48 protein-coding genes and 1 tRNA gene (2 of these 49 only partly in view) are annotated in these 57,671 nt (G+C 38.0%); 25 read left to right on the top strand and 24 right to left on the bottom strand.

The features are described 5' to 3' along the window. The 4 genes in view from BGO88_RS09900 to argS are tightly spaced (at most 22 nt apart) and all read right to left on the bottom strand, a layout consistent with a single transcriptional unit that may run on beyond the window. Nucleotides 1–1,486: the 5' portion of an MBOAT family O-acyltransferase gene (locus tag BGO88_RS09900; RefSeq protein ID WP_286706762.1), read on the bottom strand. 203 nt of this gene lie to the left of the window's left edge; the window shows 1,486 of its 1,689 coding nt (coding positions 1–1,486); its start codon is at nt 1,484–1,486; its stop codon lies off the left edge, out of view. After that, nucleotides 1,486–2,919, bottom strand: coding sequence for a LysM peptidoglycan-binding domain-containing protein (locus BGO88_RS09895; RefSeq protein ID WP_286706761.1), 1,434 nt, complete (start codon nt 2,917–2,919; stop codon nt 1,486–1,488). Before BGO88_RS09895 ends, BGO88_RS09900 begins: the two co-directional genes overlap by 1 nt. Then, nucleotides 2,912–4,360, bottom strand: a complete 1,449-nt coding sequence (locus tag BGO88_RS09890; protein WP_101471497.1) for an SGNH/GDSL hydrolase family protein — start codon at nt 4,358–4,360, stop codon at nt 2,912–2,914. The genes BGO88_RS09895 and BGO88_RS09890 overlap by 8 nt, the downstream gene beginning before the upstream one ends. 22 nt (nt 4,361–4,382) lie before the next feature. Further along, nucleotides 4,383–6,158: an arginine--tRNA ligase gene (gene argS, locus BGO88_RS09885; RefSeq protein ID WP_056069538.1), complete on the bottom strand. Its 1,776-nt coding sequence runs from the start codon at nt 6,156–6,158 to the stop codon at nt 4,383–4,385. 255 nt (nt 6,159–6,413) lie between these two features. Between argS and BGO88_RS09880 the strand changes: the two genes are divergently transcribed. Both BGO88_RS09880 and BGO88_RS09875 read left to right on the top strand, forming a co-directional pair. Continuing rightward, the gene (locus BGO88_RS09880; RefSeq protein WP_286706760.1) at nt 6,414–10,583 is read left to right on the top strand and encodes an FIDD domain-containing protein; all 4,170 of its coding nucleotides are present in this window, start codon (nt 6,414–6,416) and stop codon (nt 10,581–10,583) included. A 247-nt stretch (nt 10,584–10,830) separates the two neighbouring features. Next, on the top strand, nt 10,831–13,242 hold the full coding sequence (locus tag BGO88_RS09875) for a TonB-dependent receptor (protein ID WP_286706759.1): 2,412 nt from the start codon (nt 10,831–10,833) through the stop codon (nt 13,240–13,242). A 91-nt stretch (nt 13,243–13,333) separates the two neighbouring features. Here BGO88_RS09875 and BGO88_RS09870 read toward each other — a convergent pair whose 3' ends face one another. Further along, entirely contained in the window at nt 13,334–13,831 is a 498-nt protein-coding gene (locus BGO88_RS09870; RefSeq protein ID WP_286706758.1) for a L,D-transpeptidase family protein, read from the bottom strand. Nucleotides 13,832–14,077: 246 nt separating this feature from the next. Further along, entirely contained in the window at nt 14,078–15,088 is a 1,011-nt protein-coding gene (locus tag BGO88_RS09865; protein WP_101471492.1) for a 3-oxoacyl-ACP synthase III family protein, read from the bottom strand. Nucleotides 15,089–15,303: 215 nt separating this feature from the next. On the opposite strand from BGO88_RS09865, the gene BGO88_RS09860 reads away from it, so the two are divergent. Beyond that, nucleotides 15,304–17,712 carry a prolyl oligopeptidase family serine peptidase gene (locus BGO88_RS09860; protein WP_101471491.1) on the top strand — a complete coding sequence of 803 codons (2,409 nt, stop codon included), beginning with the start codon at nt 15,304–15,306 and terminating at the stop codon, nt 17,710–17,712. Between the two features lie 56 nt (nt 17,713–17,768). Here the strand turns inward: BGO88_RS09860 and BGO88_RS09855 are convergent, their stop codons facing one another. From BGO88_RS09855 to BGO88_RS09840, 4 genes are all read right to left on the bottom strand, one after another. After that, entirely contained in the window at nt 17,769–18,716 is a 948-nt protein-coding gene (locus BGO88_RS09855) for an ABC transporter ATP-binding protein (RefSeq protein WP_286706757.1), read from the bottom strand. A 102-nt stretch (nt 18,717–18,818) separates the two neighbouring features. Continuing rightward, nucleotides 18,819–19,421 carry an OmpW family outer membrane protein gene (locus BGO88_RS09850; RefSeq protein ID WP_286706756.1) on the bottom strand — a complete coding sequence of 201 codons (603 nt, stop codon included), beginning with the start codon at nt 19,419–19,421 and terminating at the stop codon, nt 18,819–18,821. Between the two features lie 217 nt (nt 19,422–19,638). After that, a complete protein-coding gene (locus BGO88_RS09845) occupies nt 19,639–20,172 on the bottom strand; it encodes a hypothetical protein (protein WP_286706755.1) in 534 nt (177 codons plus the stop codon). Nucleotides 20,173–20,471: 299 nt separating this feature from the next. Then, nucleotides 20,472–20,612, bottom strand: coding sequence for a hypothetical protein (locus tag BGO88_RS09840; protein ID WP_286706754.1), 141 nt, complete (start codon nt 20,610–20,612; stop codon nt 20,472–20,474). Between the two features lie 197 nt (nt 20,613–20,809). Here BGO88_RS09840 and BGO88_RS09835 point away from each other — a divergent pair, with 197 nt between their 5' ends. From BGO88_RS09835 to BGO88_RS09825, 3 genes are all read left to right on the top strand, one after another. After that, a complete protein-coding gene (locus tag BGO88_RS09835) occupies nt 20,810–21,346 on the top strand; it encodes a porin family protein (RefSeq protein WP_286706753.1) in 537 nt (178 codons plus the stop codon). Nucleotides 21,347–21,453: 107 nt separating this feature from the next. Then, on the top strand, nt 21,454–21,867 hold the full coding sequence (aroQ, locus tag BGO88_RS09830) for a type II 3-dehydroquinate dehydratase (RefSeq protein WP_286706752.1): 414 nt from the start codon (nt 21,454–21,456) through the stop codon (nt 21,865–21,867). Nucleotides 21,868–21,959: 92 nt separating this feature from the next. Next, nucleotides 21,960–24,428, top strand: a complete 2,469-nt coding sequence (locus tag BGO88_RS09825; RefSeq protein ID WP_286706751.1) for a DUF5686 and carboxypeptidase regulatory-like domain-containing protein — start codon at nt 21,960–21,962, stop codon at nt 24,426–24,428. Nucleotides 24,429–24,485: 57 nt separating this feature from the next. Here the strand turns inward: BGO88_RS09825 and murA are convergent, their stop codons facing one another. The 3 genes from murA to BGO88_RS09810 are packed head-to-tail and all read right to left on the bottom strand — an operon-like array spanning nt 24,486 to nt 26,856. Next, entirely contained in the window at nt 24,486–25,793 is a 1,308-nt protein-coding gene (gene murA, locus BGO88_RS09820) for a UDP-N-acetylglucosamine 1-carboxyvinyltransferase (RefSeq protein WP_056069507.1), read from the bottom strand. Between the two features lie 56 nt (nt 25,794–25,849). Further along, complete coding sequence (locus BGO88_RS09815; protein WP_286706750.1) at nt 25,850–26,554, bottom strand: DUF4290 domain-containing protein; 705 nt, start codon at nt 26,552–26,554, stop codon at nt 25,850–25,852. 17 nt (nt 26,555–26,571) lie between these two features. Continuing rightward, entirely contained in the window at nt 26,572–26,856 is a 285-nt protein-coding gene (locus BGO88_RS09810) for a DUF493 family protein (RefSeq protein ID WP_286706749.1), read from the bottom strand. Nucleotides 26,857–27,080: 224 nt separating this feature from the next. Between BGO88_RS09810 and BGO88_RS09805 the strand changes: the two genes are divergently transcribed. The 5 genes from BGO88_RS09805 to BGO88_RS09785 all read left to right on the top strand — a co-directional run bounded on the left by BGO88_RS09805 (nt 27,081) and on the right by BGO88_RS09785 (nt 31,598). Continuing rightward, on the top strand, nt 27,081–27,620 hold the full coding sequence (locus tag BGO88_RS09805) for an AAA family ATPase (protein WP_056069499.1): 540 nt from the start codon (nt 27,081–27,083) through the stop codon (nt 27,618–27,620). 4 nt (nt 27,621–27,624) lie between these two features. Then, nucleotides 27,625–29,514: a RecQ family ATP-dependent DNA helicase gene (locus tag BGO88_RS09800; RefSeq protein WP_286706748.1), complete on the top strand. Its 1,890-nt coding sequence runs from the start codon at nt 27,625–27,627 to the stop codon at nt 29,512–29,514. Between the two features lies 1 nt (nt 29,515). Beyond that, on the top strand, nt 29,516–30,463 hold the full coding sequence (gene fmt / locus BGO88_RS09795) for a methionyl-tRNA formyltransferase (RefSeq protein WP_286706747.1): 948 nt from the start codon (nt 29,516–29,518) through the stop codon (nt 30,461–30,463). 178 nt (nt 30,464–30,641) lie between these two features. After that, nucleotides 30,642–30,920 carry an HU family DNA-binding protein gene (locus BGO88_RS09790; RefSeq protein ID WP_056069491.1) on the top strand — a complete coding sequence of 93 codons (279 nt, stop codon included), beginning with the start codon at nt 30,642–30,644 and terminating at the stop codon, nt 30,918–30,920. 117 nt (nt 30,921–31,037) lie between these two features. Next, nucleotides 31,038–31,598, top strand: a complete 561-nt coding sequence (locus tag BGO88_RS09785) for a YqgE/AlgH family protein (RefSeq protein ID WP_056071367.1) — start codon at nt 31,038–31,040, stop codon at nt 31,596–31,598. Here BGO88_RS09785 and BGO88_RS09780 read toward each other — a convergent pair. Together BGO88_RS09780 and BGO88_RS09775 are read right to left on the bottom strand one after the other, a co-directional pair. Then, nucleotides 31,595–32,431, bottom strand: coding sequence for an aminotransferase class IV (locus BGO88_RS09780; protein WP_286706746.1), 837 nt, complete (start codon nt 32,429–32,431; stop codon nt 31,595–31,597). The genes BGO88_RS09785 and BGO88_RS09780 overlap by 4 nt on opposite strands. 56 nt (nt 32,432–32,487) lie before the next feature. Beyond that, nucleotides 32,488–32,880: an START-like domain-containing protein gene (locus tag BGO88_RS09775; RefSeq protein WP_056069486.1), complete on the bottom strand. Its 393-nt coding sequence runs from the start codon at nt 32,878–32,880 to the stop codon at nt 32,488–32,490. Between the two features lie 148 nt (nt 32,881–33,028). On the opposite strand from BGO88_RS09775, the gene BGO88_RS09770 reads away from it, so the two are divergent. Together BGO88_RS09770 and BGO88_RS09765 are read left to right on the top strand one after the other, a co-directional pair. Then, nucleotides 33,029–33,102 (top strand) — tRNA-Met (locus tag BGO88_RS09770). 176 nt (nt 33,103–33,278) lie between these two features. Continuing rightward, nucleotides 33,279–34,265 (top strand): hypothetical protein, encoded by a 987-nt coding sequence (locus tag BGO88_RS09765; RefSeq protein ID WP_286706745.1) that lies wholly within the window; start codon nt 33,279–33,281, stop codon nt 34,263–34,265. An 87-nt stretch (nt 34,266–34,352) separates the two neighbouring features. Here the strand turns inward: BGO88_RS09765 and BGO88_RS09760 are convergent, their stop codons facing one another. Beyond that, a complete protein-coding gene (locus tag BGO88_RS09760) occupies nt 34,353–35,135 on the bottom strand; it encodes an SIR2 family protein (protein WP_286706744.1) in 783 nt (260 codons plus the stop codon). 733 nt (nt 35,136–35,868) lie between these two features. Between BGO88_RS09760 and BGO88_RS09755 the strand changes: the two genes are divergently transcribed. After that, the gene (locus BGO88_RS09755) at nt 35,869–36,321 is read left to right on the top strand and encodes an Hsp20/alpha crystallin family protein (protein WP_101471471.1); all 453 of its coding nucleotides are present in this window, start codon (nt 35,869–35,871) and stop codon (nt 36,319–36,321) included. 68 nt (nt 36,322–36,389) lie between these two features. Continuing rightward, nucleotides 36,390–37,565: a cation:proton antiporter domain-containing protein gene (locus tag BGO88_RS09750; RefSeq protein ID WP_286706743.1), complete on the top strand. Its 1,176-nt coding sequence runs from the start codon at nt 36,390–36,392 to the stop codon at nt 37,563–37,565. Nucleotides 37,566–37,813: 248 nt separating this feature from the next. Here BGO88_RS09750 and BGO88_RS09745 read toward each other — a convergent pair whose 3' ends face one another. Continuing rightward, complete coding sequence (locus tag BGO88_RS09745) at nt 37,814–37,960, bottom strand: hypothetical protein (RefSeq protein ID WP_286706742.1); 147 nt, start codon at nt 37,958–37,960, stop codon at nt 37,814–37,816. Between the two features lie 171 nt (nt 37,961–38,131). After that, nucleotides 38,132–38,659, bottom strand: a complete 528-nt coding sequence (locus BGO88_RS09740; RefSeq protein ID WP_286706741.1) for a hypothetical protein — start codon at nt 38,657–38,659, stop codon at nt 38,132–38,134. Nucleotides 38,660–39,106: 447 nt separating this feature from the next. Between BGO88_RS09740 and BGO88_RS09735 the strand changes: the two genes are divergently transcribed. Next, complete coding sequence (locus BGO88_RS09735) at nt 39,107–39,334, top strand: hypothetical protein (RefSeq protein ID WP_286706740.1); 228 nt, start codon at nt 39,107–39,109, stop codon at nt 39,332–39,334. Nucleotides 39,335–39,381: 47 nt separating this feature from the next. On the opposite strand, the gene BGO88_RS09730 is transcribed toward BGO88_RS09735, so the two are convergent. From BGO88_RS09730 to BGO88_RS09725, 3 genes are read right to left on the bottom strand one after another with little or no spacing between them, the layout of a single operon-like run. Beyond that, nucleotides 39,382–39,654, bottom strand: coding sequence for a hypothetical protein (locus tag BGO88_RS09730; protein ID WP_286706739.1), 273 nt, complete (start codon nt 39,652–39,654; stop codon nt 39,382–39,384). Then, nucleotides 39,645–39,920 (bottom strand): transposase, encoded by a 276-nt coding sequence (locus BGO88_RS17395; RefSeq protein ID WP_353743399.1) that lies wholly within the window; start codon nt 39,918–39,920, stop codon nt 39,645–39,647. Before BGO88_RS17395 ends, BGO88_RS09730 begins: the two co-directional genes overlap by 10 nt. 26 nt (nt 39,921–39,946) lie before the next feature. Next, nucleotides 39,947–40,588 carry an IS1595 family transposase gene (locus tag BGO88_RS09725; protein WP_286706738.1) on the bottom strand — a complete coding sequence of 214 codons (642 nt, stop codon included), beginning with the start codon at nt 40,586–40,588 and terminating at the stop codon, nt 39,947–39,949. 118 nt (nt 40,589–40,706) lie between these two features. Between BGO88_RS09725 and BGO88_RS09720 the strand changes: the two genes are divergently transcribed. The 4 genes from BGO88_RS09720 (at nt 40,707) to BGO88_RS09705 (ending at nt 44,238) form a co-directional block, all read left to right on the top strand. After that, nucleotides 40,707–40,997 carry a hypothetical protein gene (locus tag BGO88_RS09720; RefSeq protein ID WP_286706737.1) on the top strand — a complete coding sequence of 97 codons (291 nt, stop codon included), beginning with the start codon at nt 40,707–40,709 and terminating at the stop codon, nt 40,995–40,997. A gap of 261 nt (nt 40,998–41,258) precedes the next feature. Next, nucleotides 41,259–41,924, top strand: a complete 666-nt coding sequence (locus tag BGO88_RS09715) for a CPBP family intramembrane glutamic endopeptidase (protein ID WP_286706736.1) — start codon at nt 41,259–41,261, stop codon at nt 41,922–41,924. Nucleotides 41,925–42,010: 86 nt separating this feature from the next. Continuing rightward, on the top strand, nt 42,011–43,006 hold the full coding sequence (locus BGO88_RS09710) for an OmpA family protein (RefSeq protein WP_286706735.1): 996 nt from the start codon (nt 42,011–42,013) through the stop codon (nt 43,004–43,006). A gap of 197 nt (nt 43,007–43,203) precedes the next feature. Beyond that, nucleotides 43,204–44,238 carry an alpha/beta fold hydrolase gene (locus BGO88_RS09705; protein ID WP_286706734.1) on the top strand — a complete coding sequence of 345 codons (1,035 nt, stop codon included), beginning with the start codon at nt 43,204–43,206 and terminating at the stop codon, nt 44,236–44,238. An 11-nt stretch (nt 44,239–44,249) separates the two neighbouring features. Here the strand turns inward: BGO88_RS09705 and BGO88_RS09700 are convergent, their stop codons facing one another. After that, nucleotides 44,250–44,597 carry a winged helix-turn-helix transcriptional regulator gene (locus BGO88_RS09700; protein ID WP_286706733.1) on the bottom strand — a complete coding sequence of 116 codons (348 nt, stop codon included), beginning with the start codon at nt 44,595–44,597 and terminating at the stop codon, nt 44,250–44,252. Nucleotides 44,598–44,689: 92 nt separating this feature from the next. On the opposite strand from BGO88_RS09700, the gene BGO88_RS09695 reads away from it, so the two are divergent. Then, complete coding sequence (locus BGO88_RS09695; protein WP_286706732.1) at nt 44,690–45,289, top strand: nitroreductase family protein; 600 nt, start codon at nt 44,690–44,692, stop codon at nt 45,287–45,289. Between the two features lie 321 nt (nt 45,290–45,610). On the opposite strand, the gene BGO88_RS09690 is transcribed toward BGO88_RS09695, so the two are convergent. Then, nucleotides 45,611–46,609, bottom strand: a complete 999-nt coding sequence (locus tag BGO88_RS09690) for a GlxA family transcriptional regulator (protein WP_286706731.1) — start codon at nt 46,607–46,609, stop codon at nt 45,611–45,613. Between the two features lie 170 nt (nt 46,610–46,779). On the opposite strand from BGO88_RS09690, the gene BGO88_RS09685 reads away from it, so the two are divergent. After that, nucleotides 46,780–47,697 (top strand): SRPBCC family protein, encoded by a 918-nt coding sequence (locus BGO88_RS09685; RefSeq protein WP_056069442.1) that lies wholly within the window; start codon nt 46,780–46,782, stop codon nt 47,695–47,697. 129 nt (nt 47,698–47,826) lie between these two features. Here the strand turns inward: BGO88_RS09685 and BGO88_RS09680 are convergent, their stop codons facing one another. Further along, entirely contained in the window at nt 47,827–48,699 is an 873-nt protein-coding gene (locus BGO88_RS09680) for a DUF808 domain-containing protein (protein WP_286706730.1), read from the bottom strand. A gap of 546 nt (nt 48,700–49,245) precedes the next feature. Here BGO88_RS09680 and BGO88_RS09675 point away from each other — a divergent pair. The 3 genes from BGO88_RS09675 to BGO88_RS09665 form a co-directional block, all read left to right on the top strand. Beyond that, complete coding sequence (locus BGO88_RS09675; RefSeq protein WP_286706729.1) at nt 49,246–53,283, top strand: RemA C-terminal-like gliding motility protein; 4,038 nt, start codon at nt 49,246–49,248, stop codon at nt 53,281–53,283. Between the two features lie 15 nt (nt 53,284–53,298). Next, a complete protein-coding gene (locus BGO88_RS09670) occupies nt 53,299–53,505 on the top strand; it encodes an Fjoh_0651 family PID-CTERM protein (RefSeq protein ID WP_286706728.1) in 207 nt (68 codons plus the stop codon). Between the two features lie 299 nt (nt 53,506–53,804). Beyond that, nucleotides 53,805–57,671, top strand: partial view of a DUF8202 domain-containing protein gene (locus BGO88_RS09665; RefSeq protein WP_286706727.1) — the 5' portion only. The gene runs 777 nt beyond the window's last position; only the first 3,867 of its 4,644 coding nucleotides appear in the window; it begins with the start codon at nt 53,805–53,807; the stop codon falls past the right edge of the window.

Below are 57,671 nucleotides of genomic sequence, written 5' to 3'. Positions count from 1 at the left end.
TGATAATCTGCCATTGTTTTGGGTCAAAAGTAAGCTGCCCAATATTATTGATTACCTGTAAGGCCGTGTCAAAGTCTTTCGCTCTGAAAAACAGCCAACAGAAAACCACAAAATGAAACGTTAGCAAAACAGAGAAAAATCTCCAGATATAGCTGAAAGCATTCTTTTCACCATCTTTTTTGGATGGGAAGAATTCCAAAAAGATTTTGTGTACTGCCAAAGCAATTCCGTGCAAGGCGCCCCAAATAATAAAACGCAAACTGGCTCCATGCCATAATCCTCCCAACAGCATTGTGGTGAGCAGGTTGACATTGGTAAACATAGTTCTTTCCCTGTCTTTTGAAAGGATAAAGGTAAGGCTGAAAAGCACCAGGGAGGAAACGGCAATAATCAGCGGAATATGGCTGATTGTAGAATAACTGATTCCCCAAACCACCAATCCGAAGAAAAACAGTGCCGGAAAAAGGAATCCCGCAAAAGAACCATTACGGTTTCCACCAATCGATATGTATAGAAAATCTTTTAGCCAGGTAGAAAGCGAAATATGCCATCTTCTCCAGAATTCAGTTATAGAAGCTGATTTATACGGAGTCCTGAAGTTCGTAGGTAATTTGAATCCAAGCAATAGTGCTACACCAATCGCCATATCTGAATATCCGGAAAAATCACAGTAAATCTGAATCGCATAGCCATAGGAAGCCATCAGGTTTTCAAACGCCGTATAGCTGGTTGGTGCGTCAAAAACACGGTCGACAAAGTTGACGGAGATATAATCCGAAATGACCGTTTTTTTAATAAGTCCTCCAATCAAAAGAAATAAAGCCGCATTGACATCTTCTTTGGTAAGATTCAGTTTTTGGTAAATCTGCGGTAAGAAATCTTTGGCTCGGACAATTGGACCCGCGACCAATTGCGGGAAAAACGACACAAAGAACAGGTATTCAATATAATTATTGGTAGGAACAATTTCCTTTCTGTAAATCTCAATAATATAACTTATCGATTGGAAAGTATAGAATGAAATACCAACAGGCAACAGTATGTCATGGAATGCGAAATGGCCATTAAACATATCATTATAAGTACCTATCAGGAAATTGGTATATTTAAAATAACCTAAAAGTCCTAAGTTCAGGATGACGCTGAGCCAGATATAGAATTTACGCCAGCCTTCCCTGTTCTCCCGATAAATGACGCCGCTGAGATTATAATCGACAACGGAGGACAAAATCAGCAAAAGAAAATAAATCCCGCTTGACTTGTAATAAAAGAAAAGCGAAAACAGAATGACATATACCAATCTTAAATAAAAGGTCTTACGCAGAAAAGCATAAACCAGATAAAAAATCAGGAACATTCCTAAAAACAATCCCGTATTAAAAAGCAAAGGCTCTTTCGGATTGTATATAAACCAGCCTTTCACCTGCTCTAAAGTGATTGCTCCAAAGGTTTGAATAAACCAGTCATTTATGCTGTTGATCGTCATTAATTCTCTGTACCTGATTTAAAATTATTGTATGCTTTTAGAAATGCTTCCGACAAAAGATTTCCTTGTTTTTCATAACCTGCTTTGGAATAGTGAACTCTGTCTCCCGACATGAGTCCTCTTGCCGCATTACGCTCCACTCCATACAAGCCCCCAAACTGGGAATACAAATCCCAAACGGCAAAGCCTTTTTCTTCTGCCGATTTCAGTATATTTTCTGAATAATCGGCTGCAAATGTATTTGGAAATTTCCTTTTAAACAAGGAAGGCGGTGGTGTCGACACCAATACGGAAGCGTTTATATTTTGAGCCTTTAAATTCTCCAGAAACAGGTTGAGCTGTACCATATATTCTGAAGAAACGGTCTTGTCGAAAGTTTCATTTGTTCCTAAGGAAAGGACAATCATGTCCGGCTGCAATGCTTTCAGTTGTTCGAAAAACAGCGGATATTTGTTGTAATCTGAGAATTTTGCTCCGTTAACTCCAATACTGCTATAAATAACACCCGGATTATTATTTTCCAACACCAGTCCGTTCAATGCAAATTCTGAAGCCTGAGGTTCAGGAATAAGATAAATCTTGCTTAAAGGAGTGTCACTTGTATAATAATGCGTTAACTGATTGGACTGTATATCCAAAGGAATAAATTCCGACCTTGAAATGGATTTTTGCTGCATTTCATTGGTAGGAATCCTGAGCGTCTTTCCGGCGCGGATATTATTCGACTTTAGATTATTTGCTTTTTTTAATTGGGCAACCGAAATACCATATTTTTCAGCAATAATAGAAACAGCTTCCCCTTTTTTAATCTTATGCGTAATCTTTTTAGGAACGCTCGATTCCATTACGATTGTTTTTGATGCCGTAGCAACATCAAACATATCCTTATTTTTAGGAGTAATTATCTTAATAGTATTGAAACCGTAGGAACTGTCCTTTACATTGATTTCAATGGCAAAATCCTTTGCCTTTGTCCAAAGTCCGATTCCGCTCAGACCAACAGGATGTCCTATTGCGGGATAAATATTCCGATAGCTTTCCCATGTTCTGTTTGATGAAAATCTTTCGTTATAAGACCCGTTTGTTTTGGCCAGACTGTACGGAAAAATAAATCCTCTCCCGCCGTTTCCAAATTCGCCCTGCAGTTTTTTCCGGATAACATTCGTCATCAAATCGGCCTGTATATGGGAATCACCGATATGAACAATATTGATTTTTCCTGTTTTTTGCTGCTGATTAAGGATTAGCTTTTCAAAAAATGGCTTCAATGCCTTGGTATTGTGAAAATGATTGTCGGGAATAACGATAGTTTCTGTCGTATCAATTGCTGCAACAGTATCAATTTCTACAAATATAGAATCTGTTACCTGCGCACGCATACCAACCACAGCCAATAAAAACCACAGGCTTAAAAATAATTTTAGCTTATGCATTGACGCTGTCCTTTTTAATTCCTGTTGAATCCGGAGATTTTTTTGCAGCCGGCTTTCTCTTTTGTCTTAAAGCCTTGTACTTTTCATATCCCTGATTCAGCTGTTCGTACAACAATCCTGCAATCTTTTTAGCTCCCCTGTGATTGAAGTGGGTATAATCCTTATTTGCCTTTACCGGTTCTTCTTCTACCCATTTTACCATAGAACCGTCACCACCCATTAAGGTATACAGATTCACAAATCCGGATTGGGTTTTCAAAGCATATCTCTTTTGGGCAACAGTCAACGGAACCACAGCCGAATCTGTTTTCATTTCCAGGTCGTATTTTGTTCCCTTATCTGCTGTCGAAACAATCAGTATGGCAACTCCCGGAAAGCATTCTTTCAGGTGATTTACGGTTTTGGTCATGCTTCTGTCATACCAGGTATAATCTTTCGTTCCGTAGTTCAATACGTTTGTTCCGTAGTGCAATACAATCAGGTCATAACCCAACTTGTTGTTAAATGCCTGCATTACCGCCGGATTAAATGTTGAAATAGGCAATCCGGAATTACCTCTCTGCGAGAAGTTATCGACATGCACACCTTTTCCGTCATCAAAATTGAAACCGAAGATTGGAATAGAATCGGCCTTTATAAAATCGGCCTTAAATCCTTTTATGCTGTTGGAAGAAACCTTTAGGGTATTCACCAGATTATTTGGCGTCAGGCTTTTTACAATGGTATCTTTTCCAATAATTACGTTGACTTTTCCGTTAAGATTAGACGATTTGCCATAGAAAAGCGTTGGATTGTCAAGCATGGTTGCAAATCTTGTCGTATTGGCTTTGAAGCGTACCCATTCGATATGAGCCGTGTCGTTGGCAAAAAACACATGACCGTTCACTCCAAACGGACTTCTCGGTTTTTTGACATTCAAATAGGACTGGGTTTTCCAGTTTCCGGAATATTGGTGCGTGATGGAACCTCTTGAAGCTGCCGATTCAGAAGTTATGGAAACAAAACCAACGCCCTGTCCTCCGAATTTTGCCTGATAGTCGGCTCTCAAATCCTGAACAATCATGTCGCCATCTGTCATGGAATCACCAAAATAGGCAATCCTTACATTTTCAGACTCCGGATTTGTTTCCAGCTGATAAAGCTTTTCATAAAAAGAAATCAGGTATTGGTAACCTTTATATTCTTCAAATTTTTCTGCAGGAAAAGTAACTCCAAAGGTCGGGTCAAAGACAATCTTTTTATTCACCAATGTATCCTTTGTTGTTGCCTTGACATCTTTTGCAACCGCATCCAGAAGCATACTGTCAATCAGTACGTTCTTTGAATTAGGAGCACTTTCAGAAAAAATTTTCTTGGGCAGAAACTGTTTAAACCCAATAAATGCGACAGTTGCCAGAAGCACAATTGCAAATGATTGAAAGAAATAAGATTTCGTTTTCACTTAATTGATTATGATTTATGCGTTACATTCTTTCAGGAACATCAATTCCCAAAAGGCTAAATGCCGAAGCAATAATATCGGCTACTTTTTTTGACAACTGGACGCGGAAAATCTTCTCTGTTTTATTTTCAGAACCCAAAATAGGCACGGCCTGATAGAACGAGTTGTATTCACGAACCAGCTCATACGTATAATTTGCAATTAATGCCGGGCTGTAATTTTGAGCCGCATTCTGAATTACTTCCGGAAAAGCTTCCATTTGCTTCAGCAATTCTTTTTCTTTTTCGTGCAGTACGACCGAAACGTTTTCTGAATAGTCAAAATCTGCTTTTCTGATGATGGACTGGATTCTTGCATAGGTATACTGAATAAACGGGCCTGTGTTTCCTGCGAAATCGACAGATTCTTCAGGATTGAAGAGTATACGTTTTTTCGGGTCAACTTTTAATATATAGTATTTCAAAGCACCCAATCCGATAGTCTTGTACAATTTCGCCTTTTCTTCTTCAGAGTAATGGTCGAGTTTGCCCAATTCTTCCGAAATCGTTTTGGCCGTTTCAGCCATATCCTCCATTAAATCATCTGCATCGACAACAGTTCCTTCACGGCTTTTCATTTTTCCCGAAGGCAAATCTACCATCCCGTAAGACAAATGGAAAAGATGCTGAGCCCAGTCGTATCCCAGTTTTTTCAAAATCAGGAACAACACCTTGAAATGATAGTCCTGTTCGTTTCCTACCGTATAGACCATTCCTCCTACATCAGGAAAATCTTTGGAACGCTGAACGGCAGTTCCGATATCCTGTGTCATATAAACTGAAGTTCCGTCAGAACGAAGCACTAATTTTTCATCCAGACCGTCTTCAGTCAAATCAATCCAAACCGAACCGTCAGGCTTTTTATAAAAAACACCTTTTTCGAGTCCGTGTTCAATAATATCTTTTCCTAACAAATAGGTATTGCTTTCGTAATAATAAGAATCAAAATCCACACCCAGATTAGTATAGGTTTCGGCAAAACCGGTGTAAACCCATTGGTTCATCATTCTCCAAAGATTCATTACCTGTTCATCACCTGCCTCCCATTTTTGAAGCATTTCCTGGGCTTCTAAAATAATAGGCGCCTGTTTTTTTGCTTCTTCTTCTGATTTGCCTTGCTGTATCAATGCGTTAATTTGGTCTTTATAGGCCTTGTCAAACTCCACATAATATTTCCCAACCAGTTTATCGCCTTTCATACCCGATGTTTCCGGAGTTTCATTGTTCCCGAATTTCTCCCAGGCCAGCATTGATTTGCAGATGTGGATACCCCTGTCGTTGATAATCTGTGTTTTGTATACCTTTTTACCTGAAGCTTTGATAATTTCGGCTACAGAATAGCCTAAAAGATTGTTACGAACATGTCCCAAATGCAAAGGCTTGTTTGTATTTGGAGACGAATATTCCACCAAAATGGCTTTTTCATTTTCTTTTGGGGTTACAAAACCAAAGTTCTTTTCGGTTCTGGTTTTTGCAAAAAAATCAAGATAATAGCTATCCGAAATCACAATATTCAGAAATCCGGAAACCACATTGAATTTTTCAACCTCAGCAACATTTTCAACCAGATAGGTTCCTATTTTATTTCCAAGTTCAACCGGATTGCTTTTCACCAGCTTGAGTAACGGAAAAATCACCATGGTGATATCACCTTCGAATTCTCTCCGTGTTGCCTGAAATTCTATTTTGTCAATAGTAACTCCAAACAAAGCCGAAATGGCTTTTTCAATTTGCGGTGTAAGAATTTGAGATAATGTCATTTTAAGTGTTTTTTAAGCGTGCAAAGATATTAATTCTGACTGAATTTAGGAAGGCAAAATTTTAATTCCAAAAAGATGTTTTTTCCTGTTTTAAACAAATCTGTAAGATTATTAATATACAATATCATAAATATTAACATTTAATCGGAATTATTTGTATTTCGTTGACGCGAATACCTATCTTTGCTATGAACTTTCAAATAAAAGCCCCAATTTTTATTAAGTGAGTATCAAAAAATTTGCCCAGATTTTGATATGAAAAATAACCTATTGATTTTATTGGCATTATTGCCAATAGTTGGCTATTCCCAGGCCATAACTGTCGATACGTCAACCCGTACAGTTCCTGAACTTGTCACCAATGTTCTGGTAAACTCCCCTTGTACAGAAGTAACGAATATTTCATGGCGGACCGGAACCAATTTTGGCTCCAGCAACGGTATTGGCTATTTCGAGAACACCAATCCTAATTTCCCCATACCAAGTGGTGTCCTATTGACCACAGGCGATGCAAACCGTGCTCCCGGACCAAACAATTCAACACTCAATGACGGAGATAATCCGGCATGGATAGGCGATACCGATTTGGAAAACGTGCTGGCAGCAGCAGGAATCACCATGAATTCTGTAAATGCTACCGTACTTGAGTTTGATTTCGTGCCTATTTCTTCAAATTTCAGCATGGACTTTCTGTTTGCTTCCGAAGAATATGGTAATTCGCAGTGTAACTTTTCTGATGCCTTTGCCTTTCTTCTCACCAACCTGAATACGGGAATCACCCAAAATCTGGCCGTAATTCCAAATACGAACACCCCGATTTCTGTCTTGACGATTCGCGATTTTCTTTACAATTCATCATGCCCTTCAGCCAATCCGGAATATTTCGGACGATTTAACGGAGGTTCGGAGGCATTGGGTTCTGCTATTAACTTCAACGGACAGACGGTACTTTTTCAGGCTACATCGGTCCTGATTCCCAATACGCCTTACCATATCAAACTGGTTATTGCCGACCGTTCGGACTACAAATCAGATTCTGCCATTTTCCTTTCGTCAGACAGTTTTAATATCGGTCAGGATGTTTTGGGTCCTGATTTGACCATTGCCAGCCAAACGGCTATTTGTCAGGACGCAACACATACGCTTACCACCGGATTGGACCCGGCCACTTATTCTTTCTCCTGGTTGAAAGATGGAAATCCAATTGGCGGAGATGTTGACGAACTTGTCATCAATGAACCGGGAACCTACTCTGTCACTTACAACAATACACTATTTCCGTGTGAGGCTCCGGTTACTGATACTATAGTAGTGGAATATTATCCGGAACTGATTACACCGGAACCACATACATTATATAAATGCAATACGGGGCAAGCCTCTTATAATTATGACCTGTCCTACAACACGCCTATTATTTTGTCTGGTATTGACCCCGGCGTTACACTTTCTTATCACGCCAGCAGAGCAGATGCAGAAAGCGGCGCCAACATTCTCCCGGCTATTCGTCCAAGCGCGGGAAATGAAACCATCTACGTACGGATTCGCAACACAAACGGTTGTATCACAATCAAATCGTTCGACCTGCTTTTGATTGCACCACCAACCGCAACACAGCCTAATGATATGACAGAATGTGCCGTAGCTTTGGACGCCACAGATGCCGACTTTAGTTTTGCGGTACAGGATTCCTCTGTTCTGAACGGACTTTCTACAGATATTTATACTATTTCATATTATACGTCCCTTCCAAATGCGCAGGCCGGAAGCAACCCGCTTCCATCAACAGGCTACACAACGGGAGGCAATCAAACGATTTATGTCAGGATAGAAAACAAAACTGATACAGACTGTTATGACACAACCAACTTTCAGATTTTCGTAAAAAACCTCCCTCCTGTAGACAGACTGGAAAATGTAATCGTGTGCGACCAGCACGAATTGACCCCTTTAACAAACGGAAATTATTTTTCCGGACCTAACGGAACAGGAACACCACTTCTTCCGGGCGATGTTATTACAGAAACGCAAACCGTTTATGTGTTTAACCAAACGGGAGGCTCACCCAACTGTACAAACCAAAGCAGTTTCAGAGTAACCATTATTGACCCGGAGTCATTAATTCCGCCTGACGGAAGGTATTGCACCAGCTATACTTTGCCAACCTTGCCTTTTGGAAATTATTACACCCAATCTGGCGGAAACGGTACACAGATTGCTGCCGGAACCGTAATCAGAAACACCCAAACTATTTTTGTATATTATCAGTTTCCTGAAGAGCCTTTCTGTATTATTGATGGTAGTTTTGATGTTGAAATCATACCATTTGAGAATCTTCCTGAAATTTCTTCCGTATTCGACTGCGACTCTTATGTATTGCCTGCCCTGCCTTTTGGAAATTATTATACGTTACCGGGAGGAACAGGAACCATAGTGCCGGCGGGTACGACAATTACTGCTACACAAACGCTTTATGCTTACGTACAGAACGATATCTGCGAGGACGAGAAAGAATTTACAGTGTTTATCAGAATTGACACACCTCCTAATGCTGAGAATTGTTCAAGCTATACGCTACCCTCACTGCCTATCGGAAATTATTACACAGGACCGGCCGGTTCAGGAACGCAGATTCCGGCAGGAACAATAATCACTACTTCGCAGACAATTTATATATATGTTGCCACAACCGAAAACCCAAACTGTACAGACAATGTCCATTTTGATGTTATCATATCCGACCCGTTTGATTCCATACCGGAAGATATTGCAGTTTGCGGCAGCTATACACTGCCTCCTATTACGGTTGGAAATTATTATACCGGTTCTAACGGAACCGGCACGATGATGCTTGCCGGACAAACAATATACAGTACACAGCGGATTTATATTTACAAACCCGTACTTCCGGGACAAAACTGTACTAATGAAATCAGTTATCTGGTGACCATTAACCCTATTCCGCAAATCAGTTCGAGGTCTGACATTGGACCAACCTGCCAGCCTTATACCTTAACCCCTTTGGCTGTGGGTAATTATTATACCGAACCTAACGGACAAGGAAGAATTCTTAATGCGGGAGACGTTATTTCCCAAACGCAAACTATTTATATCTATGCTATCAGCACAACAGAACCTCCGTGTAGTGCCCAAAACAGCTTTACAATAACAATTGTAGGCATTGAAGCCGATTCACCTGACCCTGCTATTAGCTGTGACAGCTACGTGCTTCCACCGCTGACGGTTGGAAATTATTATACGCAAAGTGGCGGACAGGGAACGCTAAGGCATGCGGGCGAAGTTATCACCACCAGCGAAACGCTTTATATTTATGCTGAAATAGACAACCGTGGCGAAATCTGTTCTGATGATAATATATTCCCAATCACTATTGTCACTACTCCAACAGTAAATCCTATTCCCGAAGATTTGAAAATAACTTGCGATAACGACGATGTTAATGACGGTTTTACCGCATTTGACCTGACTCCGTTTACGGACTTTGCACTGGGCAGCCAATTACCGGCAGATTACATTGTAGAGTATTTTGAATCTGAAAATGACGCCCTTAGAAGAACAAATCCGGTAACATCTTCTACCATGCAGACAATTTATGTAAGGGTTTCGAGCAGGATTTCAGACAGCTGTTATGATATTATGCCTATCCGATTGACCGTTCGCCGTCTGCCGGAACCGCGTCCAAGAGGAGGAACTGTTTGCATTAACAGTGAAACCAACCAGTTAATCAGTTCTCATACGATGCAAACAGGACTTAGCAGTTCAACCCATACGTTTGAATGGTTTGATGACAATGGGCCAATTGCAGGAGCAACAGGCAGTTCCTATACGGCAACAGCTCCGGGAACGTATTCCGTAATTGCGACCAATAACACGACAGGCTGTCCTTCAAAACTTACGAGCGTTGAAGTTGTACGTTCCGAAAAAGCAATCGTCACCTATGTCGTAACCAATACATTTGGCGACAACCAAAGCATTATAGTCACCGCGACCGGAGTTGGAGGCAATTATGTCTACCAACTCGACAACGGACCCTTTCAATCCAGTAATGTTTTTGAAAATGTTTCTTCCGGTGAGCATACCATAACGGTAGACGATTTGAACGGATGTGAAAAAACAACAATTACTGCTTTTGTAATTAATTATCCAAGATATTTCACTCCAAACGGAGATGGTTATAATGACTATTGGAACATTTGGGATTTAGCACACCAACCGGAAGCCGTTATCTACATTTTTGACCGTTATGGCAAATTACTGAAACAAATAAAACCATCGCAACCCGGTGGCTGGGACGGATTTTATAATAACGCTCCTATGCCTTCCACAGATTATTGGTTCAAAGTCATCTATACAGAAAACGGCGTTACAAAAGAATTCAGGGCCCATTTCGCTATGAAACGATAAATCCGAAAACGCTAACATACACCTAATCAGAAAGCTTCCCTAAACAGGAAGCTTTTTATTGTTTGGAATGAATTTAAATATAAAAAATAGTGTAACATATTTTAATTTTTGTAGTCTATATAGGCAACTAAAATCTTGTTCAATATTAAAAAGATGTTAATTTTTGTATAAACTAGTACTATGTATTACATATTAATAAAAAAAATAAATACATTTGCAACATCAATCATCAATCAAAAATAACCCAATGAGACTAAAATTATTTTTTCTATGCCTTATTATGCCTTTGCTTTCTATGCAGGCACAAAACAATTTAACGATTACCGGAAAAGTGGTCGACAAATCAGGGCAGCCCATTTCTTATGCTACGGTAACGATTAAGGAAGGCACAGCAGTAATTACAGGAAGTATCACAGATGACAATGGTGATTTCGAAGTAAAAGGACTTGCTCAAAAAAATTACGATATCGAAATACAGTTTATAGGATACAAGCCTTACAACGGAAAAGCAGATTTGGCTTCCGGTCAAAAAAGCCTGTCTTTGAACAGAATTATGCTTGCAGACGAAGCAACACAACTGGAAGGTGTTGAAGTTATTGCAGAGCGTTCAACGATAGAGCAGAAAATCGACCGAAAAGTAATCAACGTGGGGCGTGACCTTACTACGGCAGGAGCTACGGCTTCGGAAATCATGAACAACATTCCAACGGTGAATGTTGACCAGGATGGAAAAATCTCTTTGAGAGGAAACCAAAATGTCAGAGTATTGGTAGATGGAAGACCAACCAACATAGACCCCGCTCAATTGCTAAAGCAAATCCCTTCTACTTCAATCAAGAAAATCGAATTGATTACAAACCCGAGCGCGAAATACAATCCGGAAGGAATGTCGGGTATCATCAATATTGTCTTGCACAAAAACTCCAACAATGGTTTTAACGGAAGCTTGAATTCCGGAATTACTTTTGCGAAAGATGCCAAATTCAACAACTCTCTGGATATGAACTACAGAACCGGAAAAGTAAACTTCTTCGGGAATGCAGGTAGCAACTTCGGAAAATATTACAATGATGGTTTCATCCAAAGATTTGACAACAATTCACAGCAAGTACTTGATATTGTAAACGACAACGAATCTTATTTGTATAAGATTGGTATGGACTACTACATCGATGATAACAATACGCTTTCATTCTATACGAACCAAAACTCTATGAATGGTAAAGGAAATGTAGATACCGATATCCGCTATTTGAATGGCGACCTGCCAAATGTGCTTCAACTAGGAAGATATAAAACAGACAATAATAGCGGAGCCTACAACCTGGCCTATAAGCATAAGTTTGCAAAAGAAGGACATACTTTGGATTTTGAAGGAAACTATAACGATTATGAGCAGACTCAAAATGCGAACTTCAATACAACGACATTTAATACTCCGGCAGAACAGGTTGTTTATGGTGATAAAATCAAGGATGAAAGAAAAACGACAACTTTAAACCTGGATTACGTAAATCCTTTGTCTGAAAAGTCAACTCTTGAATTGGGTGCTGAGGCAAGAATTACAAGAACAACCAATGATTATACAACCGGAAACTTATTGGTTCCGATTGAAAACAGAAGTTCAAACTATACCTACGATATAGATATTTATTCTGCTTATGCTACTTTCGGACAAAAGTTTGAAAAATTCAGCTACCAGCTTGGAGCACGTTTTGAAAGCTACAAAGTAAAAGCCAACCTGAATGTAAACAATAGCAATGTAGCCTTTGACGACGATTATTTTACTGTTTATCCATCGGCTTACCTTACCTATAACCTAACTGAGAAAAACATGTTCCAGTTAAGTTACAGCCGTCGTGTTGACAGACCAAGTTTGGAGCAGACAAAACCAATCAGGGAATTTGCAACGCCTTTGGTTACCGGTCTGGGTAATCAGGAATTGGAGCCACAGTTTACCAACTCTGTAGAATTGAACTACACCAGAATACTTTCAAAAGGTTCAATTACCGGAGGTATTTACTACAGATTGATTAATGACGAAATCAACAGGGTTTTATATTCTGACGAAACAACAGACAATCCAAATGACCTGATTATGAGTTGGGCTAACTTTGACAACAACTCTGCTTACGGATTTGAAGTGTCTGCGAACTACAAAATCACAAAATGGTGGGATGTACAGCCTTCTGTAGACTTCTCAAACATTACCCAAAAAGGTCTGGTTTCTGTATTGAGACCCGGAACAACAGACCAATTTGATTTTGTAAGAAAAGAAATTGATGCAGCCGCATTTAACGCAAGACTGAACAGTAACTTCAAAGCGACAAAAAATTTAAGTTTCCTTCTGTTCGGATTCTTTAGAAGTGGTGTTGACGGAATCCAAAACGACAGCAAGGACATGTATAAGATTGATATGGGAGGCCGTTATTCATTGCTAAACAACAAACTGAACTTCAGCGTTCGTTTCAATGACGTCTTTAATATGATGGAATACGGTTTCGACAGCAAACACCCTTATCCAAGCACAGGAACTTTCAGATGGGAAAGCCAGAGTCTTTACTTCGGAATCAACTATATGTTTGGTGGAGGTAAAAACAGGGCACTTCAAAGAAAGTACCGTGAAGACAATACCAAACAAGGTGGCGGTATGTTCTAAGAATCAATTTTTAGGTTTTTTTATATATTGGGTTAAAAATGAAAAACTCGGAAGTGATGCCTCCGAGTTTTTCTATTTTATACAATGCCATTTAAGGAAATATTTCTATTTCAGCACCTACTTTTACCGATTGATACAATTCGTCAATTTCATAATCGGTTACGGCAATACAACCGGCCGTCCAATCTTTCCATCGGTGGAACTTTGACCGATAGCCCCTCCCGTTCCGAAGTCCGTGAATTTTTATATCACCTCCTGCTGATTCCCCTAAAGCTGCGGCATGTTCCAAATCTTTTTCATTAGGATATGAAACTCCGAGGTTTTTGTGAAAAGCACTTTCCGGATTCTTTCCGTCAATCGTATAAGTCCCTTCCGGAGTTTTACAGTCGCCTTCAATTTCTTTATGTCCTATCGGATTTTTGCCCAAAGCTATCTTATAGGTTTTTAAAAGAATCCCACAGGAATAGACATTCATTTTCCTTTTTGACTTATAAACTTCTATCCTGTCGATAATCTTATCTTTCGGCAATTTTTCCCCACGATAAAAATAGTAGAGAAGAATTGAGACGGGTATAATTAGAAGGAGCATTTTTTTTGAGGTGCTAAGTTAGTGAGGTGCTAAGCGATAAGGTTCTAAGGTACTGAGGTTCTAAGGTACAGAGGTTTTGTGTTTCTTTGACCAAGACATTATCTTATAAACATAAGATTACCAAAATCAAAATATGTAAGAACCTAAAGTAGTAAGATGCTCTAATGATTGAGAGCTTTTTCAACTTAAAACCTTAGCAACTTTACCTACTTAGCAACTTAGAATCTCAGCACCTTAGCCACTTTTTTACCAACGAATAACAACACTTCCCCAGGTGAAGCCACTTCCAAAAGCAGCCAATACCACAAGGTCGCCAGATTTTATTTTTCCTTGTTCCCAGGCTTCTGTCAAGGCAATTGGAATAGAAGCTGCGGTAGTATTTCCGTATTTCTGAATATTATTATAAACCTGGTCGTCTGCCAGTTTGAATTTTTGCTGGATGAATTGGGAAATCCTCAAATTCGCCTGATGCGGAATCAGCATATTGATGTCAGAAACATCCAAATTGCTGGCTTTTAATCCTTCCATAATTACTTCACTGAAACGAACTACTGCGTTTTTAAATACAAACTGTCCGTTCATGTATGGGAAATAGCTTTCATCATTCGGGTCATTATCAGCAATAATATCTGTCACCCATCGTCCGCCCATTCCCGGAGCTTTTACGATAAGTTCTTCCGCATATTGTCCTTCAGAATGCAGATGCGTAGACAAAATTCCTTTGTTTGTATCTACTTCTCTTGAAATGATTGCCGCTCCTGCACCATCTCCAAAAATTACAGAAACGCCACGTCCGCGTGTTGTCATGTCCAATCCTGTCGAATGCACTTCAGAGCCGATAATCAGGATATTTTTATACATTCCGGTTTTGATATACTGGTCTGCAATTGACAAGGCATATACAAATCCTGAACATTGGTTTCGGATATCCAACGCTCCAACGGTATTTAGTCCTAAATCTCTCTGTACTAAAACTCCAGGGCCTGGAAAATAGTAGTCAGGACTTAAGGTAGCAAAAATGATAAAATCGATGTCCTCTTTTGCTACACCGGAACGTTCAATTGCAATTTTTGCCGCTTTCACACCCATTGACGTCGTAGTATTCCCGTCGCCTTTTACAATATGGCGTCTTTCCTGAATTCCTGTACGCTCCTGAATCCACTCATCATTAGTGTCTATTATTTTAGACAAATCATCATTAGTAACAATATTTTCAGGAACATAATATCCTAAACCTGCAATTTTTGAATGATACATATTTTATTATTTCGTTAAAAATCAGACCGCAAATTTACGCATCCGCAAATTATCTATCGCACAAGTTAGCAAATATTTCAATATCAGCAATTGAGTGTGCGTTTTTGAAAGTACTTTTCTATAACTCCTTTTTATTTATTAACTAAATATTTTAGCACATGTAACAAGCTTGACTTATTTTAGACAAATATTTCATCAACCCTAATATAAATAATATGAAATTAAAGTTATCTATGCTTTTCCTGCTTGTCGGATTGACAGGATTTTCGCAGGAAGAACTTACTTACCAAAAGCCCTCCAAAGAAATTTTGGACCTGGCCGACTATGAAAGAGCTCCTTCGGTTTCGATGGACACCAAAAAAGAATACATGCTTCTTTCGTACCGAAATACCTACAAAACTCTTGATGAATTAAATCAGGAAGAAATGAGATTAGGCGGTTTGAGAATTAACCCAATTACGAATATCTCAAGTACCGTTACCTATATTAACAACCTGAAAGTCCGCAAAATCAAGGATAAGAATGAAACTCAGGTAACCGGCTTGCCACAAAATCCAAAAATCAGCAATATTTCCTGGTCACCGGACGAAAAGAAACTTGCTTTTACACACACTACAGCTACAGGAGTGGAATTGTGGGTTTTAGACATTGCTTCAGCAAAAGCAACCCGATTAACAGAGGCAACTGTAAATGCCAACATGGGTAGTCCGTACAGCTGGTACAGAGACAATCAGAACCTATTGGTTAGGATGCTTCCTAAAAACCGTCCTGCCCTGATTGATTCTAAAAAAGACCTCCCAAAAGGACCTACGGTTTCTACCAGTGACGGTTCAAAATCACAAAACAGAACCTATCAGGATTTATTAAAAAACAAAACTGACGAGACTAATTTTGAAACCTTAGTAAGTTCTGAGCTTTATAAAATTGACCTTAGCGGAAAAGCGTCGCTTTATAAAAGTGCCGATTTATATGCCGGTGAAGGTTTTTCTCCTGACGGAAACTACATCATGATTACTACGATACAAAAGCCATTTTCTTATATCGTTCCTTTGAGCCGTTTCCCAATGAAGTCTGTAGTATATGACCTGACAGGAAAAGAAATTAAGGTGGTTAACGAAGTGCCTCTTTCTGAAATCATGCCAAAAGGTTTTATGGCTACCCGAAAAGGAAAAAGAAGCATGGGCTGGAGAAGCGATGCTCCGGCAACTCTTTATTTTGTTGAAGCTTTAGACGGTGGAGACCCGGCCAATAAAGTAGATTTCAGGGACGAAGTTTTCTTATGGCAGGCTCCATTTACTTCCAATCCTACATCTTTGGTTAAAACAGTACAACGTTACGGAGGCATTGTTTGGGGTAATAACACTACTGCCATTTTATACGACCAGTGGTATGACACCCGAAATGAAAAGACCTACTTATTCAATCCGTCAAATCCTGGACAGGCTCCAAAAGTAATCTTTGACAGAAATTCTCAGGACATTTATTCTGACCCGGGAAGTTTCGAAACAATCAAAAACCAATACGGAAGACAAGTATTGGCTCTTGAAAACGACAATGCCTTCCTTATTGGCCAAGGTCATACTAAAAATGGTCAGTTTCCATTTATTGACGAGTTCAACATCAAGACTTTCAAGACAAAACGTTTGTACCAATCGGCTTACAAAGACAAAAAAGAAAGCATCTTCTCTATTGAAGACTTCAAAAAAGGCGATGTATTAGTTCAGATTCAGTCAAAAAGCGAATACCCGAACTACTACTTCAGAAATATCAAAAAGAAGAATGAGCTAACGCAGATTACCAATTTCAAAAATCCGTTTGAAAGTATCAAAAACGTACACAAAGAAGTAATCAAATACAAAAGAAAAGACGGTGTAGAGCTTTCAGGAACATTATACCTTCCTGTTGGTTATGACATGAAGAAAAAAGAGAAATTACCTCTTTTAATCTGGGCGTATCCTGAAGAATACAAAGACAAGAACAGTGCGGGACAAAGTTCTCAAAACCCGAACGAATTTACATTTCCTAACTACGGTTCTTTCGTGTATTGGGTAGCTAAAGGCTATGTAGTATTGGATGATGCTTCTTTCCCAATCATTGGAGAAGGCTCAACAGAACCAAACGATACTTTTATCACGCAGTTGGTAGACAATGCCGCTGCTGCAATTGATGCAGTTGACAAGCTAGGTTATATCAACCGTAAAAAAGTAGCCGTTGGAGGACACTCTTACGGTGCTTTTATGACAGCTAACCTATTGACACATTCTGACCTGTTTGCCTGCGGTATTGCAAGAAGCGGCGCTTATAACAGAACGCTTACACCATTCGGATTCCAAAGCGAGCAAAGAAACTACTGGGAAGTTCCGGAAGTTTACAATACAATGTCGCCATTTATGACTGCTGATAAAATGAAAACACCACTTTTGCTTGTACATGGTGACGCTGATAACAATCCGGGAACTTTCACATTGCAGTCAGAAAGATATTTCCAGGCCCTGAAAGGTCTTGGTGCTCCGGTAAGATTGCTTTTATTGCCAAAAGAAAGCCACGGCTATGCTGCTAAAGAAAACATCCTTCACCTGCTTTGGGAACAGGACCAGTTCTTAGAAAAGCACCTGAAAAACTAATTGGAATCATTTCCAAAAATAAAAATCCCGGAATCAAAAATTCCGGGATTTTTATTTTAAGATATTTTATTATTCAGTTCCAGAAAGACAAAAGTTTCATTTTCAAGTGCACTATTGTGCTCAAAGAAAATAACCTGTTTTTCAAGTACCGCCTTAACCAGATACCGGTTTCCTTTAAAATAAGATTGTTTTACCAACACCTGTATAAAACCTGTCTGTGCCACTTTTAATTGATGCGGATACAAAAGCAGGTTGATCATTGTCCCGTTTTCGTCTTCTACCGTAATTTCATTAATCTCACCAAAAAGTGAGGCTAGATATTTGTTAACCGGATTAAAATACAACTCTTTTGACGGTGCTTTTTCAAGCATTCTACCCTTTTGCATCACAATGGTCTCATCAGCAAAAGAAAGCGCATCTGCGCTGTCGTGTGTAGCCACAATACAGGTAATTCCTTTTTTCTTCAGGTAAGCAAACAGGTTTCTGCGAAGGGCATTCTTTCTAAAATTATCAATATGGCTAAAAGGTTCGTCCAATAGCAAAACTTCAGGCTCTAAAGCCAGAACTCTTGCCAAAGCTACTCTTTGCTGTTGACCTCCACTTAAATACTTCGCTTTGGTTTTGGCATAATCAGACATTTCAACCATAGCCAGTAAATCGGCTACACGCTGTGCTTTTTCTTCTTTATAAACATTGGAAAGATATTTACCCACATTTTCCTCTACGGTTGTATAAGGCATCAGGTCAAAATCCTGTGCCAGGTATTTGATATAATCTTCTCCGGGAATCAGATTGTATTTTGGTCCTAAAATAGGCGTATCGCCATAAAAAATCTGTCCTTCATCTAAATCGTAAAGTCCATAAATTAGTTTTAAAAGCGTACTTTTTCCGCAACCGCTTTCACCAATTATGGCAATATTCTGGCCTTTTTGAATGGTAAAACTGATGTTCTCTATTACTTGTTTTTCGGTATAACCGAAAGAAATATTCTGGACTGATAACATGAATGTGGATTGAAGATTGCAAAGTTAGCGAAACGGGAGTTAATCTTAAAAGAAAAAGGCTTCCCAAATGGGAAGCCTTTTTGATATATTCTAATCTTATTCTTAGAATTTGTAAACCAATCCTAATCTGATATCTCTCATATCAAGACCGAAATCAAAAGAATTTGTTTTTTCAGCACCGTCTGCATCTGGTTTAGTAGTTTCGAAACCTAAGATTCCGAAAGAAGCCTCAATTGCAAAGTTTTTAGCAAGGAAATAGCTAACACCTGGAGCTACTGCAACACCAAAACCGTCACCTTTGAACTCACCAAGTGTTCCTGCTTCTGCATCAAATTCATTATCATAGCTCATGTAGCTTACACCCAACTGACCGAAGATAGAGAATTTAGAAGCCGGAGTAAAGTAGTATCTACCAAAAGCACCAACAGAAAGAGTACTGTTTGTTGCATCTGCAGTACCTACATCAACTTTTGAAGATCCGTATCCGAATGCAAGACCTAAAGCGATGTTATCAGTTACAAAATAACCAGCACTTGGAGCAATTTCGAAATCACTAGTTTTGAAATCTCCAGTTTTAGTTGAACCAAAACTTACAGCACCAGAAATGAATACATCACCTTTTTTGAAACCTTCAGAAGTCTCTTCTTGAGCGTTAGCAAATCCGAAAGCGAATACTGCTGCTACTGTTAAAACAATTTTTTTCATGTTTGTTTAGTTTTAAAATTATGCGGCAAAAGTATAAAAAAAATAACACGAAACAACTGACATGTTATTTTTCATTTATCATTAAATTCATACAAAAACAATACATTGTTGAAAATCAGAAAATTAACACAAAAACCGAGATAAAAACAGTGCTTTTGAAAAATAAAAAAGCCTCCCGTTCAGGAGGCTTTTTATTATGTAATCTAAATTTTATTTCTTAGAAATGCAGCGCAAAACCAATTCTTACCTGGAAAACGTCATCATAAAAATCCTCGTTTAAGCTTTTGTTGAATCTCAAACCTGGTTCAATAGATACGTTTTGTCCTAAGAAGATAGCATAACCGCCCTGTATTCCTAAATAGGAAGGATTTTCATCAGCATCTTTAATAGAAGCTCCGGAATAGTCTAACTGAACAGGAATTTGACTGATGATATAGTACTTCGCACCAATTTTGTATGAGAATGCAGAAACATCGTCTCCCATATCTACATAACCCAAACCGGCTTTGATAGCCAAATCATCCATTACAAAATAACCACCTTCAGCCCCAATAGACCATGTCGTTTCACCATCTGTAGAATCTAATCCAAAAGAAGTATTAGCAGCATGAGCAGCACCGAAACCGGTATTCGCCTCAATTAACCATTTTCCTTTTGCAGTTTGTCCTCCATTAGCTGTGCTTTTTGCATCCTGAGCATTCGCAAACCCAAAAGCAAATACTGCAGCTACAGTTAAAATAATTTTTTTCATGTTTGTTTAGTTTTAAAATTACTAATCAAATGTATCAAATAATTGATATAAAAAGCTGTCATATAACTTTTGTTATTAACCATGAAATTAACAAAAACGAAACCTATCTTCCTGTATTTATCTGGTTTTAAGAACGAAAACGGATATTTCAAAATAAAAAAGCCTTCCAAAAAACGGAAAGCTTTTACGTCATAGTAAAACGGAATTAAAACCGGTAACCAGCACCAATTTGAAAACCGGTAGTATTGATATCAAAACCCGTACGGTATCATTACTATTCGTCAACCCGACATTATATGTCAATCAAAGGACATACCGATTGGCAATTTATAATCTCTTCCAAAATTGGTAAATTCAAACCCACTAACATCAAATTTAATTCCTTCGGGAGCATTAGCAAACCCAAAAGAACCTATCACAATTACTGATAAAAAATTCATGTCGTTAAGTTTTAAAACACAATCAAAAGACAGCAAGAAAACACATGAAATGCTTGGCTTTCATGACTTTGTTTAACTTAATTTTAAGAAAAAAAATATTAATAATTTCATAATTTTAAAATTAACTCAAAAAAACATAGCTACATTTGTTTAGCTAAAAAGCTTTAAAACTTTTAAACCACCTTAAAAAATTTATTATGAAAAAATTTATCGTAGCTGCAATTTTAATCATTGCAGGAGCAACAAATGCTGATGCACAACTTTTAAAATTTGGTATCAAAGGAGGTGTTAACTTCGCCAACTTTAACGGAGGTGCCGATGGTATCGACTACAGCAGCAGAACCGGTTTTCATGCAGGTGCGGTTGCCGAAGTAAAACTTTTTCAAAACTTTTCATTACAACCAGAATTGCTTTATACTTCGCAAGGTGCTGATGTAAAAGGACTTGGTGATTTCAACCTGGACTATGTTTCTGTTCCGGTTTTGGCGAAATTTTACTTAATTTCAGAAAAATTGAGTTTGGAAGTAGGACCTCAGTTTTCTTTTTTGATCGATGAGGCAAAAAATGAATTTGAAAACAAAAGCTTTGATTTCGCGGCTGCCGGAGGCTTAGGACTTAACATTACCGATAACTTTTTTGCTCAGGCAAGATATACTATCGGGCTTTCTGAAGTTTCAAAAGAGGCAGAAGTCAAAAATGCTGTCTTCCAATTATCACTTGGATACTTTTTCTAAAAAATATATTTCTTAAAAGAGAACCGTTTTGTTTAGCAAAACGGTTTTTTTATGCCTTAACATTTTATAAAGAAGGGAAATTCCTATTTTTACAAAAATCATCTTTCATGAAAATCATTATTATCAACGGACCTAACTTAAACCTGCTTGGAAAACGGGAACCTGAAATTTACGGCAGCCAAACTTTTGAAGATTATTTTGTTTCGCTTCAGGCTGAATTTCCAAACATCGAGCTTGTTTATTTCCAAAGCAATATTGAAGGAGAAATCATCAGTAAAATTCAGGAAACAGGTTTTACCTTTGATGGAATTATCCTGAACGCCGCTGCCTATACCCATACTTCCGTAGGAATTGGCGATGCCGTCAAATCCATTACTGCTCCCGTTATAGAAGTTCATATTTCCAACACTTTTTCCAGAGAATCTTTCAGGCATCAATCCTATATCTCGCCTAACGCAAAAGGAATCATAATCGGTTTCGGACTTGAGAGTTATAAACTCGCTATACAGGCTTTTCTATAATTTTTTTTTACCCATACAACCATTTCATAAATAGAAACGTCTATTTATAATGTGACCGTATTACTAATTTTAAACTTCACTTAACTCTCTGCATGAAACAAATAATTACCCTCATTTTATTTGCCTTCTCTATTGCTGCTTCAGCACAAATTAAGGGAAAAATTACCGACCAGTCCGGAACTACCTTACCAGCCGTAAACGTATACATCGAAAATACTTATAACGGCACCTCTTCCAATGAAGTGGGGCAATACGAACTCAGCGTAAAATCATCAGGAAAATACACCGTAGTATTTCAGTATTTGGGCTATAAAACCCAAAAAATTACCATCAATGCCGATAGGCTTCCTTATGTTTTGGATGTAACACTATTGGAAGAAAACATTGCCATTCCGGAAATTGTCATTGATTCAAAAGAAAATCCGGCCAATGCTATTATCCGAAGTGCTATTGCTGCGAGAAAACAAAATTCTGAAATGACCGCTAAATTTACTGCCGACTTCTATTCCAGAGGAATTTTCAGGGTAAAAGACATGCCAAAGAAAATTCTGGGTCAGACTGTAGATGAAGAAGGCATACTGGACTCTACCGGAACAGGAATCATGTATTTATCAGAAACAGTATCCCGAATTACTTACCAAAAACCGGACAAGCTAAAGGAAAAGATTATCGCGTCAAAAATAAGCGGAAACGACAACGGATTCAGCTATAATACTGCCAGAAATACCGATTATGATTTCTACGAAAATTATATCAACCTTAACATCAATATGGTTTCTCCAATCGCCAGCAATGCTTTTGGTTACTACAAGTTTAAGATGGAAGGTACGTTTATAGACGAAAATAACAATACTATAAATAAAATAAAAGTAACTCCTAAAAGAGACAGCGACCCTGTTTTTGAAGGTTACATCTATATTGTTGAAGACAGCTGGGCTATTTATGCCGTAGACCTTGACATCAAAGGTTACAGAATGCAGGAGCCAATTCTTGAAGTGATGAACCTTACGCAAAACTTCAGCTATAATTCCAATTCTAAAATCTGGGCCAAAAGCCTTCAGACTTTAGATTTCAGCGCAGGGCTTTTCGGTATCAAATTTACCGGAAAATTTACGCATGCCTTTAGCAATTATGAATTCAAAGAGGAATTTGAAAAGAAAACTTTTACCAAAGAAATCGTATCAATAGATAAGGAAGCCAACAAAAAAGACGACAACTTTTGGGATGCTGCCCGTCCTGTTCCTTTGACTGACGAGGAATCAAAAGACTACATCAAAAAAGACAGTATCCAGACGATCCGTAAATCCCAGACCTATCTTGACTCCGTAGACAGGAAGAAAAATCGTTTTAAACCGTTTGACCTAATTGAAGGTTATACCTTTAGAAATTCCTATAAAAACTGGAGTGTAAAATATGACGGATTAATACAAGTACCTGGTTTTAATACCGTTCAGGGGTGGAATTTAAATACAGGCTTTTCATACACTAAGACCAATCCTGACGAAAGAACCTATACCAGTTTTGGCGTAAAAATGAATTACGGAATAGCAGAAGAAAGGCTAAGAGCCTACGGTTATTTTTCGACCCGATTAGACAACCAGACCAATGCCTATTTATTTGCTTCTGCCGGTAATCAAATCGTACAATTTAACAGCGCGGCTATTTCTGATGTTGTCAATTCAGTCAGCACATTGTTTTTCAAAGACAACTACATGAAACTATACGACAAGACTTTTGGTAGAATTAGCTACCAGCAGGAAGTTGTAAACGGATTGACCTTGTTTGGAAATGCCGAATATTCCAGAAGAAAATCGCTTTTCAACAATACAGACTATGTATTGATTAAAAACGATAAGGAATATACTTCAAATAATCCTTTGGCTCCTACAGCCAATTCGTTGCCAATTTTTGAAACACACCGTTTGGCAAAAGCTTCGATTTCTGCCAGGGTGAATTTCGGACAGGAATACATCTCAAGACCGGACGGAAAAATGAATATCAGAAACGAAAAATATCCGGTGCTTTTTGCAACCTATGAAAAAGCATTCGCAGGAAGCGAAAAGGAATATGAATATGATGCTGTTCATGCGCGTATGACTTACGATGTTACTTTAGGAAATAAAGGAGAACTGGGAATCAACCTAAAAGCCGGAAAGTTTTTTAATGCAGACAATATTTCTTTTGCCGATTACAAGCACTTTAACGGCAACCAGACACATATTGGCCAGACTGAAAGATACCTGAACGTATTCAACCTGCTACCGTATTATTCACACAGCACCAACGATGCCTATATTGAATTTCATGCCGAGCATAATTTCAAAGGTTACATCATGAACAGAATTCCTTTGCTGAACAAGCTAAAATCAAATCTTGTGGTTGGATATCATGCAATAGCAGTACCGGATGTAAAACCTTATTCCGAGTTTTCTGTAGGGTTAGACAATCTTGGTTTTGGCAAGTTCCGAATGCTGCGTGTGGACTATGTACGTTCCTACCAAAATGGATTCCAGGGTGACGGTGTCATCTTTGGATTGAAATTCCTGAACATTTTAGAATAGGCAAACAAAAAGGCGTTTCAATTGAAACGCCTTTTTTATATCATGATTTGCCTACTATTATTCAGCTGTAATTTTAGCTCCCAATGCTTTTAATCTTTCCTCGATATTTTCATATCCTCTGTGGATTTGTTCGATATTTTGGATTTTACTCACCCCTTTTGCAGAAAGTGCAGCAATCAACAGGGAAATTCCGGCACGTATATCAGGAGAAGACATGGTCGTAGCTTTCAGTTGCGATTTGAAATCGTGACCAATAACTACTGCCCTATGCGGGTCGCAAAGGATAATTTTCGCCCCCATATCAATTAGCTTATCGACAAAGAACAAACGGCTTTCAAACATTTTTTGGTGAACAAGAATACTTCCTCTTGCCTGCGTTGCCACAACCAAAACAATACTCAAAAGGTCTGGTGTAAATCCAGGCCATGGAGCATCTGAAATAGTCAGGATAGAACCGTCAATATAGTTCTGGATTTCATAACCGTCAGTATGAGCCGGAATGTAAATATCATCGCCTCTTTTTTCTAATGTAATTCCAAGCTTTCTGAAAGTTCCCGGAATCACTCCAAGGTTTTCCCAACTTACATTCTTGATTGTAATTTCGCTTCGCGTCATTGCTGCCAATCCGATCCAGGAACCGATTTCAATCATATCCGGAAGGATGGTATGCGTGCATCCGCCCAAAGACGAAACACCTTCAATTTCCAACAAGTTAGAACCTACTCCTGTTATCTTCGCTCCCATGGAATTCAGCATCTTGCAAAGCTGTTGCAAATACGGTTCGCAAGCCGCGTTGTAGATAGATGTTTTTCCTTCAGCCAAAACAGCGGCCATTACAATATTAGCCGTTCCGGTTACGGAAGCCTCATCAAGAAGCATTGTAGTTCCTGTTAATTTAGTCGCTTCAACACCATAAAAATGGTCTTCTCTATTGTAACGGAATGAAGCTCCAAGATTGATAAAGCCTTCAAAGTGCGTATCTAATCTTCTTCTTCCAATTTTATCACCACCCGGCTTTGGAATATAACCTTTTCCAAAACGAGCCAAAAGCGGCCCTACAATCATGATGGAACCACGTAAAGAGCTTCCTTCTTTTTTGAAAGCCTCAGATTCCAGATAAGCCATATTCACCTCATCTGAAATGAAAGTATAAGAACCTTTGCCTATTTTTTCAACTTTAACTCCAAGATTTTTCAATAAGGTAATCAGCTTATTGACATCGATAATATCCGGAATATTATTGATAGTTACTTTTTCCGGAGTAAGCAAAACCGCACATAAAATTTGCAATGCCTCATTTTTTGCCCCTTGTGGCGTAATTTCTCCTTTTAAAGGAACGCCTCCTTCAATCTTGAAAGTTTCCATTTTATTAAATTATGAGTTTATAGGTCAGAAGCTATTGGCCAAAGCCAAATGCCTGCCTAACCTTGTGGTTTTCTATTGTTTTTGTTTTGATTATTCTGCTTTCCGCCATTTTTAGATTTTGCCTTTTGCGGAGTCGATTGATTTTTATTAGACATTTTTTTGTTTGTACGCATCAAATCTGTAGAATTCAGCAATTCCTCAGAACTCGTCTTCAGATTGATTTTTCCGTTTGACAATTCATACAAATGTTCAAAAATCACTTCATCCTTTACCGTATCCTTATTCCAGCTTAGGTAGGATTTTTTCATGTGATTGGCAATCACTTTTATCAGCGCACTTTTCAATTCGCCATCCTCCCATTTATTGGCCACATCAATCATGTATTTGATATTGTTCCCATAAAACCGGTATTTAGGAAAGTTTTGCGGATATTTCAGGCGTTCCGGCTTTTGCTGCAGCATTTCTCTTGACGGCACCGGATAGGGAGAATCTACATCCAGCTTAAAATCAGACATAATAAAAATCTGGTCCCAAAGCTTATGTTGGAAATCAGGCACATCACGCAAATGCGGATTCAGGCTTCCCATAACCGCTATAATATATTTCGCTGCCTTGTTGCGCTCATTTCTGTCTTCGATTACAGTTGCCTGGTCGATTAGTTTCTGCAAATGACGTCCGTATTCCGGAATAATCAAATGCGGTCTTTCAGCATTATATTCCAGATGATGAACAATGTCGTGTGGGTTTTCTTTTATATACATAAAATCGTCGTGAAGCTTTAAAGCGATATGATTCCTTCGACTGTGGAAACTTCAATATATTTATCAACAATACTCTGTGAACTTTCCATTCTTACATTTACAGAAACACTGGTAAATTTTCCCGTTTTTGATTGCGTCGTATGAATAACAGCTCCCATGCCGTTAAAAGCATTTTCTACCGTATCAATTTTTTGCTTATCCGTTGGGACTATGAACTTAAAAAGGTATTCTGCCGGCCATACATTCGCCTCGTCCAATTCTGTTTTCAGCCTTTCATAAAATTCCTGTGTCTTCTTATCCATCTTCAAAATTAAAATAAAGGCAAATATACGGTATTGATTTTAGATTTAAGACGTATGGAATTAATTTAATATGAAATGAACCTACATAGCATTCCAAGCATAAAAAACAATTCCCGATGGTTTATCCTTGTTTATTTCTTCATTTCGGGACGGCTTTCTAAAAAACAAAATTCACTTTAGTATTTAAAAATCTTTAAGTAAATTTGCCCCTTATTTTCAAAAAAGTGCAAAAAGATATTGTTGTTATCATCGGCGGTCCCGGAACTGGGAAAACAACCATCATTGATGGACTGCTTGAACGCGGACACTGCTGTTACCCTGAAATTTCACGGGAAGTAACAATGGAAGCAAAAAAACAGGGAATCGAACAATTGTTTCTTGAAAATCCGCTGCTTTTCAGCGAATTGCTTCTGGAAGGAAGAAAAAAACAATACCATGATGCCCTGAAAGAGGAAAGTCCGGTAGTTTTTATAGACCGCGGAATTCCTGACGTTTTAGCCTATATGCACTACATAGGCGATGCTTATCCGGCTTTCTTTGACGAAGCCTGCCGCGAACACAAATACACTAAAATCTTCATATTGCCACCTTGGGAAGACATTTACGAATGTGATGAAGCACGCTATGAAAATTACGAACAGGCAACCCTAATCTACAAGCACCTTAAAGAAACTTACGAAAGTTACGGCTATTCGTTGATTGAAGTTCCAAAAGACACGGTTGATAACAGAATTCTTTTTATATTAGGGCATCTTTCGAACTAGAAACATGCAAGAAGCGTTATCGATTCTCCAAAAATACTGGAAATACGATTCATTCCGAACTCCGCAAGCTGAGATTATAGCCTCTGTCTTAGACGGACAGGATACTTTTGCCCTGATGCCAACAGGCGGCGGAAAATCTATCTGTTTTCAGGTTCCTGCCCTAATGCAAAACGGTATCTGCCTCGTAGTTTCACCTCTGATTGCATTGATGAAAGACCAGACTGCCAATCTTCAGAAAAGAGGCATTAAGGCGATTGCACTCACAGGAGGCATTTCTACCGATGAAATCAGCGACCTCTTGGACAATTGCCAATTTGGCAATTATAAATTTTTATACCTGTCGCCGGAAAGATTACAAGCCGACTGGATTGTCGAACGTCTCAAAAACCTTCCCATAAATCTCATTGCTATTGATGAAGCACATTGCGTTTCGCAATGGGGACACGATTTCCGCCCGGCTTATTTAAAAATCGCTTCCCTTAAGACCCATTTCCCTAAGATTCCTTTTCTGGCATTAACCGCCACTGCTACGGAGCGTGTAAAAAAAGATGTCATTGCCCAGCTTGACATGGAAAATCCGGCTGTTTTTCAAAAATCATTCGTAAGGGAAAACCTTGCCTATATGGTTTTTGAGGCCGAAGACAAACTTTACCGGATAGAGCAAATCGTAAAAAAACATCCACAACCATCCATTATTTACGTCCGAAACAGAAAAGGCTGCCTTGATACGGCTTCACAACTGGAATCATTGGGCATAAAAGCTACTTATTATCACGGCGGACTCCATATTACCGAAAAAGAAAAAAACATGAAACTGTGGATGGAAGAAAAAGTTCAGGTCATTGTAGCGACCAATGCTTTTGGTATGGGAATAGACAAGGCTAATGTAAAAACAGTCATCCATATACAATTACCGGAAAATCTGGAAAACTATTATCAGGAAGCCGGACGTGCCGGACGAAACGGAGAAAAGGCTTTTGCCGTTTTACTGAACAGTCCTTCTGACATTCAATATTCCGAAAACCAAATACTGAACAGCCTTCCCGACAAAAAGTTCTTAAAAGAAATGTATGTCAAACTCTGTAATTTTTTCCAGATTGCCTACGGAGAAGGAATCTATGAACAGTTTTCTTTCAATATCAACCAGTTTTGTGTCCAATATGGCTTTCCTGCATTAAAGACATTTAACAGCCTTCAGTTTTTAGACCGACAGGGAATCATTTCCCTTTCGCAGGAATTTTCAGAAAAAGTAACCGTACGGTTTGTTATCGAATCTAAAGAAGTAATCAGGTACATGAGCCTTAACCCGCAGGATGAAGAAATAATCCTGACCTTGTTACGCACCTATCCCGGTATTTATGAAATTGTCACCGCCATCAATATTCCGTTGGTTGCAAAAAAATCAGGTGCTAAAGAAACGCAGGTAATGGCCGTGCTGCTAAAGCTGCAGGAAAGGCAAATTATAGAATATCATGCAAAAAACAACGATTCTACCGTTACCTTTAATGAAATACGTGAAGATGACCGGACCATCAACCGGGTCTCAAAATACCTCGAAGAACAAAACAGCCTGAAAAAAGAGCAATTTGAAGCGGTTTTGGAATATGCCACCAACAACACAACCTGCAAAAGCAGACAACTCCTGAGTTATTTTGGAGAAAAAGACAGTAATGATTGCGGTGTCTGCTCCTATTGCATCCAAAAAAACAAAATTGCAATTCCGGTTACTGCCGGTGAAAAAATACTGCATTTATTAAAAACGGCTCCAATGAGTTCGAGAGAAATTCAGTTTCATTCCAAATTTCCGGATGAGGCACTTATCTTTGCATTGAGACAGCTTTTAGAAACAAACAAAATAGAATTGTTGCCCAACAACAAATATACTTTAAAATAGAATGGAAAAGTTACGCATCGTTTTTATGGGAACTCCTGAATTTGCCGTAGGCATACTGGATACCATTTTGAATACTAATTTTGAAGTCGTTGGAGTAATTACTGCTCCTGACAAGCCAGCGGGTCGCGGCCAGAAAATCAAATACTCTGCCGTAAAAGAATATGCCTTAGAAAAAAACCTGAAATTACTGCAACCAACCAATCTTAAAGAGGAAGCTTTTTTAGCAGAGCTAAAAGATTTAAATGCCAATCTTCAGGTAGTGGTAGCTTTCCGTATGTTGCCAAAAGTAGTTTGGGACATGCCTAAATTTGGCACGTTTAATCTGCACGCTTCCTTACTTCCAAATTATCGTGGTGCCGCTCCTATCAACTGGGCCATTATAAACGGCGAAACCAAAACCGGCGTCACTACCTTTTTTATTGACGACAAAATAGATACCGGCGCGATGATATTGAGCAAAGAAGTAGCTATTACTCCCGATGAAAATGCAGGACAACTGCACGACACCTTAATGCATCTGGGAAGTCAGGCTGTTGCCGAAACCTTAGAACTAATCCAAAACGGAAAAGCAGAAACAACCTTACAGGTTGACTCTGCTGAAATAAAAACGGCATACAAGCTCAATAAAGACAACTGCAAGATTGACTGGAACCGCCCGGGAAAAGAAATCCACAACCAGATACGCGGACTATCTCCTTATCCGGCCGCCTGGAGTTTCTTTAGCGACAACGGTCAGGAATGGAACGTTAAGATATATGAAGCTAAATTTATGGCCCAAACGCATGCCGAAACCATTGGAAAAATAATTACCACAAAAAAGGAAATGAAAATTGCGGTCAGTGACGGCTATATAGAAATTATCCAATTACAGTTTCCGGGAAAGAAAAACCTAAAGACGTCCGAACTATTAAATGGCATCAGTTTCGGAACGAATGCCAAAGCGTTCTGACCCCGCATAAACACTGATTTCACAGCGATTTCGAGAAAAACAAGTCGGTTTTATTAACAAAAGCCCCAAGTTATCAACAAAACAGCGAAAAACACCCGAAATGTGTTGCCCAGTAAGGAAATCCTATTAAATTTGTTATAATTAACATAATGTTTAACCAACAATTAAAACTATTATTATGAACAAATCAGAATTAATTGATGCTATCGCTGCTGACGCAGGAATTTCTAAAGCAGCTGCAAAATTAGCTTTAGAGTCATTTTTAAATAACGTAGGTGGCACTTTGAAAAAAGGTGGCAGAGTATCTTTAGTAGGATTTGGATCTTGGTCAGTTTCTTCTAGAGCTGCAAGAGAAGGAAGAAATCCTCAAACTGGAAAAACTATCAAAATCGCTGCTAAAAATGTAGTGAAGTTCAAAGCTGGTGCTGAATTAGAAGGATCAGTTAACTCTAAATAGTTTTTTGTCCCGATATAAATTAAAGCCTTCCATTTGGGAGGCTTTTTTTATACTGTTCGTCGAATTAATTTGGAAAAAAAACTTTTTATTGTTAAATTTAATGAAAAATGCATCCAAATGATTTCAGAAAAACTCAAAAAAGGAATACTTCTGATCGCGGAACCATCCATAATCGGAGACCTATCATTCAATCGCTCAGTGATTTTGCTGGCAGATCATAACGAGGAAGGTTCTGTAGGATTTATCCTTAACAAACCTTTGGAATATACCATACAAGATCTGATTCCTGAAATCAATGCCAAGTTTAAGATTTATAATGGCGGACCTGTCGAACAGGACAATCTTTATTTTATCCACAATATTCCGGAAATGATTCCCAACAGTATTGAAATTTCAAACGGAATCTATTGGGGCGGCGATTTTGAATCAACCAAAGCACTTATTAACGAAGGAAAAATCAAAAAGAATAACATCCGCTTTTTCTTAGGCTATACCGGTTGGGATGCACAACAATTGGATAGGGAAATGCAGGCCAATTCCTGGATTATTTCCAAGAATATCTATGAGAATAAGATTATTGGCAAATCCACCACTGATTTCTGGAAGCAGAAAATCCTCGAGTTAGGGGGCGATTATGTCATATGGTCGAATGCCCCCGAAAATCCGATACTGAATTAGCCCAAACGGATTTGCGCATTTAATCGAAGCAGCAAGTCTTTAGCCAAGCCCATCCCATATTCTTTTTTACGATATTTTGTTATAGGCTGAATACCTCTGACTACATTCGTTATAAACAATTCATCCGCTTTTTGAAGGTCAAAAGGAGAAATTGGAGCTTCTTCCACTTCTATCGTTTCTATTTTTTTAGCAAGAGCCAAAATTTGCTTACGCATGACGCCATTAAGGCATCCTTCAGAAATTGGCGGTGTTACCAGTTTATTCCCTATAAGCATAAAAAGATTCCCGTTTAAGGCCTCAATAACATTCTTTTCATCGTTAATCAAAAGACAGTTGTCATAGCCGTTCTCATCAGCAAAAATACTTCCCGTGACATTTATCATCCTGTTAGACGATTTAATTGTAGAAAGCAAATGTTTGGTAACGATAAAATCTTTGTACAATTCAACTTCATATTGGTCTTTTTCAATTCGGTATACCGAATCTTCCAATGGCAATACCGTAATCAAAAAGGACACATTATTGTCTTTAGGAAGATAAAAGCCACCCTCTTTTCTGTAAACGGAAATACGGGCACGGCAGGAACCTGAAAAATTTTCCGAAGCAGCCGTAGACAAAATCTGCCCTTCGAAATATTCCATCGTAAAGTTCATCGGGATTTCCATACGAACAATCCGCATGGCAGACATCAACCTAAAATAATGATCTTCAAGAAAAAGCACTTTCCCATCTAAAATTTTTACTGTTTCAAAAACCGAATCTCCGTAAAGAAATGCTCTGTTACCAGCCAATATATTTGTGTCGTCTGTAATAGTTCCGTTGAAATTAATCATAAAAAAAGCCCTGAAATTAAATCAGGGCAAATATAAGTCTTAAAAAGGGAATTCTGCTATACCGATCCGATTACATGTTTTAAATCGGAAATCTGGTTTTCCCATAACTGAGTCGATTCGGCCACCTCATCTTTTTCGGCAAAGTCAACCACCATTAAGGAAACATCTTTTGTGATTTCATCCACAAGGATTCGCAATTCAAAGAAATAGTCTCCGTCCTGCCCGTTTTCATCAATCCAGCGAAATTTTACTTTTTCACCGGTTTTTTTGGAAGCCAGTCTGGCTTTCTCTTCTGCGTCATCCCATATGAACGTAAAAAGCTCTCCGCGAGAATTGACATTATCAGCAAACCACTCCGATAAACCCGAAGGTGTTGATATATACTGATATAGCAATTGAGGTGAGGAATTTAAAGGAAATTCTAGTTCGTAACGTATTTTACTTTCCATAGTATGCTCTAATTTTTTTTGGAAATATATAGAATAAATTCAAGATAACTATAATTTAAAAATTATTTTTTTTGGTCATTTATATTTGCAAGCTTTAAATTTAGTTTTATATTTGCACCCGCATTCAAGGATGCATGTCTTCAGAAATGGCGAGGTAGCTCAGTTGGTTAGAGCGCAGGATTCATAACCCTGAGGTCACGGGTTCAACTCCCGTCCTCGCTACTAGAAATGGCAAAGGCTGACAGTTTTTCTGTCAGCCTTTTTTCTTTGGTACACATATATGACTAAAATTAAGCATTTTTGATTGTTATATTACAATTTATGCGTCTTTATTGCAGTAAATTATCAGGAGCGAATTAATTATATTTACCATTTACGGAAATATTAAATAACAAAGTATGATTGAGATAATTGATAACCTGATAAAAGTCCCTGAAGAAAGAAAGAAGTATCTGGTGTTTACTATTAAGATACTTTTGACTTTAATTTTTGCGGATTTTCTTTATAGATTTTTGATTGGTGAATATACGCTTCTTGTGCCATTTTCGGACGGATTTTATCAAGACCTTTACAAGTATCTTTTATCGGGAAAATCTTTAATAGCACTATTTTTGTATTTCGTAAGTTATATCTGTCTATTTATTGTTTTACCCATAATCATAACTTTTGGTTTAGACCTATTTAAGTTCAAAAAAGGCCACTCTGTAACGAAAGATATGCGTTACATGAGAAAAGTACTAGAAATGACCAATATAGCTAAATATAGTTTTGACGGAAAAATAATAAAAGGGCGAGATTTCGACACTTTTTATGATTTACTTTTAAAAATGAGAAAGAGAACAGTACAGCAAGCAATCTCAGATTTTAAACATTCGCTAATCAATGAATTTATTCAACTTTATGTTAGTTTTATATTAATATATTTTTTCATTTTTAACTTTCAAAATTTACCTCTTAGTTTAATTATTATTGCATTGGGCTTACTGTTGATAATATTTTACTATGCCATAAATATCTTCCACTCATTCATGCAAGATGAAGAATTGCATCTTATAGTGCGTTATATTAAAGCAAAAGATATAGTTTATAAATTCATCAGCAAAAGAAATTTGACGGTGATTAGACCAGACTTTTTACCTGAAAGTTCTGAAGCTACTTTAGTTATTACTAAAGAAAAAAAGTTGCTTATAGATTACTATCAGCCGATAACGTCAAAACAAATGCACGAATTTGAAAAGATTAAAGAAAAACATAAAATTGACATACTATTGCTAATTAATTGTACAAACGATAGAACCGAAATCAGATCGCAAAACCAAATAATTTCCCTACCCTTCACCACCACAAAAAAAATTAAAAAAATGCTACGTAATTATACAAAATAGCAATATATGAATAACGTTATTATGAAGTATTAACTAGAATTTATTAGATGTAAACGATCTGTCCTTTAATTCCTTAAAAATAAATTTTTAAATACTATTTGGATCAATAAAATTAATTTTGATTTCTCTATTACTAGGAAAAAATAAAAGTCTTACTCTTTCTGATATTCTTTGTTTTTCGTTTTCTAAATTGATAATTGTCACTTCTTTTAAATTTTCTTTGTTACAAGCTGACCTAAGCATTTGGCTCAATTCAGCATCTAAAGGATCTAAAGAAATTCCATACAGAATTATGTGTGTAGCCTCCATAAAGAATTCCATGCCCATTTTATGCTTTAAACCAATTTTAAAACTTTCTTCTTTTGCTCTAAATGTTTCATCTGTTATTTCTGACGGCAAATACAGACTATTACAATCATCAACATCACCATGAATATGAAATATCGATTGCGGATGTGAAATTCCAAATCTTTTAAGCTCCTGACTAATCACCTTATCGACCGTTGTATCCCAGTTTGTGGTTACAAATCCAAAGGTATTATCGTCAGAAATGATAAGCTTTTCTATAATTCTTTTTAAAGCTGGCCTCGCTCTGATCTCATCTTTATCTTGAGCCATCTTTAGGTTATCTACGATTGCTTTCTTTAACCAATAGGTGTCTTTTTTATGAATTTCCAGAATTTCAGGAGCTTTGATATGTCCTACAGTTGAATAAAATCTAAGCATATAAATCCAATTAGCCAAAACAAAATTTGCTCCGTCAGCCGTCGTATCTATTCCACAGAACTCTTTAATAGCATTTAATACAGGAGCCCAAGCATTCTCAACGGCACCCGCACCTATTAATAATGCAACACGATTTTTTTTCATTTGCCAGTTTTTTATTAGAGAACAATATTAATTAAAATAAGGAACACTTTTTCTGTATTCCTTTCTTAGGTAAAGACGGTATATAAAATACCAACACCTCCATATCCTAATCCTTTTTACTTCGTATCAAATTGCGCTTCGGCAGGTTCCAGATCGTATATTTTTTGTCTTGCCATAAATAAGGACGACCAGAGTATTCAGGATTTTGAGCAAACGCAGTCATCAGATAAAATCTAACATTGCAGTTAGAATATATTTTTCATTGTTCTTGATTTAGAATAGTATAAAAAAAAGGTTATTCGATGCGGACAGATTATAAGCCTCCCTGAATATTTAGACTTAAATCTGAATGTCGAGTTTGAATTTGAAGCTCAGTTTGAATTTGAAGATAGAGAATTTTTAAGTTTAGAATTTGAAGGAAAGATTCATAACCCAAGGTCACGGGTTCAACTCCCGTCCTCGCTACTAGAAATGGCAAAGGCTGACAGAAAAACTGTCAGCCTTTTTTCTTTTCCCAACAGCTGATACAATCCTTTATACATTCTCCTAATCAAATTTATAGTCTAATGTTAGCGCAACCAGCACTCACATTCTTATTGACAATTTTTCATATCAGAAACTGAAAAATTGTCATTTTTTTCTCTTGGCACATTTTTGGATTTTTACATGAAGCACGCATCAAATTAGTGCATTATTTAAAAAATATTGTCAAACAATTTAAAAGTTAAATGTTATGAATCTTATCAAAAGAAACGGAAATCATACACCAGGTTTCCACCGTTCGTTTTTTGATGACATTTTTGGCCGTGAGCTTTTCAATTGGGAAAACAACAATTTTTCTACTACAAGCACAACGTTGCCATCTGTAAACATCAAAGAAACCAAAGACACTTATGAAGTTGAAGTCGCTGCTCCGGGACTGGAAAAAAATGACTTCAAAGTCACCCTTGACGGCAATTTGCTGACTATTTCTTCAGAAAAAGAAAATAAGCAGGTAAGCGAGCAACAAAATTTCACACGCAGGGAATTCAGCTACCAATCATTTCAACGCAGTTTTGAATTACCAAAAAATGTGGTCGATGAAGAAAATATCAGCGCCCGATATGAAAACGGGCTCTTGCTGCTATCTATTCCAAAAAAGGAAGAAGCTAAACAGAAGCCTCCAAGAATGATTGAAATCCAATAATACCAATCATTTACCATTTAAAAGCTGCCCTTCGGGGCAGTTTTGCATTATCTTTAAAAGCCATTGCTATGTCATCACAATTATTCTCAGGGATAGCTGTGCTGTCCTGTGTACTATTGTTGCTTATTCTCCTCCTGCGCAGATTGAAGCAACCTTATTTCATTGCTTATATTGCATCCGGTTTACTTCTTGGTCCAAAAGTTTTAAACATCATCCATTCGCCGGAAGTAGTGTCGGAATTGGGAGAAATTGGTATAGTGCTACTCATGTTTTCGATTGGAGCTCATATTGACCTTCGGAATCTCAGCAAAAATTTTTACAAACCATTATTAATAGCTTTTGTACAAGTTGCATTAAGTTTCCTCTTTATGTACTGTATAGGTAAACAGGTGGGATGGAATATCAATACGATTGTTTTAATCTCTTTTATTATAAGCCTAAGCAGTTCAGCCATTGTATTCCAATATCTGGCAAGGACAAGAGAAATTAAGAGTCAGCTTGGCATCATTACCTGTGGCGTATTGTTAATGCAGGATATTCTTGTAGTACCAATGATACTAACGCTAAATTTTATGTCGGGCAGTAACGCATCCATGCAGGACCTGGTAAAAGTTTGCGTAGGCGGCATACTGATACTTTTATTTTTAAGAGCCGCTATTACAAAGAAACTTTTCCGGATTCCAATGCGAAGAGAAATTATCGCCGACCACGATCTGCAGGTTTTTATTGGTTTTTGTATATGTTTCGGAATGGCATGGATTAGCTCCTGGTTTGGCCTGTCGCATGCTTTCGGTGCTTTTGCCGCAGGAATAATAATTGGCCGGGACAAAGCGACACGATGGCTTGAAAAATCGTTTATTCCATTCAGGGTATTCTTTATGGCTTTCTTCTTTCTGGCAGTAGGATTGCAGCTCGACATCCGCTTTTTTGTTGAGAATATGGATACAATTATTATGGTTACGGTAAGTGTACTGCTAATTAACAGCCTAATTAACAGCCTGCTTTTTAAGCTCACCGGAAATAATTGGAGAGACAGCATATATGGCGGCGCACTTTTATCACAGATTGGAGAGTTTAGCTTTATGCTTGCTACATTAGGAGCTTCCCTGGGATTGGTTACAAGTTATACGTATCAGATTACACTTGCTGTTATTACTTTCACCATGCTTCTAACGACAATATGGCTGACAATAATACAACAGTTAATCTATCGCTTACCAATTGCAAGGAACATGAGAATATAAAAGAACTTACAAAGATGTATCTGCCTGAAAGTTTCAGTCAGAATAGTTGTAATTACAATTAATTTAGGGAAGTTAGTAGATAACTACGGTTGAAATGATTGAACATAAAAAAGCCCATAGATTTTGGAATCTACAGGCAATTTAGGCATAATTCGTATTTATCATTTTAGGTAGTTGTCGGTAGTGGCTATTGTTAATCAAAAGATTAACGTTGGCTAGAAAATTGGTCGGGCTATCGTCCTTCCAAATTAATAAAGGAGTTTTAGCTCATGGTGGGATCGAACAACATATCCTATTGCGATTCCTAAAACAAGAATAGCCATAGCGTTTGCCGTATTGAAACGAATTCCAACAGAAGTATCTCCTTTACTTGCGTACAATTCAATTGCTTGCATGATATAGGTTCATCAGGATTTTAAAACTTTCGTACAGCTTGCCCTGATGAATCAATAAATTTAGCGGCTTCTGGCTGACGTAATTAACTACGCTTCAGCAAGTTGTTAACTGATTTATTAACAATGCAAGAAAAAGCCTCTCAATAGAGAGGCTTTTTATTTTATGAGAGGTTAGTAATCTCGTCCCAAGAGAATTTTATTCTTATCTTTTTTCTGTTTTAAATTATATTCATCTACTTTTTTCTGAAGGCTGTCGGGAATCTCCAAAGGGCCATATACGGCCTCATATATGGTTTTCTGTATCTTATAGAGATATTCATTTGAAATTTCATTTCTGTCGTACCATCCTGAGTACACGCCGTTATTGTTAATATATCTTATTTGACGCTTCATTGAAAAAACTACCCTATATGGGCCGCTTCCCACTATTTCGGAAGTAAAACCTTCTTTAAAATTTTCTGCTTCTGCATAACCTTCAATTATTCCCTTGTCGAAATCCTGTTTCTTGATTTCGGTATACTCCTGCTTCATCATAATATATACAGCATCCCATATTTTCTGCCTGGGTACATCAAATGAAGTATTGAGGATTGTTTTTAATTTGAAATTGTTAATCTCAATTAAGATTTCTTTTTTTGTCTGTGCTTTGGCAAAGATTGAAGTCAGTAGTATGACTGCAATAAGTAAGTTTGTTTTCATATTTTGACTTGCCCTTGCCTCTCAGGGTTCTTAAGTTTTTGAAAACCAAAAGCGTGAGGCAAACTCGTTACCCAACGCCGAAAGTACCACGAAGTAAGTGAAAATAATTATTGTATTTTTACTGGAGATGGTTTTCCATCCTTATTAGATAAGCATTTAAAAAATAGTATCGATGATGTAAATACAAAGGGAGATTTTGATTATTTTGTTGTTTGTTTAGATTCTGATGATGATTCAATAGATGAACGTAGAAAACAGGTTTTAGACTTTATAGAAGAAGAAGAAATCGAACTAAGTCCAAATACTAAACTTATAATAATTGTTCAAAATAAATGTTTTGAAACCTGGTTTTTAGGAAATCAAAAGATTTTCAAAAAGAATCCCGACAGCAGTTTTCTGTCTGATTGTATTAAGCATTATAATGTAAAAACAGATGATCCGGAATTAATGGAAAAGCCTGCAGATTTTGAGCGGTCTACTGCGGTATTTCATTCGGTATATTTACAAGAAATGTTTGCTGAAAAAAATATTAAGTATAGTAAAAAAGACCCCAAAGAAGTTGCAGAAAAATATTTTCTAGATAAATTAATTAAGCGTAGCACAAAGACAAATCATATTCAGTCTTTCAAATATTTCACGGATTTCTGTGAAAAAATTAACAATAAAATCTCATAATAAATTTAATTATCATATATTTTTTAGTAATTACGAAAATTTGATACTTAATCAAACATTTCACGCAATCTGTCATCAAAACCAGGAGCTTGACGTATGTGCTCAATATGCTCAGATATATCTTCCCAGCCAATATACTCTTTAACACTATAAAATCCATTTTCTTTGATTTTGACTAATTTGGAGTCCACGTATTTGAAATTATCATCGTAGATAATGTTGAGGGCTTCTTTTGAAAAATACCATTTTCCACCAACCGTCACTTTTTTAATTAGCGGGTTGGTTAAAAGAGATTCCAATGTAATACCTATCAAGTCCATGCCTTATCTATTATATCGCGCTGAGTGATGCGCTCGAAAACATTCTGTAAAAATACAAAAAAACGTTTGTCTTCTTTCCATTTCCTAGTATTATATCTGAAAGTAAATTCATTCAGATAGCTGTTCAAGTGCTTTTTAGACCACCAATTATAGGTGCCGATATAGCCTCGCTTCATATTGGCCCAAAGTCCCTCGATGCGGTTTGTGTTTATCTCCTGTGGTCGGTCTTCTGATAACTTTTCGCCGTTTTTGACCTTGAAGTGAATATATTTGTCGTTAAGCCCATTGTAGCCTATCCAAGAATCCGTAATAAATATGAGCCTTCAGGAACCACGTTGCGTACCAATGATTGAACGTATTCAGGCTTTCGGGCTGGAAGCATGAATGTACGTAATAGTCCGCCACGTTCCACTATTCCTAACACCCACGTTTTGTCAATCCCGTTACCACCTTGACTGTTTGGAATCTTCTTGTCTTTATGCCTATTAGCCTGTAGGCCGCCGAATACACATTCATCAGCTTCAAAGACTTGCTGTGCTCTAGGTTCAGTTTCTTCTTCAGGAATCTTGAAAGATCTGCGAATTTTTGAAGCCATAAACCAGGCCGTTTTGATTGTAACGCCAATTTCCTTTGAAAGCTGTATGGAAGAAATACCTCTTTTGTGATTATTCATAAGCCAGATGGCCACGAACCAGTCACGAAGCGGTACTTTTGTTTTTTCATATATTGAACCCGTGCGAACCGTGAAATATTTTCTTGTTTTGGCGCATATATAACGTTTACCATCTTTACATTTCCACGCTGATGCTGAAGTATCGAATGGACTTATGACTTTTCCGTTCCATCGGATTTTTTCCAAATGCTCAATACAGGACTGCTCAGTAGGAAATGTACTTAAGAGTGTTCTTATAGAAGTAACCGATTTTGGAAACATAATGAATAAAATATCTTAAGTAAATTTATCATATTGTCAAATTCGATTTCAAAATTTCCGGAAAAAAGTTTTCAACCATAGTTATCTACTAACTTCCCTTAATTTAATAGTATTTGAAATGGACAATTTATTTTTCATCTCACTCAATATTAAAACAGCATCCGGTTTTGAAAACTATGCAACCTACAATCTCGGTTCGAACAAAGAGAAGGCAAAAGCAATTTTTGACCAGCTGCATGGTTCATTAGATATCTCAGACAAAACCGTTCTGACAATGGATTTTACCGAAATGAAGGATGGAATACCACTACCTATAGCAATGCTGGACTGTACTTTTGACCAGATTATCTGTAACACAAGAATTATTACACGAGAAATATTTAAAAATTTAAATCTGGAAGAGGAATGAAACATGTTTGTCGGAAATCAGATTAGAATTTTAGATACGCGCCACAATAATCATATATGTAAAATTTATTTTTTACTTAATTTTAAATGAAATGCAAGAAAACTTTATTGTAATTTTAAATAATTAACGGAGGAATTTAAATCCATAATCATTTTGGTACGGATGAATAAAAATTTGCATCTTAAATTCTCAACACAAAATTTACTTTGCTTTTTGAATTAGGCATAAAGTTCCAAATGATTATTAATTTTAAACAAAACTATGGATAAAGTAAGAAATCAAACCCGTACAACTCTCTTGGATGTGTGCAGTATAGCATTTCTTATTTTATTCCCACACCTTGCTCCACTACCATTCTACTTGTATGCTGTTATATGCTTATTGGTAATTTGGTTTCTTCTGCGAAAAAAAGGAATGTCATTCCGTGACCTGGGCCTTTCTAAAAGCCGCTTTACTCTAAAAACCATTTTAGCAGGTATAATTTCCGGTTTGATATGGGTAGTTTTTATGCAGTTTATTTATATTCCTGTAATCAAAAGCCTCTTTGTTGTACCGGATTATACGGAATACAATTTCATACAGTGCAACCTCTCCAAACTCATAATGACCATTAGCGCTGCATGGCTCATAGGCGGTTTTTATGAAGAAATTGTATTTCGTGGCTATATACAATCACTATTTGAAAAATGGATTTCCAAAAGCTCAAGGATTCCATGGAGCATTATTATTACAAGCCTATTATTTGGCCTTTACCATTGGCAACAGAACACTTTTGGTATTATAGCGGCGACGCTGGGAGGACTATATTGGGGATTTCTATACCGAAAATACAATAACAATCTTTGGATAGTCATTCTTTCACATGCATTATTTGATACTATCACTCTATTGCTTATTTATACGGGAGTATTCGGCAACTTGGCTTAATTATTATGGACTGATTTCCCAATCAAATATTGCTTTTTACAAAATTAAATAAGACATTTAAAAACTAAAATTTTATAAAATTCACAATGAAAAAAGGAATTCTTTTACTCGCATTAACATCAATGATATTCTCGTGCAACAAGAAATCTGAAGCCGACCAGAATACGGAAGCAGAAACAGAGCAAGTTTCTGAAAAAAACAACCAACCGGAGACAGAAAAAAAATTCAATATTGAAGACATCGCTTTTTCGAATGCCAGCATAGGCGATTTCCCATTTTTCACTCTACCACAAGGACTAACGCAGCAAAACAAACCATTGGAAAAAAAATTCGATGTTTGTTACTTCCCTATTGACGGCATAATGACTCCATTTGAAGGCAGACTCTACAAAGCTAATATAACTTCCAAGCCGGGCGAAGAATTTTCGCAGCGGTATTTCGAAAAGAGTCTTGAAGATTATCTCACTTCAGTGGGAGCAGTAAAGGTTTTTGATGGAAAAATTTCTTCCGAAGAATATGACCGATACAACAAACAGGATCCTAATAAAGGAGATGAAGGAGATATTGGTTATGCAGATGAACAGATTAAATTTTACATTATCCGTACAAAAGACAAAGGAAATATTTATGTTCAGTTTTCTGCCAATAATGCTGCCGGAAAGCTTAATATTCTTCAGGAAGAAGCATTCAAACAAACCATAACAAAGGTTACAGCAGATGAAATAGCAAAAGATTTAGCAGAAAAAGGCAAATCAATCTTATACATTAATTTTGATGTAGATAAATCTACCATTTTACCTGACGGTAAGGAAATCGTAAAAGAAATAGCAGGAGCATTAAAGGAAAATTCTTCATTAAAAATTGCCATAGAAGGACATACTGACAATTCAGGTAATGCCGCTCACAATAAAAAATTGTCCGATGATCGTGCTAAAGCTGTATTATCTGCCTTAACAACACAGGGAATTGACCAATCAAGACTGTCAGCCAAAGGTTTTGGGGCAGAACGTCCGTTAGTTCCAAACGATTCAGAGAGTAATAAAGCAAAAAACAGACGGGTAGAACTAGTTAAGATAAAGTAAAAAAGGAATTATTTACTTCAAAAAGCTCTCGTTCAAATTACTACATCAAAAAAGCTAACAGAAAAATCTGTTAGCTTTTTTTGTTTGTACCAAAACTATAAATGACTCCATCTGCATAGTTAAGGTTATTATAAACATCTTTATATCTATCATTATTTGTAATACTTTGGCTATATTCTTTACCAACTCTATAGCCTATGAAGCTTTCAGCATTACTTTCTTTTGCCGTGATATTATTTACGCAAGTTGTTACTGCACAACAAATGTTTCCTTATGAGCGAGATATTTCAAACAAGGAAAATTATATCCTCAAAGAAATTTCATTTAAAGCAGCAGAAAAGAAAGACAGTATTACCATTTATGGAACATTGGCGATGCCTAAATCTGGGTTTGAAAAATTAGTAATCATTGTACCAGGCTCAGGAGCAGATACCCAATACAGCCATTATAAACTGACGGATAAACTCTTGCAACATAACATCGCAGTTTACAGATATGACGATCGCGGTACGGGCAAATCCGGCGGTAAAAACAATAGCGCCAATTACACCATCGACCAGATGAGTGCCGAATTATACAATGCCTTCAAAGTCTTGAAAAAAACTACCGAATTAAATGGCAAAAAAATTGGAATGCTTGGCCATAGCCAGGGTGGAATGGTGACAATGGGCGCCTATAAACTTGGCGCAAAACCTAATTTTCTTATTCAATGGGCAACGCCGGTGCAAAAACATGGTGCTTTCCTGAAATACCAGTTAACAAAAAGGCCAGAACGGTTTACTGATATTTTTAAATATGAAACTTTAGAAGAAAAGCTTACTGTAATGGAATCGTTGCATAAAGTTGCGGAAGAAAATCCTGAGCTGGATAGCTGGCCACTTTCTAAAAAGCTTGACAAGGTTTCTAAAAAAATAGGTTATGATGAAAAACGCTACACCAGGTTTCCTTATATGACACTTACTTCTGAAAAAGCTGTTGTGCAGAAAAATCTGGAGCCTTTGTATAAAAATGCAGATTTTCCACTTTTATATATTGTTGGCAGCGCAGATGATTTTGTAGATGCCAATGCAGAAACTGCATTATTAAAGAATTTTGCAAATCCAAACATCACCGTAAAAGTCTATGATAAGCTGAATCATTATTTAGGCAATACATTACTTACATCTGAAAGTATGTATGCTATCAATGAAACGCCTGCCAATGAAATAGCCAATTGGATAAAAAACCTATAATGACTTTGCCATTACGCAACAATATCAATACGTTTATTACTCTTTGCCGTTTCCCTTCCCCATTCAGAAATAGCCTGGAGTAACGGGATTAGTGTTGTTCCAAATTCTGTCAGCTCGTACTCTACTTTTAATGGTGGTTTGCTGGTATGGACTGTACGCTTAATTAAACCGTCTTCTTCCAGTTCCTTTAATTGTAGGCTTATTGTACGTTCTGTAACCATTGGCAGCTCTTTTCGCAATTCGCTATAACGTAATTTCCGAATCAAATGAATAAGAATTACCGCTTTCCATTTCCCTCCAATATATTTCATGGTAAGACTGGTAGTACAGGGATATTTTTTGTCGTCTATGCAATACATTTATACTATCTTTTTTGACCGTTATTGCAAAGTTATCTAACTATACTTAATTTTGCAACTATAAAATATATAGTATAAAAATCAGAACCGATATGAACTTCTTAGACCTTGCAAAAAGCAGATACACTACAAAAAGCTACAATTCGAATAAAAGGATTTCAGAAGAAAACATTGCAGAACTAAAAGAGATTTTAAGCCTGAGCCCTTCTTCGATTAACAGTCAGCCCTGGAAATTTATTTTTATTTCCGATGAGAAACTAAAAAACGAACTGGCCGGCGTTTCTTATTTTAACCAGCAAAAAATCAATGACGCAAGCCACCTGGTTGTTTTTAGCGTCATTGATGACATTCAGTTATTTGAAAATCAAATCAGGCAAAATTTACCTGAAGGTTCGGTAAATTATTACAACCAATTCCTAAAGCCAAAACCGGAATCTGAAATCAAATCGTGGCTGGAACATCAGGTTTATTTGTCGCTCGGGTTTTTCCTTTCGGCTTGTGCCAGTATGGATATTGACAGTTCGCCAATGGAAGGCATAAAAAATGAAGAATACGACAAAATATTGCAATTGGATGGCTATAAATCGTTATTTGCTGTTGCCATAGGTTACAGAAATCCGGAAGATTTTAACCAGCCTTCTGTTAAAGCCAAGTCGCGTTTATCTCTGGAACAGACAATACAATCTTTTTAATTTATTCACAGAATCCGGAGCGGAAAAATAAACAAAGTCATTATTACTTTTCAATCAAAAAGTCGGTACCGGAGTATCGGCTTTTTTTGTATTTCAATTATGGAGTTGCATAGGGAAATAAGCCGTTGGAAAACGCAAAAGTTGACCCAAGAGTGGAATTACTTTCGATAACTTTTCGATTGGCAGACGCCGAAGAATTTAAAAGCACCTATTTTGAAAGCTACGTAGAGGATATAAATACCTATTTGTTACACCTAATTATAGGGATGAAATGTAGATTATCAGCCCAATTATAAATATTTCAGCATACCGCAATAACCATTATAGCTCAGCCACCATGCCTATTTTATTGTATTTGTTTTTATATTCCAATGGCGACAAACCTGTAATTTTCCGAAACACCTCGCGAAAAGCCTTTACATCGGCATAACCAACCTCATACATTATTTCATTGATTGTTTTTCGGGAAGTTTCGAGTTCTTTTTTTGCCGATTCGATTTTTACTCTTTGCAGGTATTCAACCGGCGTATTACCCGTTGCTTTTATAAATCTGCGGTCAAAATTTCTTCGACCAACAGTAAATTTCTTCGAGAGTTCTTCTATCGATATTTTCTCTGTGAAGTTCTTTTCAATATATTCCTGTGCTTTTACAACTACTTCATCCCCATGCGTTTTCTGCCCGTTAAAAATCACAAAGTCAGATTGTGCCTGCCTGTCAATATCAATTTGAAAAACCTTGGAACAATAAATGGCTGTTTGCCTGTCATAATATTTTTCAACCAAATAGATAATAAGATTCAGGAATGAATAACCGCCGCCGTTGGTGTAAATGCCCTGTTCATCTGTAATGAGTTTTTCAGCTTTCAGGTTTACCTTCGGGAACAACTGTTTAAAATTCGCAGCCGCATTCCAGTGAATGGAACAGCTTTTCTTGTCTAACAGACCTGTTGAAGCCAGGATATAGGCTCCGGTACACATGCTCGCTACCTCAGCTCCTTTTTTGTACTGCTCCAATATCCAATCCACCAGAATAACATTTCCTCCTTCTACTTTTTTAAAAGCAGCCAGTATTGCAGGAATAATAATCAGGTCTGTTTTGGGAATGGAATTTATTCCTTTTTGTGGCATAACGGTAAGCAAACCATTTACAAAATTGGATTGTTCTGAAACACCCGCCATTTCAATAGTAAATACCGGGTCCTTATGTTGCCGGATATAATAATTATTGGCCTCCGTAAAAATATGATAGGCACCAATAATACACGACAGCGTGTTGGGTCCGGCCTGTGTATCGGGCACTAATATGGTAAGGTGTTTCATAAGACAAGATTTAAAACCATTTCATTTTATAACTCCATAGTTACTACAAAGTTAAAAAAGCATTTTGTCCAAATCAACCTCTTATAAAGTCTATTTCACACCCTATACAGGTAGTTTCTTGTCAATACCTTTGATTAGAGAATAAAAACAATCAAAATAGCAAACAAATCATGAAACAAGAAGATTTTACAACCTCATTTACCGTGGACGCTACGCCGCGAAAAGTATTTGATGCCATCAACAATGTACGCGGATGGTGGTCCGAAAACATAGAAGGCCCAACAGACAAACTTAACGGCGAGTTTTCCTATCATTATATGGATGTTCACCGTTGCAGGATAAGAGTAACGGAAATGCAGCCCGATACTAAAATAGTCTGGCATGTACTTGACAACCATTTTAAGTTTACCAAAGACAAAAGCGAATGGAAAGATACTTATGTGATTTTTGAAATTACTGAAAAAAATGGCCGGACGGAGATGAAATTCACACATCAGGGGTTAGTTCCAACCTATGAATGTTATCAGGTATGCCAAGATGCATGGACCTACTACATACAGGAAAGCCTGAAAATGCTTGTCGAAACTGGCAAAGGTCAGCCAACACCAAAAGAAACGGAATCGGCAGCCGTAACCAAACAAAACAACAACCCATCCGATACAAAAAGCATCTACCACAAATTACTGATTAAATCGCCTTTGGAAAAAGTATATCAGGCGCTAACCACACAGGAAGGATTAGCCGGATGGTGGACGCCGGACACTACTGCAAAACCCGAAGTGGGCAGTATTTTGAGATTTGGATTTGGTCCGGAGTATTTCAAACAAATGGAAGTTTTAGAGTTAAAACCGTACAGCTTTATAAAATGGAAGTGTATCAAAGCTTTTGAAGACTGGATTGGCACCACGCTCACTTTTGAATTGGAAGCCCATCAAAAAGGATGCACTCTATTGTTTCATCATGACGGTTGGGAAGCCTATACACCGGAAATGGCGTCGTGCAGTTTTGATTGGGCACTTTTCTTTAGAAGCCTGAAGTTTCTTTGCGAAACCGGTAAGGGATTTCCTTATCCCGATTTTGATAAATAATCTGACGGTTTTGCAGCGGGTAATTCTTTTTACGCAAAGGCACAGAGTCGCAAAGCAATTAGTATAAAACAGGAACGGCGGAGTATTCACTTCCGCCGTTCCTGTTTTTCTAAAAAGATATTTTTATAATTAAGCAGATGTTTTCTTACCGAATATTTTTTTTACTACAGTTACCAAAACAACTACTATAATTCCAACAACCAGACCAATACCAAATTCTTTAACTATTGAAGGTATGGAAGGAAATAATTCATGCAGGAAATGTACATTATGCACAAAAATTCCTCCGGCAACCAAAATTAGGGCTACAGTACCTACTACTGCCAATCCTTTTATAATCAAAGGCAATGACTTCACCAACAATGTACCTATTAAAAACAGAAACGATTTTTCTTTTGAACGCCTAATCAAATTGTAACCTGCATCATCCATACGAACAATTAGTGTCACAATACCGTAAACGCCAACAGTTGCTATTACAGCCACTGCTGAAACCGTAATTATCTGTACCGTCAAGGGTTCTGTTAATACGCTTCCCAAAGCAATGATTACGATTTCGACCGAAAGTATAAAATCTGTGGTGATAGCCGACCTGACTTTTGTTTTTTCGGCATCCCTATCATTTGGAACTTCTTCAACTGCAGGCGCATCATGACTGGCCGTTTTTCTGTGAAAAAGATATTCAACAATTTTCTCTACTCCTTCATAGGCCAGAAAAGCTCCACCAAACATCAGGATAATTATAATAGCCAACGGAAGAAAGGCATTTAACAGCAAAGCTATAGGTACAATAATTACCTTGTTAAGCAACGAACCTTTAGTAATTGCCCAAAGAACAGGGATTTCTCTGGAAGCCAAAAAGCCGGTTGCTTTTTCTGCATTCACTGCCAAATCATCACCTAAAATCCCGGCAGTTTTCTTGGTTGCTAACTTTGTAGTCATCGCTACATCATCCATGAGTAGCGCAATATCATCTAAAACGGCAAAAATACCTGAAGCCATATTTTTTTTTAATTATTTAGGCCGCAAATTAGACAATCGGCAGGTGTCCTACAATAGCCGCAACAATTTTAATTGAATAAAATATTAAGTGGGAAAGTTGGAAAGTCAAAAGGTTAATATGGTTGGAAAGTCGAAAGTCAAAGGTCGAAAGTTAAAAGACTATTCGGAATGCCTTTCACTATCCATTATCAACTATACACTATCAACTACCCATAATTCCGTTTTTAACCCTCTGGCAAGTTCTTCAGCAATTTGTCCGTTGGCACCAAGTATCGTCTGCACCTGTTTTCTTTTTGGAGAAGATTTTTATGCAATTTAAAATAAAAGGGAAGCTGAACATACCCAATCAGACGAAACCAGATTACTAAGCAAATATAAATAGTCAAGGGTAGCCCAAAATGCAAAGAACCAATTAATGCAGAAAAACTATTGCTTAAAAAACTTGTAAAACGGCAACATTTTGGCTTAAAATGAAATATTTTACAACAATTTAACATTATTTAAATCTTTTTTCCTACGTTTGTAATCCCAAATCTAATATTAATTATGAATAAAACTACCTTATTAGGAGTGTTATGCCTATTCGTTATGGGCATAACCCAAGGTCAGGTTGTGTCTGAGAACAAGTCCCCACTTGAAAAAGCACAGCACTATCTTAAAGAAAAAGGAGAAGTAGTCTTTACTTTCCAGGCTCAATCCAAAGAACAATTTAAAGAACTGGCGCGTTTCTTGTCTATCAGCCACAAGAGAGTCGACCAAAACGAGTTGAAAGTGGAGGCTTATGCCAATCCACAGCAATTTGAAAAATTTCAGATGTATGGCATTCCATTTGAAGTCAGCGTTTCTGAAAATGAATTTACTGCCGATGAATATCTTACTTACGGTACTTCGGCCTGGGATGACACTTGGAATGCATATCCAAAATACTCCGAGTATGTAGCCAAAATGCAATATTGGGCGAATACCTATCCTAATTTATGCAAGCTTCAAAGCATTGGTACCACTCCAAATGGAAGAACACTGTATGTATTAAAAATTTCCGACAACGCACAAGTTGATGAAGCCGAACCGGAATTTCTATATACTTCTTCCATGCACGGAGATGAAATTACGGGATATCCAACCATGCTACGCCTTATCGATTATTTGTTGACAGGCTATGCTACAAACAGTGAAATCAGCAATATTGTCAACAATACCGAAATTTTTATTTGTCCGTTGGCCAATCCTGACGGTTCGTATAAAACTGCCGGAAACGACACTATGAATTCTACAGGAAATACGGCAACACGTGCCAATTCTGCCGGAGTCGACCTCAACAGAAACTATCCTGACCCAATTGACGGGCTTCACCCTGACGGTTATGCTTACCAACCGGAAACACTTGCTTTTATGGAGTTTGAGAAAACAAGAAATTTTGTACTGGCAGCCAATTATCACGGTGGTGCTGAAGTCGTTAACTTTCCATGGGATACATCAACTACGCCAAGCACTTCCAATTTCAGCATCCACCCGCACGACAACTATTTTAAGTTTGTTTCCAAGGAATATGCGCAGCTTTGCCAAACCGCAGACGGAAATGCCAACTATATGGACGATGTTTACAACTCAGGCCAATTTGCAGGAACTACAAACGGTGCCGCCTGGTATTCTGTTTATGGCGGAAGACAGGATTGGAACAATTTCTTTAACCATAACAAAGAAATGACTATCGAAATTTCCGCAACAAAATTCCCTTCCGCAGCCAATCTTCCATTCTACTGGCAGAGAAACAGGCAGGCGCTTCTGAACTATATAAAACAAGCCAACTATGGTCTCAAAGGAACCGTTAAAAACAGCGCTGGCGAAGCTATTGATGCCAAAGTATACATCAACGGCACTGACCTGATGGGTTCATGGGTAAAAACAGGACCGCTGGGAGATTATTACAAAGTAATGATTGAAGGAACCTATAACGTAATTTTTGAAGCTCCGGGTTATACCAGCCAGACACAAAATGTTACTGTTTCAAACAATGCAGCCACTGTACTAAACGTAACAATGGTGCCAAGCACGACTATTCCAACGGCAGACGAAAAGACTATCTGCGAAGGACAAACTGCTGCATTAACAGCAACCGGAACAGGAACCATCAGATGGTATGCAGACAATACGACTACCACAGTTCTTGCTACGGGCACTTCATATACCACTCCGGCATTAAGCGCAAATAAATCATATTTTGTTGAACGTGAAACTCCTCAAACGGTAGGTCCAACATCAATTTCAGGAGGTAGTAGCGTAAACAATACAAATTCCAGAAACAAGTACATGATTTTCAGCGCTACGGCTCCATCAAAACTGAAAACAGTCACAATCAATACAAGTGCAGCCGGAGAAATTCTGGTAGAACTTCAAAATAGTACCGGAACAATGTTAGAATCCAAAATGGTAAAACTGACAGTATCCGGAACCCAGGAAATCGACCTGAATTTCTTTGTGCCTGCTGAAAATAATATGAGATTGGTCTTAAGACAAATTTCCGGATTCAATATTTATGCTGCTAATTCCGGAATAACCTATCCATATAGTAACGGAATTGTATCGATTACTGCCAACAGCGGTACTGGAACATTCCTGCCTTTCTTTAACTGGAAATTCCAAACCTTCAAGAGTGTCAGAGACGAAGTTATCGTAACTGTAAAACCAAATCCTGCCATTACTACGATTACTCCAAATACAAAAGTGAGAGGCGAAGCGGGCTTTACCTTAACTGTAAACGGAACCAATTTTGTTAACGGCGAATCTATAATTAACTGGAATGGTACAAACAAGACTACAACTTTTGTAAGTTCAACCCAACTGACGGCATCAATTTCTGCTTCAGACATTGCTGCAAGCGGAACGGTAGAAGTCAAAGTATTCAATACATGCAATAACTTTTCATCTGCGGCAACCAACTTTACGATTACGGCTCCAACATCAACAACATGGAACGGAAGCAGCTGGTCAAATGGAACTCCAAACTCAAGTCTTGACGCTATTATCAACGGAAATTATGCTTCGGGCACCAACGGTTCATTTACAACCAAGAGCCTTACCCTGAACTCCGGTTATACACTAACTGTAAATACAGGAAGTAGTATCACCATCAGCGACGCTATCGTAAATAATGCAGGAGCAGCAAATTTCATTGTAGAAAGCAACGCCAACCTGATACAGACAAACAATGCCGTAAATAACGGCCTGATTACAGTAAAAAGAAACAGCGCTCCGTTATACCGTTTTGACTATACCTTATGGTCTTCACCCGTGAGTGGCCAGAACCTGCGTAATTTCTCACCTGCTACATTAACAAATCGTTTTTACGTCTATAATCCTGCATCAGGAAACAACGGTAACTATGAAGCCATTTTTCCTGCACAAAATGAAGGTACTTATACATTTGCACAGGCAAAAGGATACCTGATCAGGGTTCCGGACAATTATGTTTCTTATGTAAACTCATCCATTTCCGGAGTGTCTTATAATGGTGTTTTTGTAGGAGTTCCTTACAATGGCAGCTTTAGCTTTCCGCTTTCCAATGCCAATAACGGATTTAACCTTGTAGGAAACCCTTATCCTTCGGCTATCTCAATTTCAGGACTATTCTCTTCTAATTCCAATGCCATTGACGGAACTGTCTGGTTCTGGAGAAAAAGAAATGGCGTTGCCGGAAGTGGTTATGCTACAACAACAGGACTGGGCATCACCAGCGCACAGCCGGAAGTAGCAGGCATGAATCCAAACGGAATCATCAGCAGCGGACAAGGATTTTTCGTGAAAGTGAAAAACGGTGCTACTCAGTCATCTTTAAATTTCAACAACAGTATCCGTTCGGCCGGTACAAATGGTGTATTTTTCAGAAATGGTAATATCAATTCAGACGAACCTGAAAAGCACAGAATATGGTTAAACCTGTCTAACGAAACAGACATCATTGGTCAGACCTTGCTCGGATATATGGCCGGTGCGACAGAAAATGTGGATTATGGCATTGATGGAAAATATTTCAACGACAGCCCAATTGCCCTGACTTCTTATATTGACAATTCAGAATATGCAATTCAGGGAAGAAGCCTGCCATTTTCTATAAATGATGTGGTTCCTTTGAGCTTTAAAACCAACGTTTCGGGCAGCTACAGCATTTCTATCGACCATCTTGACGGACTTTTTGAAGCAAACCAGGATGTTTTCTTAAAAGACAATCAGACCGGACAAATCCATAACCTAAAAATAGCGGCTTATAATTTTGTAACAGAATCCGGAAATTTCACCAACCGATTCGAGATTGTATACAGAGCTGCACTGGGTATGGAAACCCCAACAATCAACTCCAACAGCATTGTCGTTTACAAGAAAAACGAAATGCTTTACATTGATGCCGGAAATTATATGATGGAGAAAATTGAGATTTACGATGTAAGCGGAAGACTTATTTATTCGAAGTCAGAAGTTGATGATACGAAAACCGTAATCTCAAACCTTTCCGTTGCCAATCAGGTATTGCTGGTAAAAATCGTCACATCAGAAAACGGGACTGCTACCAAAAAGATGGTTTACTAATTAATAAAAGAAAACATGAAAGATATAGCTCTGAAATTCTCTGTCCTGATTTTCTTCTTATTTAATTCATTCTCGGTACTGGCGCAAAATCCAGAAGAAGTTCCAGAAGAAGTAGATGGCCCTATTGCTCCAATCAGTGACCATCTTTGGCTTCTTGCCCTGGTTGGATTAGTCTATATTTTTTGTAAATACAGTCCAAAAACGGCGAAAGAAAAATCATAAAATTTAAAAAGAGCCGGTTTCCACATTAAATTTGTGACACTCGGGCTTCAAAAAATGTAAAACCCTATTAATTAAAGGCTTGCAAGTCCCAGTATTTGCAAGCCTTTGTATTTTTTACACGATATTTTTGCTAATTTTTGTTAAAATTTAAAAAAACTTTTTTATATTTGAATACCCAAATCTAGTATTAATCTTTAAAATCTATAAAATAGCCCAAGTTGCTAACCCCTGCAACTTTCATACATTAAGACCCCAGTCTATTTTATCGTAATTTATCATTATCTAAACCCCATAAGATCATGAAAAAAACCTACCTACTAGGCTGTAAGCTGACGCTTACACTATTCCTTGTATTGCTTACTTCCGTAAGCTATTCACAAAACCAGACTTATACAACTTCAGGAACTTTTACCGTACCCGTTGGCGTTACCAGCATCACTGTTGAAGCGTGGGGCGGCGGCGGAAAAGGAGGAACAAGAACCAGCAACGGCGGTGCCGGAGGAGGTGGCGGAGGCGCTTATGTTAGAAGCGTAATGACCGTAACTCCAGGAACTACTTATACCGTAACCGTAGGTGCCGGAAGTACTTCTACTGCTGCCGGAGGCGATTCGTGGTTTGGCTCAAATACAACCCTGCTTGCCAAAGGAGGCGAAAGCGTTGCAAATAATACAACAGGCGGAGGCAACGGAGGCGCTGCCGCTGCAAGTATAGGCGATTTTAAACGTTCAGGCGGTGATGGTGCCGATGGTTCTTCCCTAATAACCATATATGGTGGTGGTGGCGGTTCGTCTGCAGGAAATGCTCTTGCAGGAACCAACGGTACTACTTTTAACGGGGGAACAGCTCCCGCCGGCGGTGGTAATGGAGGTAATGGAGTCAACTCAAGTACCAACAATGGAAATGGTGCTAACGGTACTATACCCGGCGGTGGTGGCGGTGGTGGAAAAAGGACCAGCGGTTCTACTACCCGAAACGGAGGTAATGGAGCCAACGGACAAGTAGTTGTCAACTATACTTTGCCAAACGGACCGGGAGGAATTACAGCCGCACTGCAATTATGGCTACGCGCTGACCTTGTAAACGGAACTAACTCTGTAGCAGACAATACGAATGTTTCTTCCTGGCAAACACAAGCTATGGGAAGCAACGCTTCAGTATATACATCCGGACAAGAACCAAAATTTAAAAACAATCCGACAGATAACGTTAATTTCAACGCTGTTGTTGATTTTAAGAATGTCTCTACAGAAGCTTCCAGCAGTTATAATTACGGCCTTGCTGGTCAGCAATATCTGGTAGGAAATTCAGGATATTATACGCAAGACCAGTTTATTGTTATTATTCCAAACGTTACCGTGAACAGCTCTTTCGGAAGTATGGACATTCTCTGTTCTGATGCAGATACATCAACACAGGAAAATGACGGAACCGGAATTGGTTTTGGCGCCTATTCGCAACGTTTCAACAACGAAGTTCTTTCTTATGCTTATGCCACTTCATCCGGTTTAGGAAACGGATATGGGGTTGCTGAAACAAGCACAGCAAAGACCTATACAAACGTTGGGATAATCAATACCCGAAACAATGCGGGATCAACCGCTCAGGAACTTTTCTATAATGGTGTAAACGTTGTAAATACAAATTCCACCGGAACATTTACCAACCTATCCAACGGGAAATACTGGATTGGACGAAGTGAAGGATGGAAAGCCACACTTGACGGAAGAGTTGCCGAGATAATTACCTTTAGCTCCCGTAAAAACGATGCCAGTGAAAGAATCCGCATTGAGAGTTACCTGGCCATCAAATACGGCATCACCATGGGCGTAAACGGTACGTCACAAAACTACACCAACTCTGACGGAACGGTAATCTGGAATGCGACTTCGAATGCCGGATTCAACTGGAACATTGCCGGAATTGGGCGTGATGACCTTTCAAAATTGAACCAAAAACAATCCAGAAGTGTCAACTTAGCGACAGACGTTGCCATTGGATTAGGTGAAATAGCAACAACCAATACACAAAACGCGACAACCTTTACAACAAATAAAGACTACCTGGTTTGGGGATGTAATAACGGTACTTTTGCATCATCAGGTACAACCACAAACGTAAATCTTGGAGGACTTACGACTGCTTTTACGGCCGGAAACAGAAAATGGAAAATTGTAGAAACCGGAACAGATGTGGGCCAGGTAGTAGTATCACTTCCTAAATCTTCCCTGACTTCTAATTTCACAAAAACGGCTACACAGGAATATGTACTGATTGTTTCCTCAACAAGCACCTTTGGCAGTAATGATATTGTTGACATTATTCCATTGACAGATACCGGAAACAATTATGAGGTATGGTATGATTTCGACGGCACTAAATTTTTCAGCTTTGGAGTTTCCAACCAATTTGACAACAAATACAGACTTGACAACCAAACCGGAGATTTTGTTTTGGGAGAAAAAAACATCAACCTTAATTCGAGCTTTACTGTTTCAGGATGGGTTAGACACACAAGCGGCGGCGGTACAGTTGTGGCCAAAAATGGTGCTTATCAATTCTACATTAACGGTTCCAATAAACTCGTAGGAAACTGGAATGGTGGCGACAGAATCACAAGTACAACTTCTGTCAATAACGGAAAATGGCACTATGTAGCCGTTGCTTTCAACAGTGGCACTGCCAGCCTTTATATTGACGGTGTGTTGGATGCTACCACAACAGGTCAGCCAGCACCTCTGTCTAATACAGCTAATTTTTCTATTGGTGCAATGTGGTCTAACAAATCAGCAATCTCCAGTGTATTTTCAGGTGATATTGATGAAATCAGGATTTGGAACAGCGCTTTGACAGCCGCTCAGATTCGTTATATCATGAATCAGGAAATTGAAAAAAATGGTACAAATACGTATGGAAAAGCCATTCCTAACACAATTACTAAGAACGATATTGCAAGCATTCCGTGGAATAATCTTCAGGCTTATTATGACCTGAATACTTTTTACGGCACTTCCATAAAAGACAAATCTGATAATAATCGTTGGGCAAGAATCAAATACCTTACAGTAGACAAGAATATGGTAGCTACCCAAACGGCTCCACTTCCTTATGTTTCTGCAACAGACGGAGCATGGGCAACCACAACAACCTGGGCGAACGGTAATGTACAGGAACTTCCTAATAATGTTTCCGTAGTGAATGCCGGCATTCCGGTAGATTGGAATATTGTACAGACATCACACAATGTTACTTCTGTAGGCAATAAAACCGTATTGGGACTCAATGTTAGCAGCAATACATTAAGCGCCCAAAACGACACTAAAATTGAGGTATCTCATTACCTAAAAGTAAACGGAAAAATTGACCTTGTGGGAAAATCACAGCTGATACAGACATTAAACAGCGACCTTGACCCTACCAGCTCAGGAACTCTGGAAAGAGACCAGCAAGGTACCAGCAATAAATACAATTATAATTACTGGTGTTCGCCGGTGAGTACTCAAAATGCGACGACAAACAATATCGGATATACCATAAATGGCGTATTGAGGGATGGTACAACAAGTACACCGCAAACCATTATGTGGACATCCGGTACTGACGGAGCTCCGGGTTCGCCTATCACTTTGAGCAGTAAATGGCTTTATAAATTCCAAAGCGCCTCAAACAATTATGCCAACTGGATTTATGTAGGACATACCGGAGGATTACTGGCTGCACAAGGCTTCACTATGAAAGGAAGCGGAGCTGCTACTCCAACACAAAACTATACTTTTGTGGGCAAGCCTAACAATGGAAGAATCCAATACAGCATAGGTCCAAACTTACTGAACCTGACTGGAAACCCATATCCATCCGCACTGGATGCCACTGCATTTATTAATGACAACCTGGCTACTACAACCGGAACACTCTATTTTTGGGACCATTTTGGCGGCGAAACCCATGTATTGTTATCCTATTTAGGAGGTTATGCAGCAAGAAATCTCATTGGTGGTGTTGTAGCTATGTCACAGCCGGAGCTTCAGGATGTAGGTCCGGGTACCAAAATCCCGAACAGATATATACCAGTAGGACAAGGATTTTTTGTAACTTCAAGCAACATTGGTGGCGATATGGTGTTTAACAACAACCAAAGACAATTTGTTAAGGAAGATAATGCCAGTTCA

The organism is Flavobacterium sp. 38-13 (assembly GCF_001899155.1).
GTDB lineage: Bacteria > Bacteroidota > Bacteroidia > Flavobacteriales > Flavobacteriaceae > Flavobacterium > Flavobacterium lindanitolerans.
Note: the sequence above shows the minus strand (reverse complement) of the source record. Positions and strands in the feature narration are given on the sequence as shown.

Coding starts and splice junctions, on each gene's coding strand:
- BGO88_RS09895 (WP_286706761.1), bottom strand. CDS start 2,919: ATGCATAAGCTAAAATTATTTTTAAGCCTGTGGTTTTTATTGGCTGTG.
- argS (WP_056069538.1), bottom strand. CDS start 6,158: ATGACATTATCTCAAATTCTTACACCGCAAATTGAAAAAGCCATTTCG.
- BGO88_RS09880 (WP_286706760.1), top strand. CDS start 6,414: ATGAAAAATAACCTATTGATTTTATTGGCATTATTGCCAATAGTTGGC.
- BGO88_RS09875 (WP_286706759.1), top strand. CDS start 10,831: ATGAGACTAAAATTATTTTTTCTATGCCTTATTATGCCTTTGCTTTCT.
- BGO88_RS09870 (WP_286706758.1), bottom strand. CDS start 13,831: ATGCTCCTTCTAATTATACCCGTCTCAATTCTTCTCTACTATTTTTAT.
- BGO88_RS09865 (WP_101471492.1), bottom strand. CDS start 15,088: ATGTATCATTCAAAAATTGCAGGTTTAGGATATTATGTTCCTGAAAAT.
- BGO88_RS09860 (WP_101471491.1), top strand. CDS start 15,304: ATGAAATTAAAGTTATCTATGCTTTTCCTGCTTGTCGGATTGACAGGA.
- BGO88_RS09855 (WP_286706757.1), bottom strand. CDS start 18,716: ATGTTATCAGTCCAGAATATTTCTTTCGGTTATACCGAAAAACAAGTA.
- BGO88_RS09850 (WP_286706756.1), bottom strand. CDS start 19,421: ATGAAAAAAATTGTTTTAACAGTAGCAGCAGTATTCGCTTTCGGATTT.
- BGO88_RS09845 (WP_286706755.1), bottom strand. CDS start 20,172: ATGAAAAAAATTATTTTAACTGTAGCTGCAGTATTTGCTTTTGGGTTT.
- BGO88_RS09840 (WP_286706754.1), bottom strand. CDS start 20,612: ATGAATTTTTTATCAGTAATTGTGATAGGTTCTTTTGGGTTTGCTAAT.
- BGO88_RS09835 (WP_286706753.1), top strand. CDS start 20,810: ATGAAAAAATTTATCGTAGCTGCAATTTTAATCATTGCAGGAGCAACA.
- aroQ (WP_286706752.1), top strand. CDS start 21,454: ATGAAAATCATTATTATCAACGGACCTAACTTAAACCTGCTTGGAAAA.
- BGO88_RS09825 (WP_286706751.1), top strand. CDS start 21,960: ATGAAACAAATAATTACCCTCATTTTATTTGCCTTCTCTATTGCTGCT.
- murA (WP_056069507.1), bottom strand. CDS start 25,793: ATGGAAACTTTCAAGATTGAAGGAGGCGTTCCTTTAAAAGGAGAAATT.
- BGO88_RS09815 (WP_286706750.1), bottom strand. CDS start 26,554: ATGTATATAAAAGAAAACCCACACGACATTGTTCATCATCTGGAATAT.
- BGO88_RS09810 (WP_286706749.1), bottom strand. CDS start 26,856: ATGGATAAGAAGACACAGGAATTTTATGAAAGGCTGAAAACAGAATTG.
- BGO88_RS09800 (WP_286706748.1), top strand. CDS start 27,625: ATGCAAGAAGCGTTATCGATTCTCCAAAAATACTGGAAATACGATTCA.
- fmt (WP_286706747.1), top strand. CDS start 29,516: ATGGAAAAGTTACGCATCGTTTTTATGGGAACTCCTGAATTTGCCGTA.
- BGO88_RS09790 (WP_056069491.1), top strand. CDS start 30,642: ATGAACAAATCAGAATTAATTGATGCTATCGCTGCTGACGCAGGAATT.
- BGO88_RS09785 (WP_056071367.1), top strand. CDS start 31,038: ATGATTTCAGAAAAACTCAAAAAAGGAATACTTCTGATCGCGGAACCA.
- BGO88_RS09780 (WP_286706746.1), bottom strand. CDS start 32,431: ATGATTAATTTCAACGGAACTATTACAGACGACACAAATATATTGGCT.
- BGO88_RS09775 (WP_056069486.1), bottom strand. CDS start 32,880: ATGGAAAGTAAAATACGTTACGAACTAGAATTTCCTTTAAATTCCTCA.
- BGO88_RS09765 (WP_286706745.1), top strand. CDS start 33,279: ATGATTGAGATAATTGATAACCTGATAAAAGTCCCTGAAGAAAGAAAG.
- BGO88_RS09760 (WP_286706744.1), bottom strand. CDS start 35,135: ATGAAAAAAAATCGTGTTGCATTATTAATAGGTGCGGGTGCCGTTGAG.
- BGO88_RS09755 (WP_101471471.1), top strand. CDS start 35,869: ATGAATCTTATCAAAAGAAACGGAAATCATACACCAGGTTTCCACCGT.
- BGO88_RS09750 (WP_286706743.1), top strand. CDS start 36,390: ATGTCATCACAATTATTCTCAGGGATAGCTGTGCTGTCCTGTGTACTA.
- BGO88_RS09745 (WP_286706742.1), bottom strand. CDS start 37,960: ATGCAAGCAATTGAATTGTACGCAAGTAAAGGAGATACTTCTGTTGGA.
- BGO88_RS09740 (WP_286706741.1), bottom strand. CDS start 38,659: ATGAAAACAAACTTACTTATTGCAGTCATACTACTGACTTCAATCTTT.
- BGO88_RS09735 (WP_286706740.1), top strand. CDS start 39,107: ATGGAAAAGCCTGCAGATTTTGAGCGGTCTACTGCGGTATTTCATTCG.
- BGO88_RS09730 (WP_286706739.1), bottom strand. CDS start 39,654: ATGGACTTGATAGGTATTACATTGGAATCTCTTTTAACCAACCCGCTA.
- BGO88_RS09725 (WP_286706738.1), bottom strand. CDS start 40,588: ATGTTTCCAAAATCGGTTACTTCTATAAGAACACTCTTAAGTACATTT.
- BGO88_RS09720 (WP_286706737.1), top strand. CDS start 40,707: ATGGACAATTTATTTTTCATCTCACTCAATATTAAAACAGCATCCGGT.
- BGO88_RS09715 (WP_286706736.1), top strand. CDS start 41,259: ATGGATAAAGTAAGAAATCAAACCCGTACAACTCTCTTGGATGTGTGC.
- BGO88_RS09710 (WP_286706735.1), top strand. CDS start 42,011: ATGAAAAAAGGAATTCTTTTACTCGCATTAACATCAATGATATTCTCG.
- BGO88_RS09705 (WP_286706734.1), top strand. CDS start 43,204: ATGAAGCTTTCAGCATTACTTTCTTTTGCCGTGATATTATTTACGCAA.
- BGO88_RS09700 (WP_286706733.1), bottom strand. CDS start 44,597: ATGTATTGCATAGACGACAAAAAATATCCCTGTACTACCAGTCTTACC.
- BGO88_RS09695 (WP_286706732.1), top strand. CDS start 44,690: ATGAACTTCTTAGACCTTGCAAAAAGCAGATACACTACAAAAAGCTAC.
- BGO88_RS09690 (WP_286706731.1), bottom strand. CDS start 46,609: ATGAAACACCTTACCATATTAGTGCCCGATACACAGGCCGGACCCAAC.
- BGO88_RS09685 (WP_056069442.1), top strand. CDS start 46,780: ATGAAACAAGAAGATTTTACAACCTCATTTACCGTGGACGCTACGCCG.
- BGO88_RS09680 (WP_286706730.1), bottom strand. CDS start 48,699: ATGGCTTCAGGTATTTTTGCCGTTTTAGATGATATTGCGCTACTCATG.
- BGO88_RS09675 (WP_286706729.1), top strand. CDS start 49,246: ATGAATAAAACTACCTTATTAGGAGTGTTATGCCTATTCGTTATGGGC.
- BGO88_RS09670 (WP_286706728.1), top strand. CDS start 53,299: ATGAAAGATATAGCTCTGAAATTCTCTGTCCTGATTTTCTTCTTATTT.